A 56,628-nucleotide genomic window follows, 5' to 3' on the forward strand; every position below is an offset into this window, starting at 1 on the left:
AGACTGACATGAGCGGCCTTTCTGGTGGACGACGGTTGGCGTAGAGAACCACCATCGTCTACTGAGGAAGGTCGCGTCCGTTCACCGGGGTCGCCCTCACCAGGGAAAACGAAGATCAACCAACTTTGCTTTGGCTCTGGTATCTTCGTCGTCGAGAGCGGTGGTGGGCTTGCGCCGGACGGTCACGCGGAGACATTGAGCCTTTGCGGGTAAGACTCTGATCACCAGGCGCAGTGTCCGGAACAGCCGAGATGTGTGGGAATCGCCCTGGTGGGCCGGGATGAACGGTGAGGGCGCGGAACGCCGGTACGAAGTGTTCCTCTCACAGGCCACTCACCCGGAGTCCCGCGCCGCTCATGAGTATCGCCTATACCGCAACGCTGCCCGTACGCGACGAGACCGTGTCCCACCTCTCCGGACTGCTGCACGCCGAACGTCTCCGGCGCGGCACCCGCCAGGGACGGCGGGTGCTGACCTGCTTCCGGCAGGCCGTGCTGGTCCTGCGCTGGCTGCTCGACGGCACCCGGATGAGCCAGTTGGCCCGCGACAACACGATCAGCCTGTCCACCGGGTACGCCCACCTCCACGAGGCCATCACGGTCCTGGCCGCCCAGGCTCCCGGCCTGCACGGCGCGCTGCTGGCAGCGAAGGCCGCCGGCTACGACCACGTCCTGCTCGACGGAACCCTGATCGAGACCGACCGGATCGCCACCCCGGGTCCCACCCCCGGCGTCGACCTGTGGTGGTCGGCCAAGCACAAGAACCACGGCGGCAACATCCAGGTCCTGACCGCCCCGGACGGCTGGCCGCTGTGGACCTCCCCGGTACGCCCCGGCCGGGAACACGACACCACCTGCCTGCGTGCCCACCCCGGCCTGCTGACCACCCTCACCGAGATCCGCGAGGACATGCGGACCCTGGCCGACCTCGGCTACGAAGGCGAAGCCGACACCATCGCCGTCGCCTTCAAGAAGCCCAAGGGCGGCGAGCTCACCAACCTGCAGCAGACGTTCAACCGCGCCCACAACCGGCTCCGCGCGGTCGGCGAACGCGGCAACAGCCTGCTCAAGACGACCTTCAAAGCCCTGCGCAACATCAGCCTGTGCCCGTGGAAGATCGGGAACATCGTCGCCGCGGCCCTGGTCATCCTCCACATCGAGCACAACCGAACCACCTGAGCCGAGAACCGGCACTACACCCAGTCGTGGACCGTTACTCGCAAAGGCTCAGTGAAGCTTGACCTGAGGAGGATCCGCGACGGCGTCTACTTGAATTCGTGGACGGAGGTCAGCGGTGCCACCGTCACCCACGTCGAGAAATTCGCAACGCGACGCTGTATTCTAATGTGACTGTCGGCGGCACTCTCTACAACTTCGTCGGGACTATTGAGGAGGAATGACCATGGCCGCGAACACGGCGACTGACCAAGCCCAACGCAACACCGAAATCGTACTGACCGCCATGCGGGAACTCTTCGTTGAGAAGGACATCACGGCGCTCGACCGGTACTGGTCAGAGCCTTACGTCCAGCACAGTCCTCAGTTGGCCAATGGTTTGAACACGCTACGCGCTATGGTGCCGGGCTTGGAGGGCTTCTCGTGGGAGCCGAAGCGGATCGCCGCACAGGGCAACCTCGTGTTCACCCACAGCGTTGTCCATGGGTGGGCGCCGAACCCGGTCGTCATCGTTGACATCTTCCGGCTCGATAATGGCCGTATCGTCGAACACTGGGATGTCATTCAGGACCTGACCTTTCCTGAGGCGACTGTCAATGGTAACCCGATGATCTGACACTCCGTAGGTGGGAGAGCGGGCGGCGAATCGGCACTGAACCGCCGCCCTGCTCCAACAGGCCGAGCACCTTGTGTGGCGCTTCTGGTGCACCGAGCTCCACGCCTGACCGCGGCCTCAGATTCCTGATCGATGGACTACCCGTCAGTCAGCACCTGAGCCGGGAGAGGCCGAGTTTGCCATGCGCTCGTGGCGCTGGTTCTCCTCGCCCAGCCGGACCCCGGAGCATCCAAAGCCCCTGCAGGGAGCCGCTCGGCCGCTGGGCCGCGTAGCCGGCCGTCATGCCTCTGCCCGCGCGGCGAGGGCCGTGTTCATTGCCACGAAGCCTGATTCGGTCGAGCGCAACACGCCGCGCAGCATCCTCACGAGCAACCCGGAGAAGCGCTCGGACTGGGTGAACCGGGTCGACTCGGGAGTGAGCGGTTCGATATCGAAGGAGTGCGCGCCGTTGAAGATGCCCGGGACGAGCAGACGGCCGAACCATGCGAGCCGCCGTTCGGGCTCGACGGCGGTGACGGTGGGAGTGAAGCGGCGCGGCTCAGCCCCGGGAAGAGCGATGGTCACCGACAGCCGAGACCCCCGGGTCAGGCCGCCGTCAAGCTTCGTGATGAATGGGTTCCATTCGGGGTACGCAGCGGTGTCGGTGAGGATAGTCCACACGCGTTCTGCAGGCGCGGAGATGTCGATCGTGTGGTTGATGGTAGGCATGGTCGTCCTCTCCTGGTCTGGCCTGAGGGTGGCTCAGTGGCCAAATCGGTTGTGCGACATGGTGTCGCAGGGTTCCAGATCATGTCGGGATGAGGTCTTGCGATCCGAATCGCCGCCGGTCATCGGCGTGTCGCCAGGCTCGCACCCGTGGCGACCGTTCGCGTCGGTGGAAGCTACGTTGGTCCCGGCCGGTCGCACCGTGCTGGCACGGTGCTATGAGCCCGGCCGACGCTGTCAAAGAAGCCGAACACGGCTGGTCGATTGAGCACTGACGCCTGACTGCCAGGCCTTCCCAGGGCTGCTGGCCGTGGTGTGCCCGACTGGTCAGCGCAGCGGCAGTTCCTTGAGCTGCCGGCGCGAGGTGATCCCGAGTTTCCGGAAGATGCTGCGCAGGTGGGCTTCGATCGTGCGCGGGCTCAGGAACAACTGTGTGCCGATCTCCCGGGAGGTTGCCCCGGTGGCGACCAATCGGGCGATGTGCAGCTCGTGGGTGGTGAGGGCGTGGGCCGGCTGGGTGGTGCGTTTGCGCGGGTGCTCACCGGTGGCGCGCAGCTCGCGGGCGGCTCGTTCGGCGAACGCTTCTACACCCATCTCCGACAGCAGTTGGTGGGCGGTGCGGAGTCTCTTGCGCGCGTCCTGGCGGCGGCCTTCGCGGCGCAGCCACTCGCCGTAGACGAGGTGAGCACGAGCCGTGTCGCTGGCCATTCGGGAACTTTCGAGCCGTTCGATCGCCTCGCGGTAGTGCTTCTCGGCATCGGGCCCCGTGCTGGTCAGCGCTCGTGAGCGCGCGGCCAGTCCGAGCGCCCAGGAGGTGCCGCACGCATCCGCGCGTGAACTGAACTGCTCCAGCGCAGATGCCGCTCGTGCCGGCTCGCCGGCACGAACGGAAGCCTCGATGAGCTCGGGCAGGCCCGCGCTGCTGATCGACAGTTCGGCGGACCTGCACGCCCTCTCCGCCGATTCCTGGGCGACCGGATAGTTGCCCAACCCGTTGTGAAGTACTGCCACCGCGTACTGGGCCAAGGCGACATCTGTGCCCCCGTCGGGGTAGATGTCCTCTTGGGCAATGATGGCGTTGAGCGTGGTGGTCTCGGCCTGGTCGCCACGCCAGGCGTTGAGAATGACGTGACCATGGCGCAACGGCACGCCCCCGGTCGCCTGCGTGATTACCGTGGCCTCGGTGGCCAGCTCGTCTGCGCGGGCGAGATCGCCCATCAGGACCGACGTGATGGACAGGAAGTTCAGTGCGGCGGGGAGCGTCGCCAGCGCGCCTGCCTCACGAGCGAGCTGGACGTTGCGGCTGGCCAGCACGTAGAGCAGTTCGTCGTCGAGGACCGCCACGGCGTTGCGGCCGGCCAGCCACAGCCAACGGTCGCTGGGGCTGGATTGCACAGATGCCACGTGCGGGTCGCGGAACGCTGCAAGCGCGATCCGCAGCCCGGGCGCTCCTGCCGAATATCCTCTTGTCAGGATCGTCGCGAGCCCGTCGAGGAGCAGATCTACCGGTCGCGGCGGCGCCCCGGGTGAGGGGGCGGCCAGGGCCGCTTCGGCGATGCACACCACGTCGCACCCACCGTTGATGATGGCCGCGTCCAGCGCGTGTAGGTAGGTCTCACGGGACAGCGCGGCGTCCAACGGGGCGAGTGCCTTGGCAGCATCCATCAGCATGCCCGGCACCTCGGTGCCGCGGGTCAGGTGGAACGCGATCTGGGCCCGCAGCAGGTTGAGCCGCGCGCGTTGCAGGGGAACCAGCGACCCGACCGGCGCGGCCATGAGTAGTTCCAGCGCGCCTTCGGACGCGCCAGCTTCGTGCGTGACGTGGGCGGCTTCCAGCGCTCGCCGGGCACGGGTGGCGTGATCCGGGGTGAGGGTTGCCGCGCGCTGCAGGAACGCGGCTGCGGCGGCCAACCCACCGCGGGCCCGCGCCCGGTCGGCGGATTGCTCAAGCTCGGCGGCGGCGTCCTCGTCGGTGCCCAAGACCGATTGTGCGCGGTGCCAGGCGCGTCGGTCCGGGTCGGTTTGTGGGTCGGTGGCGGAGGCCAGCGCGCCGTGGGCGCGGCGGTGGTCGGGTGGCGTGGCGGCCCGGTAGACCGCCGAACGCGCCAACGGATGACAGAACCGCACCCGGATGTCGATCTCGAGTAGTCCGGCGGCTTCGGCGGGTGCGGCCGCTTCGCGGGCGATCCTCAGCTGCGCGGCGGCGCGCCACAGCAGCGCCACGTCGCCGGTCGGCTCGGCGGCGGCGACCAGCAGTAGCAGCCGGGTGTCGGGGGGGAGGCTGGCGGAGCGGCGCCGGAATGCGTCCTCGACGCGGTGCGGGACGCTGAGGGTGTCGGGCAGCTCGAACCCGCCAGCCAACTGCGTCGGCGGCGTGCTGCGGGGGAACTCCAGCAGCGCCAGCGGGTTGCCGCGTGCCTCGGCGACGATCCGGTCACGGACCTCGTCGTCCAGCGGGGTGCGGACCGCGATCGCCAGCAGCGCTTTGGCGTCGGTGTCGCCGAGCCCGTCCATGCGCATCTCCGGCAGCCCGGCGAACGTGGCGACAGCGCCATCGCCGACATCGCGCAGCGCGAAGAGGAAGGCGATCCGTTCGGCGGCGATCCGGCGTGCCACGAAAGCCAGGACCTGCGCGGAGGCTTCGTCCAGCCATTGAGCGTCGTCGACGAGGCACAGCAGCGGCTGTTCCTCGGCGATCTCGGCCAGCAGGTTGAGGGTGGCCAGCCCGACCAGGAACCGGTCCGGTGCTGCCCCGGCGCGTAAGCCGAACGCTACGTCGAGGGCAGACTGCTGCGGCTCGGGCAGTGCATCCGCGTGGTCCAGCAGCGGCACGCACAACTGGTGCAGACCGGCGAACGCGAACAGGGTCTCGGACTCCGCTCCGACCGAGTGCTCGACCCGGAACCCCGAGGGAGATGCGGTATCGCGGGCGTGCTCCAGGATTGCGGTCTTTCCGATGCCCGCTTCCCCACGCACCATCAGTGTTCCGCTGCGTCCGGCCTGTGCCTGGGCGAGTAGGTGTTCGACGGCGACGCGCTCTGCGCGCCGGCCCAGAAGGTTCGACAGTTCGTTTCTCACCTGAGTCCGTCGGCATCCGTACAAGCATCTGGAACGTAGGTGATTATCACCGATGCGAACCGCGGCCGCCAGAGCGGGTCTCAACCGTGGCCGGCGCGTCCGCCGGCGCCGTTGTTGGTCCTGGCACGCCGCGGGCAGCGACCGTCCATCGCGCGGCTCTGTCACGACCGGCGAAGGCAAGGGCCACGACGGTTCTCACTCGGGTGCGTTCGAGAACGGGGTTCCCGCGGTAGTCGCCTAACTCGTCCATGCCGATCCCCTTGACCCGGTGGCCATGGGTGCCGTTGGCGTACAGGTCCCGGTCGAGCACCGGCTGCAGCGCAGGACGCAGGGTCAGACAATCGTCGGCGGTGACCAGGTGGATGGTCGAACGCATGAGCGCCGTGCGTACCGCCCTGCGGTTCGTGATCAGCTGGCTCAGCTCGTCCGGCTCGAAGTCGCCCAACCTGGACCACAGCCCGATGTAGGGGTTCGTCGGCACCTGGGCCTGTAGGCCGACCAGATGCTCGATCGCCGCAGGGACGGGCATGTCCGAGCGTTCGAGCAGGAGCTGGCGTGCCAGTAGTGCGCGGTTGAGAGCCCGCCGGTCGAGCCGTCGTGCGCGGACAGTTCCTGGTCCGGAGGTGGGCTGGCCGTCGACCGTCTCAGTCGGATTGCGGATCACCATGGCTGAACTCTTCCAGAAGGAGCCAGGCGATCCGGTGAGCCCGCCCACCGCGGCTCCGAAGTGGCAGATTTCGGCGAAGGAGGGTGACGAGTCCGGTGAACTGATCATCGCCTAGAGCCCAGGCCTCGGGAGTGCGCCGAACCGTGTCACCGACGGGGGTGCGGACAGGTGTTGGGCAGGTACCGGGCAGCTCTGTCCGGACTCATCTCATTCGTGAACGCGGTACCTGGTATGAGCAGGTTGGTATCCCCGTTGGCTATTGACCGAGCACATCGGACCTCGCAGACTCGGCGCAGGAGTCGATGTCTCGGCTGTCGACAGCGGCGATCCCGACTGTCCGACGCCATGATGTCGGCATTGCGCAGCGACGGCAGGGGAGGCCCTGGATGCGTAGCAGATGGACGACGGCGGCTTTTACATTCGCACTGGTCGGCGGGATGCTCGCCGGCCTCCAAGGGGCGTCGATGGCGCACGACCCGGACACCCCCGCCGGCCGTGACTCGGCCGTCGCGTTCATGGCCCAGCGGGAGCCGACCCAGAATCTCACCGCCCTCGCGCAGGTCACCTGCAGCGGTGGCCAGGCCAGCAGCTACCCGTGTCGCAACGTCGACCTGATGTCGTTCCTGCCGCTGAGTCAGATCGGCGGTAGCCAGGCCAACGACATCTGGGGCTGGACCGACCCGTCGACTGGCAAGGAGTACGCCCTGGTCGGACGCCGCAACGGCACCTCCTTCGTGGACATTTCCAACCCGGTGGCACCGGTGTACCTCGGCAACCTGCCTGCCTACCAGAACCGGACGGCGATCTGGCGCGACATCAAGGTGTACCGCAACCACGCCTTCATCGTCGCCGACGTCCGTGGGCACGGCATGCAGGTGTTCAACCTGACCCGGCTGCGCACCGTCGTCAGCCCACAGACCTTCACCGCCGACACGCACTACAGCCGGTTCGGCAACTCGCACAACATCGCAATCAACGAGCAGACCGGGTACGCGTACGCGGTCGGCTCCAACACCTGCAGCGGCGGTCTGCACATGATCGACATCGCGACCCCGACTTCTCCGGTGTACGCCGGATGCGTCAGCTCCGACGGCTACACCCACGACACCCACTGCGTCGTCTACCGGGGCCCGGACACCGCCTACACCGGCCGGGAGATCTGCGTCAGCTCCAACGAGGACACCGTGACGATCGTGGACGTGACCAGCAAGTCGAGCCCACGTCAGATCGTCCGGGCGGCCTACTCCGGCCGGCAGTACACCCACCAGGGCTGGCTGACCGAGAACCATCGCTACTTCGTCCTGGACGACGAACTGGACGAGACCCGGGCCGGTGGGGGGACCAAGACCTTCGTCTTCGACCTGCTCGACCTGGACGCGCCGCGACACACCGGCACCTTCGCCTCGTCGGCGGCGGCCACCGACCACAACCAGTACGTCAAGGGCAACTACAGCTACCAGGCCAACTACCGCGCCGGGCTGCGCATCCTCGACCTGCGCAACATCGCCAGCGGCACGCTCACCGAAGCCGGCTACTTCGACATCTATCCGTCGAGCAACACCGCCTCGATGAACGGCGCGTGGAGCGTCTACCCGTACTTCCCCAGCGGCAACGTGGTGGTCAGCGGCATCGAGCAGGGTCTGTTCGTGCTCCGCCCGAACCTGTCCGCCGTGCTGTCGGACGCCGTGGCGCCGGTAACCGTCGACCGCAGGGTGCCCGCCTGATGGCTCGAGCGTCCACCCGCCAGCAACCACCGAACGAGACGACCTCGCCGGTCCACAGGCCGGCGGGGTCCGCCGATCCCGACGACGCGGCCGGTCCCGTCGGGTCCGACCTCCCCGCCGGGCCGGGTGGTCCGGGCGGTTCGGCCCGCCCGGGCGGGCGACGCGTCGGGATCATCGCCCTCGCCCTGCTGGTCGCCGCCGCCGGCTTCGTCGCCGGTCGGGCCACCACCAGCGGCGGTACGCCGTCGGTGGCCGCCGGCACGGCTGGCGCGCACGCCGGCCACGGCGTCGGCGGACTCGGTGTCACCGCCAACGGGTACACCCTGGTCCTACTCACTACCCCGACCGTCGCCGGTGTCACCGGCGAGCTGGCATTCCAGATCATCGGCCCGGACGACGGACCGGTCACGGCGTACCAACCCAACCACGAACGGGACCTGCACCTGGTGCTGGTCGGTCGGGACTTCACCGGCTACCAGCATCTGCACCCGGCGCGCGAACCGGACGGCACCTGGCGGGTGCCGGTGACCCTGTCCACCGGTGGCGCCTACCGGATCTTCGCCGACTTCGTGCCCGCCGGGGAGACCACGCCGGTCACCCTCGGCGCCGACCTGCTGGTGCCCGGTGGGTACGCGCCCCGCCCGGAGCTCGCCGTCGACGAGGCCACCGTGTTCGTCGACGGCGGATACACGGTGACGCTCGACGGCGGGCTGCGCCCGGGGCAGGCCAGCCAGATCCTGGTCTGGCTGGGCCGCGACGGCGTACCGGTGCCGAACTTGGAACGCTACCTCGGCGCGTACGGTCATCTGGTGGCGCTGCGCCACGGCGACCTGGGCTACCTGCACGTGCACCCGGCACCGGCGGCGAGCCCCAGCTCCGTGGTCGCGTTCGCCGTCGAAGTCCCGTCGGCCGGCACCTACCAGCTGTTCTTCGAGTTCCAACACGACGGGGTGGTACGCACTGCGGAGTTCAGCCTCCTCGCGTACTGATCACGCCCGGTCAACCGACCGGACAGCGCTGAACCACTGTGGCCGGTGGGCGGTGTCACCGCCCACCGACACCGCGCTGTTCGCGCCGTTGGTCGGCCGTGGCCGGGTCTACGCGCCGGCGACCGTCGAGCGACTGATCCGCAGCGACGAGCCGGACCCGGTCGATAGCCGGCGGGTCACAGGTAGACGCGGGTCAGCGCTTCGGCCACGCACACCGGCTTGTTGCCGCCGTCCCGTTCGACGGTGACCCGGTAGCGGACCTGTACCCCGCCCGCGACGTCGGAGACGTCGAGGATGTCGACCACCGCGCGCAGCCGGGCACCGGCCGGAACCGGCGCCGGAAAACGGACCTTGTCGAGCCCGTAGTTGACCGACATCCGGGCACCGGACACCGCCACCCGGCCGGCGACCAGCGCCGGTAGCAACGACAGGGTGAGGAAACCGTGCGCGATGGTCCCGCCGAACCCACTGTCGGCCGCCCGGCGCGGATCCAGATGAATCCACTGGTGGTCGTCGGTGGCGTCGGCGAACCGGTCGATCCGGTCCTGGCCGACCCCGATCCAGTCACCGGGTCCGAGGCTGCCGCCGACTGCCCGGCGGAGTTCGTCGACGGATTCGAAGGCCACCGCAGCTCCTGTCACGCCGTTGCCGGACCGGCGATCGCCCGGTCGACGCACAATGCTATCGGCAGGTCGGGGACAATGCGCAGGGCAGGCGTTGGGTGCGACGCGACGCGACGGGAGGTGGCGGTGCGGATCCTGCTCGTCGACAACTACGACTCCTACACGTACAACCTGTTCCAGCTGCTCGCCGTCGCCGCCGGCAGCGAACCGGTGGTGCTGGCCAACGACGATCCCCGGCTGACCGCCGTCGAGCAGTTCGACGTGGGGTGCGTGGTCATCTCACCCGGGCCGGGCCGGCCGCAGCAGCTGACCGACCTGGGCTGGGGCTGGGAGCTGCTCGACCGGCACCCCGGGCTGCCGGTGCTCGGCGTCTGCCTCGGTCACCAGGCCATCGCCCTGCACGCCGGTGCCCAGGTCCGGGAGCAACTGCCGCGGCACGGCCACCTCGACGAGGTACGACACGACGGCGACGCGCTGTTCGCCGGGATGCCGCAGCGGTTCACCGCCGTCCGCTACCACTCGCTGCAGGTGGTCGAGCCGTTGCCGGCGGAGCTGGCGGCTACCGCGTGGGCCGCCGACGGCACGGTGATGGCGGTGCGGCATCGTCGGCTGCCCCGCTGGGGTGTGCAGTTCCACCCGGAGTCGATCGGCACCGAACACGGTCTGCTGTTGGCCCGCAACTTCCTGGCCCTTGCTGCGGATCCGGGGCCGGTCGTCGGCCGCCGGTCGCCGGAGGCGACATCCGTGCCGACACTGGACGGTCCGTCGGAGTCGGCGCCAGCACCGGCAGCGGGCCCACCGCTGGTGCCGACCGTCGGCGGCTGGCACCGCGACGTGGCCGTCATCGAGTCGGAGATCGACACCGAGGCCGCGTTCCTGCAGCTGTACGCCGGGTCCCCGTACTCGTTCTGGCTCGACGGCAGCGACACCGCCGAGGGTCGCTCCCGCTTCTCGTTCCTCGGCGACGCCGCCGGCCCGCACGCCGAGGTGCTCCGGTACCGGGTCGGCAGCGGCCGGGTCGAGGTGGCACGGCCCGACGGGTCGACCGGGTTCGAGCCGGGCTCCATCTTCGACGTACTCGACCGGCGGCTGGCCGACCGGCGGCTGGCCGTCGGCGACCTGCCGTTCGACCTCGGCGGCGGATACGTCGGCTACTTCGGCTACGAGACGAAGGCGGACTGCGCCGCCACCACCGCCCGCCGGGCCGACACCCCCGACGCGGTGTGGATGTTCGTCGATCGACTGATCGTCGTCGACCACCAGCGACGGCGCACCTATCTGGTGGCGTTGAGCGCGGCCGCCGCACTCGCCGCCGCCGAGGTGCTCGCCGCCGATACCGGGCGGGCCGCGTCCCGCGCCTGGTTGGCGGCGACGGCGACGGCGCTGCGCCACCTCGCGGCGACCCGCCCCGAGCCGCTACCCGAGCCGCTACCGGAGCCGTTCGCGCCGCCGGCCGACGCGCAGCCGGACCGGTGGGCGGTGCCCGCGCGCGACCGGCCGCGCTACCTCGCCGACATCGACGCCGCGCTGAATCAGCTGCGGCGTGGCGAGAGTTACGAGATCTGCCTGACCAACCAGCTCCGGCTGCCGGCTATCGACGACCCGTTGGCGTACTTTCGGGTGCTGCGCCGGATCAACCCGGCGCCCTACGCCGCGTACCTGCGGTTGGCCGACGTCGCCGTGGCCAGCTCGTCGCCGGAGCGGTTCCTGCGGATCGGCCGCGACGGCACCGTGTCGAGCACACCGATCAAGGGCACCGCCGCGCGCGGCACCGACCCCCGCCGCGACGACGAGCTGCGGCGTGGCCTGACCGCCGCCGAAAAGACCAGAGCGGAGAACCTGATGATCGTCGACCTGGTCCGCAACGACCTCGGTCGGGTCTGCGAGATCGGCTCCGTCGAGGTGCCGCGTTTCATGGCGACCGAGACCTATCCGACGGTGCACCAGCTGGTCTCCACCGTCGAGGGCAGGTTGCGCCACGACACCAGCCCGGTCGACTGCGTACGCGCCTGCTTCCCCGGCGGCTCGATGACCGGCGCGCCGAAACTACGCACCATGGAGATCATCGACCGGCTGGAAGGCCAGGCCCGCGGCATCTACTCGGGCGCGCTGGGCTACTTCGGCCTGACCGGCGGCGCCGACCTCAGCATCGTGATCCGGACCGCGGTCGCGACCGGCGACGGGGTCACCGTCGGCGTCGGCGGCGCCATCGTGCTGGACTCCGACCCCGCCGACGAGTACGCCGAGACGATGCTCAAGGCGCGGGCGTTGCTGACGGCGTACCAGCTCGCCACCCGGTCGGTGCGATGAGCGCACCGGCCGATGGTCCGATGTGGCTCGATGGCCGGCCGGTCACCCCGGCGGAGCTGGCCGCGCTGGCGCTCTACGACTTCGGACACTTCACCACGATGACCGTCGAGCGTGGGCGGGTCCGCGGCCTGCGGCTGCACCTGAACCGCCTGGTCGACGACTGCCGTACGGTGTTCGGCGCCGACCTGGACCCCGACCGGGTGCTCGCCGTGCTCCGGGCCGCCGTCGGGTCCGCTCCGGCGATCCCGACGACCACTGTACGGGTGACGATCTTCGATCCGTCGCTGACCGTCGCCGGGCCGGTCGACGTACCGCCGCGACCGCGGGTCCTGATCACCACCCGCCCGGCTGGCGCCGGACCGACCACCCCGCTGCGGTTGCGGTCCTGCACCTATCAGCGGGACCTGCCGGCGGTGAAGCACACCGGACTGTTCGGCGCCGTACGGCAGCGCCGACTCGCCCGGGCGGCGGGCTTCGACGACGCGCTGTTCATCACCGCCGACGGTCATATTCTCGAAGGACCCACCTGGAACGTCGGGTTCGCCGTCGACGGCGAGGTGCGCTGGCCGGCCGGGCCCTGCCTGTCCGGGGTCACCCGGCGGCTGGTGTCGGCGGCAGCCGAGGCCGCCGGACTGCGCTGCCGATCCGCCCCGGTGCCGTTGTCCGAGCTGACCGGCGGTCACGGTGCCTTCGTCACCAACGCCTCGGTCGGGGTACGGGCGGTCGCAGCCATCGACGGGACCCCGTTGGCGGACGCGCCGCTGGTGCGCCGGCTGGGTGAGCTCTACGCCGCCGGCCACGGCGATCCGCTCGACCGGAACTGACCGACGAGCCGGGTGGGCATGAACGGCCGCCGACCGGGTACACGTCGGTCGTGGCCCAGGACACCGTGGTACGCGTACCCGCCGCTGGCGTCGTGCTCGACGCCGACGTGGTGCTGCCCGACCACGCCCGCGCGGTGGTGCTGTTCGCCCACGGTAGTGGAAGTTCCCGGCTCAGCCCACGCAACCGGATGGTCGCCAATCGGCTCAACGCAGCCGGTCTCGCCACCGTCCTGGTCGACCTGCTGACCAAGGATGAGGAGCAGATCGACGCGGTCACCGCCGAGCTGAGGTTCGACATGGAACTGCTCAGCCGGCGGCTGACCGCGGTCGTCGACTGGTTGGCAGGACAACCTGACCTCGGTGACCTACCGGTGGGTCTGTTCGGTGCCAGCACCGGCGCGGCGGCGGCGTTGCTGGCCGCCGCGGCGCGGCCTGACCGGGTGGTTGCCGTGGTCTCCCGTGGCGGCCGTCCCGACCTCGCCGGCGCCGGGTTGGCCGAAGTGCGGGCACCGACCCTGCTGCTCGTCGGGGAGCTCGACCCGCAGGTCAAGGAGCTCAACGCCGCTGCTGCGGCTGCCCTGCCGGCGCCGTGCGAACTGCGGGTGGTGCCGGGTGCCGGTCACCTGTTCGCCGAGCCCGGCACACTGGACCTGGTCGTCGCCGACGCCGCCGACTGGTTCGACACGCGGCTGGGCTGATACTGGCCAGGCGTGACTCGCCGATCGGTGCGGCCCGGTGCGGGTCCGACCGGGCTTCACCCAGGGAAGAGCCAGTTCAACGCGGCCAGCGACGTGGCGACGTACCGGTCCCGGCCGGCCTCGACGCCGTACGCGAGGTCCTCGAAGACCCGGCACCGGCCGTGGAAGCGTGCCTGCACCCGGAGTGCTTCCAACTCGTTGCCGGCGGCGGAGTAGCCGCGCAACGCACAGTCGAGGGGCGTCCGGCGGCTCGCCGCGGTGGTGTGCAACCGGTCGAGCAGCGTGCCGATGGCCGCGGCGACCGGTGTGGCGTACGCGGCCCGCGTCTCGGGCGGCAGGTCCAGTAGTGGAATCCCCGGTAGCTTGCGGTATCCCAGGCACCAGCCGCCGACAGCGAACAAGGGCCGGGGGACCGGCAGCGGTGACACCTCCGCGACGGTGGCGAGCAGGTGGACCTCGCGCTGCAGCCGGTCCGGATCCGGTTTCCTGGCGGCGCGGACGATCAGTTCGCCGTCGACGTCGTAACAGATGTGGTCGAGACCTGCACCGATCAGGGACACCGTCCGGACCGGTTGGGCGGGCACTGCGGTGCGTACGGCGGTGCGTACGGCGGTGCGTACGGCGTCGAGGTCATGGCGGGGACCAGCCATCCGGCCGATGCTAGCCGACCTTTGCTACGTCTGCGGCTGACGCAGGCGCCGCATCGTTGCAGGTGGTGGTGATGTCGTCACGAAGATGATCGTTTGCTGGCGGGGTGCGCGCACTTGTTACGGTCGTCGACCGGTGGACGAGTGAAGGACGGCGGCATGAACGGGACAGTGGCTTACCTGGTGACCGGGCTGGGGTGCCTGATCGCAGTCGCCGGAGTGGTGGCGGTGTCGATCGGGGTGTGGCGGTCCCGGGTCCGGGCCAACGACTCCAATCGGGCCGGGCGTTCCCCGGCCGACCCGTTCCACACCGGTGACACCGACGCGCTGCGCGGCGACCCCCGCCGGCTGGTACCCGGCGACATCGTGGAGACCAAGGGCCAGTCGTACGTGGTACGCGGCAGTGTGCACTTCGCCGAGGGCGGCTGGAACTGGAGCGAACACTTCCTCGACGACGCCCGGGGCGACAAGCTGTGGCTCTCGGTGGAGTCCGATCCGGACCTGGAGTTGGTGCTCTGGCGGTCGGCGGCGCCGGATGTCGTGCTGCAGCCCGGTGCCGGGACGATCGACCTCGCCGGCCGGCGTTACCGGCTCGACGAGTCCGGGCAGGCCAGGTTCACCAGTGTCGGTGCCACCGGGTTGGCGCCCAACGGCACCGTCCGCTACTACGACTACACCGCGCCGGACGACGCCCGGCTCTCCTTCGAAGGATACGGTGATTCGTCCCGCTGGGAGATCGGGCTCGGTGCGGTGCTGCACCGGGCCGAGGTGATGATCTACCCTGCCGGTGGTCAGCCGCCGACCGGCCGGTCGGCCTGACATGCTGGTCAGCCTCGACGCACCGTACGTCGACACCACCGCCGCCGATCTCGGTTTCGCGCTGGGGCTGGCGCAACTGCCCGCCCTGTACGTGCTCGACCTGCCGTCGCCGGCGACGGTGTCGCCGCTGGCAGCGGGTGGCGGGCCGGGCGGTGCGGGAGCGACCCGATGCGGACTGCTCCGGCTGCGCCTGTTGGGCGCCTCCCACCAGGCGGTGCTGCGCACCGGCGACAGCGAACTGGTCGAGACGGTCGCCTGCCTGCCCGGTCGGCCGCGGGACCTGCCGCCGGCGGTGGACGGCCCCGACGGGTACCACTTCACGGCCCGGGTGCGGCGGTTGCCCGCCGCCGCGCTCGCCGCGCGGGTCGGTGAGCTGCGGCGGCGGCTGACCGACGATCCACAGGCGCTGGTCGGGATCTTTCCCGGCAGCCCGGACGCGTTGACCGCACTGCATGCCCGGTTCGACGACGGCCAGGTCAGCTGGCTCACCTGGCATTCGTATCCGCAGGGGGGCGAGCTGGTCGAGACCGAGACGGTGGTGACGACACGATGACTTCAGGTAAGTGGATCATTGGCGGCGTGGTGCTCGCCCTGGTGGGCGTGATCGTGTCGTGCTGCGGGCTGGCGGCCGGCACCTTCTCCGCCCGTAGCTACGTCGAACGCAGCTACGCCCGCTCGACCGTCGACGACATCGGCTCCGACGCCAAGGGATTCCGGTCCGACCGGCCACCGGCAGAGGTGGCCGACGAGCTCAGCAGGGAGTTCCAACCGGCGGACCGCTTCATCGACGGCGACCGGCACTATCTGCGGTACGGCGACGACTCGGTGGTGATCCTGCCGGCCGCGCTCGGCTCGTTGATCCTCGTCGAACGGATGGCGACCGCCCACGCCCGCTACCGGCCCGTCGTGGGCAACTCGTGGAACTGGCAGCGTGGCAGCACGACCCGTGGCGGCGGCCCGGGCACTGGCAAGTGACACCCCTTCACCCCTGGAGTCCCACATGTTCCGAACCCTCTTCGTCGACCTGTTGCTGACCCTCGCGTACAGCGGGGTGGGGTTGGTCCTGATGGCCCTCGGCTACCTGCTCGTCGACGTCGTCACCCCGGGCAAGCTGCACGAGCTGATCTGGTCCCAACGCAACCGCAACGCCAGCATCCTGCTCGCCTCGAATCTCGCCGCGGTGGGGATCATCGTGGTCGCCGCAATCACCGCCGGGGAGAACAGTTTCGTCGACGGCCTGGTCGGCACCGCCGGATACGGGCTGCTCGGCCTGGTCGTGATGGCGGTGTCGTTCGTGCTGCTCGACGCGGTGACCCCCGGACGTCTGGGGGACATCCTGGTGGACCCGCAGCCACATCCGGCGGTCTGGATCAGCGCCGTCATCCACCTCGCCACCGGCGCGATCGTGGCGGCGGCGATCAGCTGATGTCAGCGAGCAGCTGATGACGGCGGTCGCCGTCCCGGCGTCGGACGATGCCGCCGGCGCCGGGCGCCGCTACGCGCGGCTGGCCCGCCCGGCGGTGCTCGCCGCGGTCTTCGTCTGTGCCGCCTGCGGCCTGGTCTACGAGTTGGCCCTCGTCGCCCTGGGCAGCTACCTGATCGGGGACACCGTCGGGCAGGCGTCGATCGTGCTGGGCGTGATGGTGTTCGCGATGGGCGTCGGCGCGTTGGCCGCCAAGCCGTTGCAGCACCGCGCCGTCATCGCGTTCGCCGCTGTCGAGCTGGCCTTGGCGCTGCTCGGCGGCCTGTCGGTGCTGGTGCTCTATGCCGCCTTCGCCTGGCTCGACCTGTACGCGCCGGCGTTGGTGGCGATCGCCTTCGTGCTCGGACTGCTGATCGGGGCGGAGATTCCGCTGCTGATGGTCCTGCTGCAGCGGATCCGGGCCCAGTCTGCCGGCAGCGCGGTCGCCGACCTGTTCGCCGCCGACTACGTGGGCGCGTTGCTCGGTGGGCTGGCCTTCCCGTTCCTGCTGATTCCGTTCTTCGGTCAGCTACGCGGCGCGCTGCTGGTCGGTGTGGTCAACGCGCTGGCCGGGATCCTGCTGGTCGGCACCGTGTTCCGCCAGGATCTGGGCCGGCGCGGCCGGGCGGCGGTGGCCGTGGCCGCGACGCTGGTCGGCGTTGTGTTGTGCGGCGCCTACCTGATGGCCGAGGACTTCGAGGTGACGGCGCGTCAGCAGCTCTACCGCGATCCGGTGGTGCACGCCGAACACAGCCGGTATCAGGAGATCGTCCTCACCCGGGCGGTGTCGCCGGTCGCGGGTGCTCCGGACCTGCGGCTCTACCTCAACGGTGATCTTCAGTTCAGTTCGGTCGACGAATACCGCTACCACGAGGCGCTGGTCCACCCGGCGCTGGCGGGTGAGCGTGACCGGGTGCTGGTGCTCGGCGGCGGTGACGGGCTGGCGCTGCGGGAGGTGCTGCGCTACCCGGACGTGTCCTCGGTGACCGTGGTCGAACTCGATCCGGCGGTGGTGACGCTGGCCCGCACCGACCCGCAGATCCGCACGCTCAACGCGGCCGCCTTCGACGACCCCCGGGTACGCCTGGTGCACGCCGACGCGTTCACCTGGCTCAGAGCGGTTCCGGGCACCTTCGACGCGGTGATCGTCGACCTGCCGGACCCGGACCAGACCGCGACCGCCAAGCTGTACTCGGTGGAGTTCTACGGTCTGCTGCGCCGGGTGCTCGGGCCGTCGTCGCGGCTGGTGGTGCAGGCGGGGTCGCCGTACTTCGCGCCACGGGCGTACTGGTGCGTCGACGCGTCGATCCGGCGCGCCGGTCTGACCACCCGGCCGTACCACGTGGACGTGCCGTCGTTCGGTGACTGGGGCTTCCTGATGGCCGTACCCGCCGATGACGGTGCGCCGGTGCTGCGGGTTCCGGCGGACGCCCCGCCGCTGCGGTTCCTCCGCCCTGAGGTGCTCCGGGCGGCCGAGGTCTTCCCGCCGGACCGTGGGCCGTTGGCGGTGGCGCCGTCGACGCTGCTGGAGCCCCGGGTGCTGGAGTACAGCCGGGAGGGGTGGCGCGGCTACTGACGGCGGATGCCGCTGTGGCCACGATCACGGGCGGTGGTCGCGACCGTTGCCGCTGACCAAGCAAGCGACCGGTATGGTCAGTGGCTGGTGGGTCAGTGCGAGGGGGTGCCCGATGGCCACGACGTCGGACTGGATGGCACCCGGAGTCTTCCCGGTGGCGCACGGGGTTCACCGGATTCCGCTGCCGATGCCCGACGACGGTCTGCGGGCGGTGAACGTCTACGCGATCGAGGACGACGCCGGACTGGTGCTGATCGACGCCGGGTGGGCGGTGCCGGCCGCGCGGGCGGCGTTGGAGGCCGCGTTGCGGGAACTCGGGCGCGACCTGGGCGGGATCTGGCGGTTCCTGGTCACTCACATCCACCAGGATCACTACTCCCAGGCGGTCTCAATCCGCCGGGAGACGGGTGTGCCGGTGGCGCTGGGCATCGGCGAGCGGCCCAGCCTGGAGTTCATCGCCGCCGGCACGAACGATCCGTACGCGGCTTCGCTGGCCCAGTTGCACGCGGCCGGCGCGGGTGAGCTCGTCGACGAGGTGCGTCGGCTGACCCGGCAGCCGGGTCAGCCGGAACTCGACTGGCAGCCACCCGACGAGTGGCTCAGCGGCGAGCGGGATGTGGCCCTGTCGGGGCGACTGCTCCGCGCGTTGCCGACACCGGGGCACACCGCCGGGCACTACGTCTTCCGTGACCCCGCCGCCGGACTGCTCTTCGCCGGGGACCACGTGCTCCCGGGTATCACCCCGTCGGTCGGCTTCGAGGCGGTGGCGGCACACCGTCCGCTCGGCTGCTACCTCGACTCGCTGCGGGCGGTGCGGGCGTTGCCGGACGCGCTGCTGCTGCCGGCACACGGCCCGGTGACGGACAGCGTCCACCGCCGGGTGGACGAACTACTCGCCCATCATGACGAGCGGTTGGCCGAGATCGGTGCCGCGGTCGTCGCCGGAGCGGGGACGGCATACCAGGTGGCGCTGACCATGCCGTGGACGCGCCACCGGCGCAAACTCGACGATCTGGCGCCGTACCACCGGATGCTCGCGGTCAACGAGACGGCGCTGCACCTCGACCTGCTCGTCGAGCGCGGGCTGCTGACCGCGAGCTGGGTGGACGGCGTGGGGGCGTACCGGCCGGCCGGCTGATCGCCCGCTGGGGCGACCCGGACGAGGCTGGGCGCCACGGTGGTTCCGGAGCGGGCTGGGCTGCGGTATCGTCTTCACCAAGCAAGCGCTTGTGAGGTGAAGCTGTGCAGTTGTCGTCGTCCAGCCCGACCCCGATCCGGTGCCCCGGCGGTCCGCGATGGCGGTGATCACCCGGCCAGCCGACCCGACCGACCTGCTGCGACCCGGCATCCTGGTCGGCGGGCAATGGCGGGACACCGGCACCGGCGGCCAGCGCGAGCACGTCGACCCGGGCACCGGGCGGGTCCAGCAGGTCTTCGCTCTCGCCGGGGCAGCCGAGGTAGCCGACGCTGTCGCCGCCGCCCGAGCCGCGCTGCCCGGGTGGCGGCGCTGGCCGACCGACCGACGCCGGGAGGTCCTGACCCGGCTCGGTGACCTGATCCGGGCCAACGCCGCCGAGTTCGCCGCGATCAACGCCCTGGAGGTCGGCACCCCGGCCGCGCTGTCACTTGGTCGTTACACCACCGGGCAGACCTTCTTCGACTACTACGCCGGCTGGCTGGACAAGGCGACCGGCGACTCGCTGCGGATGCCCGGCGCGCTCGACCTGACCCTGCTGGAACCGGTAGGTGTGGTCGGCGCCATCCTCACCTGGAACCATCCGCTGGCCAACATCCAGACCACGGTGGCCCCGGCGTTGGCGGCCGGCTGCACGGTGATCGTCAAGCCACCGGAGCAGGCCCCGTTCGCCGCGCTGCGGTTCGGCCGGATGTGCGCCGAGGCCGGCCTGCCGCCCGGGGTGGTCAACGTGCTGCCCGGCGGCCCGGCGGTCGGTGACGCCCTGGTCCGGCACCCCGACATCGACAAGATCGGCTTCGTCGGCGGCCCCGCGACCGCGAGCCGCATCCAGGCGGCCGCGGCCCCGACCCTCAAACCACTGCTGCTGGAACTCGGCGGCAAGAGCGCGTCGCTGGTCTTCCCGGACGCCGATCTCGACCGGGCCTGCCGGCTGGCGCTGCTGATCACCGCGAACAGCGGCCAGGGCTGCACCATCCCGACCCGGATGTTCGTCCACGACGACGTGTACGACCAGGTACTCGACCGGCTGGTCGACGGAATCGGCGCGGTCACCGTCGGCGATCCGTTCGACCCGGCCGTCCGGATGGGGCCGCTGATCGACGCGGCCGCCCGCGACCGGGTCGTCGGGGTCATCGACCGGGCCCGCCGCGACGGTGCCGGCGACCTGGTCCTCGGCGGGCACCGGCCCGGTGGCGAACTCGCCGACGGGTGCTACGTCGCACCGACCGTCTTCTCCGACGTGGACCCGCACAGCGAACTCGCCACCGAGGAGATCTTCGGGCCGGTGCTGTCGGTCTGCCGGTTCCACGAGGAGGCCGAGGCCGTCGAAGCGGCCAACGCCAGCCGGTACGGCCTCGCCGGCTACGTCCACACCCGCGACGTCGACCGGGCGCTGCGGGTCGCCTCGGCGCTTGACGTCGGCAACGTCGGCGTCAACGGCGCCGGTGCGCCCGCCGGACCGTTCGCCCCGTTCGGCGGGGTGAAACAGAGCGGCTACGGCAAGGTCGGCGGGCTCGCCGGGCTGCTCGAGTTCAGCCGGATCAAGAACGTACTACTGGCGGTCGACGAATGAGCCCACCCGGCGGACCGCCGGGCGGCACCGGGGAGGGGTCGCGATGACACGACTGGTGGATGGCGCGGTGCTGGTCACCGGCGCCGGATCGGGAATCGGGGCGGCGATCGCCCGGGAGGTCGCCGCGGCCGGTGCGGCGGTGGCCGTCAACGACCTGGACCCGGCCGCCGCCCGGGCCACGACGGACTCGGTCGTCGCGGCCGGCGGCACCGCGTACCCGGTACCGGGGGACGTGGCCGATCCGCAGGCCGCCGCCCGGGTGGTCGGCACCGCCGGTGAACTGCTCGGCCGGCTCACCGGGCTGGTCAACAACGTCGGCGTGGTCCGTGGCGGACCGCTGCGGTCGATCGCGGCGGACGACTGGGACGCGATCATGCGGATCGACTGCGCCAGCGCGCTCTACTGCAGCCAGGCGGCACTGCCCGCGTTGACCGCCGGTGCTGGCGCGATCGTCAACCTCTCCTCGCTCTGCGGCATCCACGCCGCCCCCGGCGCCGGCGCGTACAACGCGGCAAAGGCGGCGGTCATCTCGCTGACCCGGCAGATGGCGCTGGAGTGGGGACCGGACGGGATCCGGGTAAACGCCATCGCCCCGGGCATCGTCAGCGGCACGAACTTCTCGGCCAGCAGCCGTGATCCGCAGGCCGCGAAGCGTCGCGGCGCCGCCGTCCCGCTCGGGCGTACCGGATCGGCGGCGGACATCGCCCCGGTCGCGGTGTTCCTGCTCGGCGATGCCGCCCGGTACGTGACCGGCCAGGTCATCGCCGTAGACGGCGGGCTGGGCGTCGCCCTGCAGACGCTGCTGCCGGCGTGACCGGTGAGTGGACCGACGTGGCCGGCGAGCGGCCGGAGCCGATCGGCGATCCGTTGGCGGCGCCGCTCCTGGTGCGCCGGCACCGGCTACGCAACCGGATGGTGATGACGCCACACCTCGGCCGGCTGCCACCCCGGCGGCTGCTGCGCTACGTGGCCGAGCGCGCCGCGGGTGGAGTCGCGATGATCGTGCTGCCTGCCGGTCAGGGGGTGTACGCCAATCCGGTGTACCCGGCGCAGGTGTGTGCCGGCGACCCGGAAGCCTACGCCGACCCCGACGCGGTCTCGTTCCACGTCCGTGACCCCCGGCACCGGGACCTGCTGCTCGCCGGCGCGCACGACCCTTTGGCCAGGCTCGCGGCGGCGGTGCACAGCGGCGGAGCGGTCGCCGTCGGCCAGATCCATCACCCCGGCGCCGAACGTGGCTGGGACAACTTCCAGCCGACGGTGGCCCCGTCCGAGGTACGCGCCGACGACACGGGGGCCGTACCGCACGAACTCACCGCCACCGAGATCGACGACCTGGTGTACGGCTACGACAGCACCGCCGCGGCCATCGTCACCGCCGGATTCGACGGGGTCGAGCTGCACGCCGGTCACGGCTATCTGCTGAACCGGTTCCTGTCGCCGCACTACAACCGCCGCACCGACCGGTACGGGGGATCGCTGGCGGATCGCCTGCGGCTGATCCGCCGGATCCTGCGGACGATCCGCGGCACCGTGGGAGACGGCGCGCTGCTCGGCATCCGGCTCACCGCCGGTGAGGAACTACCGGCCGGGATCGACCCGACCGGTGTGGCCGAGGTCGCCGGCGGGCTGGCCGACCTCGTCGACTACGTCAACCTGTCCCTGGGCAACCACGACGGGCTGCGCGCCGGCCGGCCGGCCACCGCGTACACCGGGCCGTGGCTGGTGCCACCGGCGCCGGCTGCGGCGGCTGCCCGGCTGGTCCGCGCAGCCGTCGGCGTCCCGGTCGTGGTCACCGGCCGGATCACCGACCCGGCCCTCGCCCGCGAGCTGGTCGCCGACGGGACGGCCGACCTGGTCGGCCTGGCCCGGGCGCTGATCGCGGATCCCGCCTTCGCCCGGCAGACGATCAGCGGGGACACAGCCCGGATCGCGCGCTGCGTCGGCTGCAACGAGTGCGTACGGGTGCCGTTCTCCTGCCCGGCGAACCCGCGCGCCGGGCGGGAGGCCGAGTTCGACCGCCCGCCCGCCGGCACCCGTCGCCTCGCCCGCCGCGGGCTCACCCGCAGCCAGCCGAACCGCCGCCGGATCGCGGTGGTCGGCGCCGGGCCCGCTGGCCTGGAGGTGGCGATCGGCGCGGCGCGCGGCGGAGCCGACGTCACCCTGATCGAGGCAGCCGACTCGGTCGGCGGGGTGCTGCGCCAACTGGTCGGCTCGCCGCTGCTCGCCGCCTGGACGCCGCTGCTGCACCGGCTGGAGCAACGGTTGCGAGCGCTGGTGGACCAGCCCGACCCGGCCGGTGGGCGGATCACCCTGCGTACCGGGTCGGCGGCCACCGCCACCGACCTGGTCGCGCTGGACGCGGAGCTGGTGGTGCTGGCCACCGGCAGCCGTGCCCGGCCGGCGGACTTCCCGAGCGACCACCCGCCGTTGACCACACTGGACCTGTTGGCGGGCCGCCGGCCGCCGGCGGGCGCGCCGGCCGTGGTGGTCGGCGGTGCCGAGCGGCATCTCGAGCCGTTTCTCGCCGCCGACCTGTTGGCCGGTGCCGGCTGGCCGGTACGCCTGGTCACCGAGTGCGTCGACATCGGACCCGACATCGAGCTACGGACCCGGTCGGCGCTGCTGCGCCGGCTGTTCGCCGGGTCGGTGACGATCACGCCGATGACCCGGGTGCGCCGGTGGGTCGGCGACACGGTCGAGGTCGAGCAGCTGTTCAGCGGGCACCGGTCCACCGTCCCCGCCGGCGCGGTGGTTCTCGCGCACGGCCGGGCGGCGGCGACAGACCTGCGGACGGCCCTGCCGGCGCAGCTGCGACGCCAGCTGGTCGGGGACGCGCTGGCGCCGCGCCGGTTGACCCATGCGGTGCTGGAAGGAGCCCGGTTCGGCCATGGGCTGTCCCGGTGACCCTGCTGGCGGCACCGCGCCGATGGCCGACATGGCGGTCGGCGGCGGCTTGGCCGGCTGGTGCGCGCCCAGCAGGCCGGCGCACGGCATCACTGGTGCAGATGACAGGCGGACCAGCCGCCACCCGGGATCGGCACCGGCTTCGGGGTCACCTCGGCGCAGATCTGCATGACGGACGGGCAGCGGGTGCGGAACCGGCAGCCCGACGGTGGGTCGATCGGGCTGGGAATCTCGCCGGTCGGCGTGGTGCGGCCGGCGAGGCCGTGGCTGGCCGGCGTCAACATCGACGCCAGCAGCGTCTTGGTGTACGGGTGCGCGGGCTCGGCGTACACCCGGCTGGCCGGTCCGCTCTCCACCACCCGCCCCAGGTACATCACCGCGAGTTCGTGGCTGAGGTGATGCACCAGGGCGAGGTCATGGGCGATGAAGAGGAAGGCGATCCCCTCGGACTCCTGAATGTCCTGGATGAGGTTTACGATCTGCGATCGGGTGGAGACGTCCAGGGCGCTCACCGGCTCGTCACAGACGATGAGTTGCGGTTCCAGCGCCAACGCCCGGGCGAACGAGATCCGCTGGCGCTGGCCGCCGGAGAGCGAGCGCGGCGACCGGCGGGCCAGCGACGGGTCCAGCCCGACCCGTTCCAGCAGTCGTCCGATCCGGGAGCGACGCTCGGCCGGGGTGAGCCGGGAGTGCACCACCAGCGGCTCGGCGATGCTCTGGCCGACCGTCATCGACGGATCCAGCGAGGCGTACGGGTCCTGGAAGACCATCTGCATGCCGATGCGGTGGGACCGTAGCTGACCGCGGCTCATCGCGGCGAGGTCCCGGCCGAGGAACGTGACCTCCCCGCTGGTGGGTTCGATCAGCCGTAGAGCGAGTCGGCCGACGGTCGACTTGCCCGAGCCGCTCTCGCCGACCAGCCCGAGGGTGCGGCCGCGCCGTACCGTCAGATCGACCCCGTCGACGGCGTGCACCACGACCCGGCGCAGTCCCAGCACGCCACGGCGGACCGGAAACTGCTTGCCGAGGTCGCGGATTCGCAGCACCGTGCCGGCGTCGGTGAGGGGACCGTCCAGTTCGGCGTCGCCGGGTCCCGCGCTGACAGGTTCGGCGTCGCGGCCCGCGTCGGCCGGATCGGCCGGCGGGCCGGGATCCGGCACCGCGCCGGTGCCGGGCAGGCCGAGCTCGGCGTGTCGGCCGCAGCGGGTGCCCCGGGCACCGTCGGCCAGCACGGTCCACGGTGGGTCCTGGCGTTCCCACTGCGGGAGCACGTGCCGGCACCGGTTGGCGAACCGACAGCCGGCGGCGGGGAAGCTGCCCGGTCGTGGCACCTGGCCGGGGATCACCGGCAGCCGCCGCGACTTCGCCGCGACGTCGGCGCTCGACGCGATGAGCGCGCTGGTGTACGGATGCCGGGGCGCGGCGAAGACGTCACCGACCGGTCCGGATTCGACGACCTGTCCGGCGTACATGACGCTGAGCTGCTGCGCCATGGTGGAAATGACGCCGAGATCGTGCGAGATCAGCAGCAACGCCATGCCGAGCGCGTCGCGCAGCTCGCCGAGCAACTGGAGGATCTGCAACTGCACCGTGACGTCCAGCGCGGTGGTGGGCTCGTCGGCGATCAGCAGCTCCGGCTCACCGGCGATTGCCATCGCGATCAGCGCCCGCTGGGCCATCCCGCCGGACATCTCGTGCGGATAGCTGGCCGCCCGTTGCCGGGGATCCGGGATCCGGACCAGGTCCAGCAGTTCCACCGCGCGCTCGTTGGCCTGTCTTCGGGTCATCGGGGTGTGCCGGCGCAGGCTCTCGACGATCTGGTTGCCGACCGTGAACGCCGGGTTGAGACTGCTCAGCGCCTCCTGGAAGACCATGCCGATCCGGCTGCCCCGGAACCGGGTCAGCTCGGCGGAGGAGCGGCCGGTCAGTTCCTCACCGGCGAACCGGATCGAGCCGCCGGTGACCCGGGCACCCTGGGGTAACAGTCCGGCCAGCGCCAGGCAGGTGATGCTCTTGCCGGACCCGCTCTCGCCGACCAACCCGAGGGTCTGACCGGCGGCGACGGTCAGGTCCACCTGCTCCACCAGGTGGACCGGGTTGCGGCCGGAACCGACGCTCACGGTCAGCCCGCTGACCTCCAGCAGCGGGCGGGTCGTCGTGGTGGCGGTCATCAGCGACCTGCTTTCTGCTGCTGGTGCCCGCCGGACAGGGCCTGGCTGAGTCCGTCGCCGAGCACCTGGAAGGCAACGACAGTAAGGGTGATGGTCAGGCCGGGGATGAAGATCAACCAGGGTGCGATGGCGACCGACGAGAACGCTCGCTGCAGCAGGTTGCCCCAGCTCGCCTCCGGCGGTTGGATGCTCAGCCCGAGATAGCTCATGGCGCCTTCGGCGACGATCGCCACGGCCATGGTGATGAAGATCTGGACGACCAGCGGGCCGGCGATGTTGGGCAGGACGTGGCGTAGCACCGACCGCAGGTGCGACACGCCGATCGAGCGGGCCGCCTCGAGGTAGGTCTCCTCGCGTACGGCCAGCGCCTGGATGCGGCTCAACCGGGCGAAGATCGGCACGAAGATGACCGCGAGGGCGAACATGGCGTTGCGCAGCCCGGGGCCGAGCACGCCGACGATGGACATCGCCAGCAGCAGGCCGGGGACGCTGAGGACGGCGTCGACCAGCGTCATCACCAGCCGGTCCACCCACCCGCCGAAGTAGCCGGCGGTCACGCCGAGCAGCACCCCGCCGAGCAGGCCCAGCCCGACCGCCTGCAGGCAGGCCAGCAGGGAGGCGCGGGAGGCGTGGAGCAGCCGGCTGAGCATGTCCCGACCGAGGTCGTCGGTGCCCAGCCAGTGCCGTGCGGAGGGTGGTTCGAGGATCGCCCGGAAGTCGGTGGCGTACGGGTCGTACGGGCTGACCAGCGGGGCGGCGACCGCCAGCAGGCAGAGCAGCGCCAGGTAGCCGAGGGCGACCAGGGTCACCGGTTGACGGATGATCCGGGCGGCCAGGGTGTCCCCGCGGACCCGGCGGTCCAGGCCGGCTGTTTCCAGCCCGCCACCGGGGATCCGGTCGGCGGCGACCGACGGGGCGCTGTGCGGAGCGACTGGTCGGCTCATGAGATCCGCACCTTGGGGTTGAGGAGGCCGTACGCGATGTCGACGAGCAGGTTCGCGGTCAGCACCACCCCGGCGGACACCAGCACCACGGCCTGGACGACCGGGAAGTCCCGGTTGAGGATCGCGTCGATGGCGAACTTGCCGAGCCCCGGCATGCCGAAGATCGACTCGACGATCACCGCGCCGGACAGCAGATGGCCGAGACGGATTCCGAGCACGGTGATCGCCGGTGCCGCGGCGTTCTTCAGCGCGTGTTTGCCGATGACGGTCCGGGCCGGCAGGCCTTTCGACCAGGCGGTGCGGATGTAGGGCTGGTCGTACGCGGTGAGGAATCCGCTGCGCAGCTGCCGGGCCAGCTCAGCGGCGGTGAACACACCGAGGGTGATCGACGGCATGACCAGGTTCTGGGCCCACGGTAGGACTCCCTCGCTCAGCGGGGTGTAGCCGGTGGCCGGCAGCCAACGCAGTTGCACCGCGAAGACGGCGATCAGCATGGTCGCCAGCCAGAAGTTCGGTACGGCCAGGCCGATGGCGCTGCCGAGCAGGCCGAACCGGTCGACGGCGCGTCCGGCGTAGACCCCTTGCAGGAGCCCGGTCGGTACGCCGATCAGCAGGACGACGACGAGGGTGCCCAGGGCGATGCTCGCGGTCAGCGGCGCGCGGCGCAGGATCTCGTCGCCGATCGCCCGGCCGGTGACCACCGAGTCGCCCAGGTCGCCCTGTGCGATGCCGCCGAGCCAGTGGGCGTAGCGGACCAGGAAGGGGTCGTCGAGGCGTAGCTGCTGGCGCAGGGCGGCCAGTTGTTCCGGGGTGGCGTGCTCACCGGCGATCGCCGTCGCCTGGTCGCCGGGTAGCAGCGCGACCAGGGAGAAGGCGCCGAGGGAAACGATCAGCAGCAGCGGGATCGCCGACAGGAGTCGCCGGAGGATGAGTGAGGCCATCTGTGCGCAGTCCTTTGGCCGCCGGAACGCTGTGTCGACCAGCGTCTGACTGTCCGGGCAACGTACCTAACGAGCGCTTGTTCGTCAACGGTCGGCCGTCGGTGCCGGCCGGTCACCAGGGCACGGGCACCACGGCACCACACCACACACGCCGCGCCGTGGGATCCGGGTGCGGATCCCACGGCGCCGACGGTGGTTCGTCCCCGGCGGTGCCCGGCCGGGGTCCGGTGTCAGGCCACCGGCACCCTGCCCTCGGTGACGTACAGCCCGTCGAACGTCATGTTCGACCTGGTGGAACCGCGTTGCACCCCGCCGACGTACGCGCCCATCGCGGTGTGCCCGGCGACGAAGAACAGCGGCACCCCTGCGCCGGCCTCCGCAGCGGCCAGGGCGGCGGCCTGGCGGAGCAGGTCGGCCCGTTCGTCCGGGTCGACGGCGGCATCGGCCCGGACGACCAGGTCCCGAAGCCCCGGGACCGTCTCGCCGGACGGGTTGTACCGACCGTCTTCGAAGAACCGTTCCCGGAACCGGTTGGACGGTGACCGGGCCGGCGCCATCGCCAGCGGCGCGGCGGCGATCTGCGGCGGTGAGTCGGCTGTGCCATAGAGGCGGGCGAGCATCTGCGCCGGGTCGATCAGCTGTAGGTCCATGGTGAAGCCGGCCTGCTGCAACTGCGCCTGCACCAGCTCACCCATCCGTACGTACGCGGTGAAGGTGCCGCCGATCTCGGCGGTGAACGTCACGCCGTCCGGATAGCCGGCTTCGGCGAGCAGTTCCCGGGCCCGCTCCGGATCGTACAGATAGGCGTCGGCCAGCTCCGCCGAGTAGGCGACCGAGCCTTCGGGGAACCACTGAGTGGCTGCCTCGGACCGTCCATCGGTCAACGCCGCGGCGATCGCCTCACGATCGAGGGCGTGGCGCAGCGCCTGGCGGACCCGTACGTCGTCGAACGGCTCCATGGCCTGGTTGATCAGTAGTGCGCGGATCTCGTTGGTCGACGACGACATCACCCGCAGCCGGTCGTCGGCGCAGGCCGCGCCGACCTTGTCGTCCTCGATGTACTGCACGTCGAGATCCCCGGCCTGCAGCGCGCCGAGGCTGGCGTCGGTCGAGGTTTCGATGAAGTCGATCCCGCCGAGCAGTCGTTCCTCGGCGTTCCAGTAGCCGTCCCAGGCCCGGACGTTGACCCGTTCGCGCGAGTACCAGGCACCCTCGACGGCGTACGGTCCGGCTCCGACCGGTGCGTCGCTGAACGCGGTGGAGGAGCCGGCGGCGCGGACCGCGTCGGGCGAGGCCATCAGCCCGGGACGGTCGGAGAGGATGATCGGGAAGGCGGCTGGGTTCGGCGGATCCAGGTCGAACCGTACGGTGTGTTCGTCGACGACCTCGACGGCTTGGACGTTGGCGAGTTCGGCCTTGATGTTCGACTCGTCGTCGTTCATCGCCCGGTCGATGTTGAAGCGCACTGCCTCGGCATCGAACGGGGTGCCGTCGGAGAAGACGACGTCCTCGCGGAGGGTGAACTCCATGACGCCGTCGTCGACGACCGCCCACTCGGTGGCCAGGCCGGGTACGGGTTGGTCGTTGGCGTCGAGTTTGACCAGCGGGTCGAAGATCGTCTGCAGCACGGTGATCTCGTTCGCCTCGATCATCCGGATCGGGTCGAGCGAGCTGGCCGGCACGCTGCCGTACCTGAGGATGGCGGTCGGGTCGTGGGCCACCGAGCCGAACGTCGCCGCTGGCGCACAGCCGCTCGCGTCGACGTCGGTGTTGGGATCGGAGTCGGGGTCCGGATCGGAACTGTTGCTACAAGCGGCGAGTGGCAGCAGGGACAAGGCCAGCAGCGGCGCGAGGGTGCGATGTACGTGTCTCACTTCGTGGTCCCACCTTCGGTAGGCGGCAGATGCTCTACCGGCGGTGCGGCACGGCGCGACGCCGGCGAGAGTAGCGAGGAAGCTACCAACAAAGCGCTTGCTTCGTCAACGGCGTGTTGCGGCAATGTTGCGGCCAGCGGCCAGCGGCGGTACGGCGGTCGCCGCCGCCCCGAGCTGACCGGCCGGTCAGCCGCTGCCGAGTTCGGCCGTGATCAGGCCGGCGGCGGTGAGCAGTTCGGCCGCCACCTCGGGAATCCGGGTGTTCGGGCAACGGGCGGTCGGCATGCCGGCGGCCAGGGCGCCGCGCACCCGACCGGCCGTGTCGCGCAGGCAGACCCCGATCCCGGTGATGCCCCGCTCGCTCTCCTCGCGGTTCACCGCGTACCCGAGTCGACGTGCGGTGGCCAGCTGGCGACGTAGGGCGGCGAGATCCTCCACCGCCGGCCCGTACGCCGCGGGCAGCCCGCGTGGATAGAGGATCTCCAACTCCGCCGGCGAGAGCTGGGCGAGCAGGACCTTGCCGCCCGAGGTGCAGTGCGCCGACATCGACATCCCGGCCCGGGAACCGACCCGCAGGCCGTGGGTCGCCTCCACGCCGTCGAGGAACCGGACCGCGGTGCCCTGCAGCACCGCCAGGTGCACAGTCTCCTGCAGCGCGCCGCTGAGCCGCTCCAGATGCGGGCGCACCACGCTGCGCAGATCCGGGCCCGGTCGCCCGGCGACCAGGCCCAGCTCGGCGAAGACCGGCCCGGGCAGGTACGCGCGTCGACCGTCCTGCACGGCGAAGCCGTGGTGCTTCAGCATGCCGAGCAACCGGTGCGCCGTCGACGGTGCCACCCCGAGGTGGCGGGCGGCCTCGGCCACCCCCAGCCGGGACCGCTCGCGCAGCAGCAGGATCAGGCGTAGGGCGTTGTCGACGGACTCGATCGGGTACGGCACGGCGTTCTGCACGAGAGAATTATGACCACGCAATCATTCCGTCGTAAAGAAGGTTCCTAGCCTGGCCGCATGGTTGACGTGGACTCCAAGGGCGGTGCCGAGATGGTCCAGGACCACGCTCTGCAGCAGCTCTACACCGACTTCGACGCCGCCGGACTCAAGCCGCTCTGGACCGTACGGGCCGGGTTGATGCCGGTCGCCCCGACGCCCCGCGCCGTGCCGCACGTCTGGCCGTGGGCCCGGCTGCTGCCCCTCGCCGCCCGCGCCGGCGACCTGGTCCCGGTCGGCCGGGGCGGGGAACGCCGGGCCATCGCGTTGGCCAACCCCGGCCTGCCCGGCGACCCGTTCGCCACCGCGACGCTGTGGGCAGCGGTGCAGTACCTCGGTCCCCGGGAGGTCGCGCCCGCCCACCGGCACAGCCAGAACGCGTTCCGCTTCGTACTCGAAGGAGAGGGCGTCTGGACCGTGGTCGACGGTGACCCCGTCGCCATGCGCCGCGGTGACCTGCTGCTCACCCCGGGCTGGGCCTGGCACGAGCACCACAACACCGCCGACGCCCCGATGGTCTGGCTGGACGGGCTCGACATTCCGTTGAACGCCCAACTCGACGCGGGCTTCTTCGAGTTCGGCCCGGACGAGCTCACCGACACCTCGACCCCGGCGGTCTCCCGGGGCGAGCGGCTCTGGGCGCACCCGGGGCTACGACCGTTGGCGATCGACCGGGACACCGTCAACTCGCCGCTGCCCGCGTACCGGTGGGCACACACCGACGCGGCGCTCGCCGCCCAGCTGGAACTCGCCGGCGAAGGGCATCCGTGTCTGGTCGAACCCGGCCACGCCGCGGTGCGCTTCGTCAATCCGACCACCGGCCGCGACGCCCTGGCGACGTTGCGGCTGGAGATGCACCGGCTGAGCGCCGGAACCCGCACCGCCCTGCGGCGGGAGGTCGGCTCATCGGTCTGGCAGGTCTTCAGCGGGCACGCCACCGTCGTGCTCGGTGACGGGGAACGGGAACTCGGCGTCGGCGATCTGTTCGCCGTGCCGTCATGGTGCCCGGTCGGCGTCCGGACCGACGCCGGCGTGGACCTGTTCCGGTTCAGCGATGCGCCCAGTTACGAGGCGCTGCACCTGGCGCGACACGAGCAGGAGGATCCGGCATGAGGCTGGCGACCATCCGCACCGCGACCGGGACCACCGCGGTGCGGCTCGACACCGAGGCGGCCGTCGAGCTCGGGGCGGCCGACGTCGGGGAACTGCTGACCGATCCGGGGTGGGCCGACCGGGCCGCCACGGCCGACGGTGCCCGACACCCGCTCGACGGTCTCGACCACGCGCCGCTGATCACCCGACCCGAGAAGATCGTCTGTGTCGGGCTCAACTACCGGCGGCACATCCTGGAGATGGGGCGGGAGCTTCCCGAGTATCCGACGATCTTCGCCAAGTACCCACCGGCGCTGATCGGCGCCGGCGACCCGGTCATCCTGCCGGCCGCCTCGACCGCCATGGACTGGGAGGTCGAACTGGCCGTCGTCATCGGCACCCCGGTCCGGCACGCCACCGAGGCCCGGGCGGCCGCCGCCATCGCCGGCTACACGGTGCTCAACGACGTCACCGCCCGGGACTGGCAGTACCGCACCCCGCAGTGGCTGGCCGGCAAGACGTTCGAGTCCACCACGCCGTTGGGCCCCTGCCTGGTCACCCCGGACGAGTTGGACCTCGACGCCGGGCTCGCCGTCGAGTGCCTGGTCAACGGCGAGGTCGTGCAGCGCTCGGACAGCACCGAGCTGGTCTTCGGCCCGGCGCGGCTGGTGTCGTACCTGTCGACCATCTTCACGCTGCGGCCCGGCGACGTGATCGCCACCGGCACGCCCGGCGGGGTCGGCCACGCCCGCAAACCACCTCGCTACCTCGCCGACCGCGACCTGCTGGTCACCCGGATCGGGGGAATCGGGGAATGCCGCAACACCTGTCGGTCGGAGCGGCCATGACCGTTGAGAGACCCGACGCCGTCGCCGGCTGGCTGACGACCGGCGAACGACGGTGCCGGGAACTCGTCGCCGGGTTGTCGGACGCGGCAGCGGCGGCACCGAGCCGACTGCCCGGCTGGACGCGCGCCCACCTCGTCACCCATCTGGCTCGCAACGCCGACGCCCTGGTGAACCTGCTGACCTGGGCGCGAACCGGGGTCCCCACCCCGATGTACGCCGACGCCGATCAGCGGGCCGCTGACATCGACGCCGGAGCCGGGCGTGGCGCTGCCGGACTGCGGGCGGACCTGGCGGCGGCGACCCGGCGGCTGGAGAGCGCGATCGAGGCGATGCCGGGCGACGCCTGGTCGGCGCCCGTGCGGACCGGCCAGGGCCGTGAGGTGCCTGCGAGCCAGGTGTGCTGGCTGCGGGTACGCGAGGTCTGGGTGCACGCTGCCGATCTCGACCTCGGCGGCAGTCTCGCCGACCTGCCCGATCCGCTGACCGACGCGCTGCTGGACGAGGTGACGGCGACCATCACCGGCCGCCACCCCGACCTGGCGGTGCGGTTGCGGGCCGTCGACCGGGCCCGCCAATGGCAGCTCGGTGGGACGGGTGGGACCGGGATCGGCCGACCGGTGGAGTTGTCCGGGCCCGGCTGGAGCCTGCTCGGCTGGCTGATCGGGCGAGAGCCGGCGGACCGTCTGACGGTGCGTCCGGCCGGGGTCGTACCCCCGGAACCGCCGCCGTGGATCTGACCCGGCCGCTCGTGGGAACCCTGCTGAGCAGGCACGATGACATGATCGATTTCTGGTGGACGTCCGGTTGCGGCCGGCCACCGACGATAGGAGGGAGGCACCGGTGGACGGCAACGTGATCGAGTCCGACGTACTCGTCATCGGTGGGGGAATCGCGGGATGCGTGGCGGCGGTGCGCGCCGCGGAGGCAGGCGCCTCGGTGGTGCTGGTCGACAAGACCCGGTCGGTGCGCCGATCCGGCGACGCCGGCCGTGGCCTGGCCTTCCTCACCACCTACCTGGACCTCGGCGAGGACTGGGACACCCCGGAAGTCTTCGCCAAGTGGTACTGCGACATCGCCCTCGGCCTGGTCGACATGGACGTGGCCGGGCCGTTGGGCATCGAACCGCTGCCGGCGGTCTGCCGGTTCCTCGAGGAGTCGGGCGTGCCACTGCGCAACGCCGACGGCGGCTACGACCGGGTCGGCCGGATGTGGACGCCAGGGCCGATCGTGCTCAAGTTCGACGGCGCCGACATCAAGCCCAGATTGGCCGAACGGGCCGCCGCCACCGACCGGGTACGGATCATCGGTGGCGTGCACGCCACCAGCGTGCAGCTCGACGACACCGGCCGCGCGGTCGGCGCGACCGGCTTCGACATCCGGTCCTGTGAGTTCCTCACCTTCCGGGCCGGGGCGGTGATCGTCGCCACCGGCAACGCGGAACGGGTCATCTTCAACTCCCCCCGCCGCGACGCGTTCCACACGTACCACCGGCCGTACCACGCCACCACCGGATTCGCGCTCGCCGCACGCGCCGGAGCGGTGGCCGCCAACATCGAGTTCCTCGGGACCTTTCTCTTCCCCCGTGGCTTCGCCACCGGTGCGATGGGCAACCTGCTGGAGGCCGGCGGCCGACTGGTCAACGGAAACGGCCAGCTCATCGCCGACCTGCCCGACATCGAGGGGGAGCGTCGCTTCGGCTTCGGCATCGTCGGCAAGGCCGCTGGCGAGGTGCTCGCCGGCCGTGGACCGGTCTACATCGACTGCACCCATCTGCCGCCCGCCGAGATCGCCGCGATCAGCGACTACATTTCCTACGACGCCCCGCTGTTCCTGGAGTTCCTGGAGCAGTCCGGCATCGATCTGGCCCGCCATCCGGTCGAGTTCGAGCTGTTCAACGGCGCATGGTCGGCCACCGGGTCACCCAAGGGAGTGGTGGTCGGTGCCGACGGGCAGACCCGGGTGCCCGGGCTGTTCGCCGCCGGCGACCTGGCCACCCCGGCGTACGCCTTGGCCGGGTCGCTGGCCACCGGCTACGTCATCGGCCGCACCGCCGCCGAGTTCGCCCGCTCCGCCGGGGCACCGACCCTCGACCCGGCGGCGGTCGCCGCCGAGCGGCGGCGGACCCTGGCTCCGCTCAATCGCACCAGTGGAATCGGCTGGCGCGAGTACGAACATCAACTGCAGGACCTGATGACCAAGTACGTGGGGATGGACCGCAACCGGATCGGGTTGCGGCAGGCCGCCGAGTACCTGCGCGGGTACGCGGTGGCGGCCGACACTGTCCGGGCGGACGGTGGGCATGAGCTGATGCGCGCACACGAAGCGTTCGACCTGCGGTTGTTCGACGAGATGATGACCGCCGTCGCCCTGGAACGGGACGAGAGCCGGTTCAGCTTCCTGATGGGGCACTACCGCACCGACCGACCGGCACCCGACGACCAGCGGTGGCTCGGCGTGTCGATCCTCGCCGGACACGACGGTGACCGGCCGGTGCTGGAGCACACCGTGCCGACGCCGGCCTGGCGTACGGCGCAGTTGGCGAACCGGTCGGTCGTGGAACTGGTCGGTGAACGGGGAGCGCGGCTCGCCGGGAAGGTGGGATAGAGATGGCACCACGGATCAACGAGAACCTCTGCAACCTCTGTGGGATCTGCCAGGACGTCTGTCCCGGCGACATCCTGCACATCGATCGCGGGGTGACGGAGATCGTCCGCTACCCGGACGAGTGCAGCTACTGCGACGTCTGCCGGGTCGAGTGCCCGGCCGGAGCCATCGACATCGACTTCACCTGGAGCATGCGGCAGCAGCCAATCTCCATCCTGCCGGGCCGGCCCGAGTCATGATCGAGGCGAACTACACCCTGGAGATCGACGTCGACGTCGACGAGGTGTGGTCGTTCGTCGAGGTGATCCCGAACTGGGCCCACCTGCTGGTCGGCTTCCGCAAACTCGACGTCGTCGACGACCGGCGGTCGGTCTGGACGCTCCGCGGCGACGTGGGGATCCTTGCCCGCGAGGTCGAGCTGCAGGCGGACATCACGGTGTGGGAGCCGGGCCGCCGGGCGGAGTTCACCATCACCGGTCTGACCGAGCGGATCACCGGGCAGGGCAGTTTCGAGCTCGAATCCGCCGAGCCGGTGTCCCCGCCGCCCACCGGCACCGCAGCCGCGGAGACGGCGGAACCGGCCCCGTCGGCGTCCGGCCGGACCGAGGCGGCCGAACCGCGCGGCGACCGGGCCCGACCCGGCCTGCTGCGCCGGATCAGGTTCGCCGTGGCCGGACGCCTGCTGCGCTGGCTGAACCGCCGCCGCACGACCGGTCCGCAGCCGACCGGTCCGCAGCCGACCGGTCCGCAGCCGACCGGTCCGGCCGCGGTCGACCATCCGCCGACCGGGTCGGCACCCGGCCGCTCCCGGCTGCGTTTCCACCTGGAGCTCACCCCGGGCGGACCGATGGCACCCATGATCGAGCTGTTGATGGGACCGATGGTCGAGCCGACCGCCGAGGACTTCCTACGCAACATCCGCCAGGCCCTCGAGGGCCGGCGGACCAGCGCCTGACGAAGGGGAGGGACGAGCCATGCACGAGTTGCCACGGCGTACCGACGTGGTGGTGGCCGGCACCGGCGCCGCCGGGTTGACCGCGGCGTTGGCCGCCGCCGCGTCCGGTCTGCGGGTCACGATCCTGGAGAAGGCACCGGTGATCGGCGGCACCACCGTGGTCTCCGGCGGCTCCATCTGGGCGCCGGCGAACCGCTGGCTGGCTGAGGCGGGCGTGCCGGACAGCCGCGACGACGCGGTGACCTATCTGCGTCGGCTGGCCCTGGGCAGGGTTGCCGACCAGCTGATCGAGACGTTCGTCGACCAGGTAAACCCGATGTTGGATCTGGTGGTCGAGCACACCGGCCTGCGCTTCACCCCGAATCTGGAGCACCCCGACTATCAGCCGGACCTGCCCGGTGCGCACCCGGGCGGTCGGACCCTGCAGAGCGAGCTGTTCGACGCGACACTCCTCGGTGAGCTGCGCGGCAGACTCCGACCCACGCACAGCACGGTCCCGGTCACCAAGCTCGAACTGGACCAGTGGGGGATGGACACCCTGGACCGGTGGGACTGGGCGCTGATCGCCGAACGGACCGCCAAGGGCGTGGTCGGCATGGGCGCGGCTCTGGTCGGCGAGCTGCTGTACGGCTGCCTGCGGCTCGGCGCGACGGTGCACACCCAGACACGGGCGGTCCGGCTGCACCGTACCGGTGGCCGGGTCGACGGCGTCACCGTGACGACGCCGGACGGGGAGGTGGAGATCGCCGCAGCACGTGGGGTGGTGCTCGCCTCCGGCGGATTCGAGTGGGATCCGGCGATGGTCGGGCGGTTCCTCGGCGTACCGATGGACGCTCCGGCCAGCCCGCCGGCGAACGCCGGTGACGGTCTGCGGATGGTGATGGAGGTCGGCGCGGCGCTCGGCAACATGAGTGAGGCCTGGTGGGGGCCGATGGTGTACGCGGCCGGTGACACCTACGACGGCGAGCCGCTGTTCCGCCCCACCTCCGGGCTGCGGGCGTTGCCCGGCGGGATCATCGTCAACCGACACGGCCGGCGGTTCTCGAACGAGGCGATGAACTACAACGACCTGGGCAAGGCGATGGCGGCGTTCGACCCGATCCGCTACGAGTACGGCAACCTGCCGTGCTGGCTGGTGTTCGACGACCGGTTCCGCTCGTCGTACTCGGTGGCGACCGCCACCCCCGATGCACCCACCCCCGGCTGGATGGCGACCGCGCCGAGCCTCGCGGAACTGGCCGCCGAGGTCGGCATCGATCCGGCCGGGTTGGCCGATCAGGTCGCCGAGTTCAACCGGCATGCCGAACAGGGCCAGGATCCGCAGTTCGGACGCGGAGCGACGGCGTACGACCGGTACCGGGGCGACCCGACCGTGACGCCGCACCGCAACCTTCGTCCGCTCGGGGCGGGTCCCTACTACGCGGTGCGGCTGCATCTGGGATGCCTGGGCACCAAGGGCGGCCCGGTCTGCGACGAGCACGGCCAGGTGCGCGATGTCGCCGGCGACCTGATCGCCGGCCTGTACGCCTGCGGGAACGTGGCGGCCAGTCCGTTCGGGCCGGGCTATCCGGGCGCCGGGGCGACGCTGGCCGCCGGTATGACCTACGGATTCCTCAGCGGCCGGTCACTTGCCGCCGGATGAGTGGCCCGGTCAGCCCGCCGCGACGGGCGCGGGCTCGGTCGTATCCGACCGGTCGGTCGCGGCGGCCCGCCGGTCGGCCAGCCCATCGAGGAAGATCACGGTGCACTGGTCGGCGAGCCGACTGGTGGGGTACTCGGGGGTGGGGTGGAACCAGCGTACGGAGAGCCACACCGCGTCGCGGATGAAGCGGTAGAAGACCCGGGTGTCGATGTCGGCGCGGAACGCCCCGCTGTCGACGCCGGCCTCGATCACGCCGAGCCAGGCGCTCTGTACTTCCCGGGCGACGTCCTTGAGGTAGTGGAACCGGGCCAGCCCGCGCAGGTAGTTGACATCGTTCTGGTAGATCTCCGTGGCGTGCGGATGCGCCGCCGCGGTATCCAACGAGGCGTGCACCAGGTTGCGCAGCCGGGTGGCCGGGTCACTGTCCCCGGTGAGCACCTCGGCGTACCGGCGGCGCAGGTCCTCGAGGTAGGGGCCGAGGATCGCCTCGACGATCGCTTCCTTGGAGTCGAAGTGGTGGTACAGGCTGCCGGAGAGGATGCCGACCTCGTCGGCGATCTGGCGCACCGTGGTGGCGGCCACCCCGCGACTGGCGAAGGAGGCCGCGGCGGCGCCGATGATCTGCTGTCGTCGATCCAGCGACTCTGCCACGGTGCCTCTTTCGGGTCTGCGGTGCGACTGGGCGGCACCAGCATAACAGAGCAGCAATCAAGCGCTTGGTGCGACCTTGATCGGCGTCCGTCGGTGGAGGTGGTCGGTTGGTCGGGGTTGCGCCGCAGGTGGTCCAGGTGGCCCTCGGGTAACAATGTCCAAGCGAGCGCTTGATTGGCGGCCGGGACGCAGCTAGTTTACATGCAGTTCACACAGCATCGGGCTTCACGGCTACCAGGAGAAGCAGATGGCAACTGGTCGGAAGTACAAGTGGAACGGGGCGGCCGCCCGCGTCGCGGTGGCCGGACTGCTGCTCGCCTCCGTCGCCGCGTGCGGCGACGACGGTGAGACCAGCGAGACCGGTGGCACGATCACCATGGCCACCTGGTCCGCGACCCAGTCCCTCGACCCGGTCCAAGTGGCCGGCACCGGAAACTCCGGCGGCGCGGAACTGGCCGCCCTCTACGACACGATCATGCGGTTCGACCCGGACGGCGGCACCTTCGAGCCGAACACCGCCGAGTCGCTGGTCCCCAACGACGACTTCACCCAGTGGACGCTCACCCTGCGTTCCGGGATCACCTTCAGCGACGGGGCGCCGTACGACTCGGCGGCGGTCGTGGCCAATCTGCAGCGGCACACCGAAGCCCGGTCCAACGCCAGCTCACTGGTCGCACCGATCACCGACTACGCCACCCCCGACGACCGTACGGTCGTCTTCACCCTCGCCTTCCCATGGAACAACTTCCCGTTCGCCCTCGCCGGCACGCCCGGCATGGTGGTCAACCCGGCCGCGGTGGCCGAACAGGGCGACGCGTTCGGCACCAACCCGGTGGGCGGCGGCGCGGGACCGTTCATCCTTGACGAGTTCCGGGCCGACGAGTCGTTGACACTGACCCGCAACCCCGACTACTGGGGCGGCGAGGTGCCGCTCGACGGGGTGCGCTTCATCCACGCCGGCGACGGACCGCAGACCTACGAGGCGTTCCGGGCCGGCAGCGTCGACCTGGCCTTCCTGCGCGACGCCGGGGCGATCGCGGATGCCGAGGCGGACGGAGCCGACGGCATCCGGGTGCAGTACTCCGCCAACGACACCATGATCATGAACAACGGCTTTCCGATCACCTGCCAGGAGGGGGAACCGGCGCCGCGCTGCGACGGCCAGCCCGATGGCACCCAGTTGGAATCCACCGCGCCGACCGCGGACAAGCGGGTCCGCCTGGCGGTCGCCGCCGCCATCGACCTGGAGACGCTCAAACAACGGGTGTACGGCGGCGCCGGCAGCATGTCCAGCGCGCTGATCTCCGAAGGATCCCGCTGGTACGACGGCGTCGAAGGGCCTGCGTACGACATCGACCGGGCCCGGGAACTGGTCGAGCAGGTCAAGGCCGACGGCTGGGACGGACGGATCCGGGTCAGCTGCCACACCGGGCTGCCGACCTGGGGAACCGCGGTACAGGGCATGCTGGAGGCGGCCGGGATGCAGGTCGAGCTCACCGACCAGCAGGAGATCGCGGCCAACACCTCGGCGGTCATCGTACGCAAGGACTTCGACCTGGCCTGCTTCGGCTCGTCGATCTCCGACGCCGAGCCGTTCTTCGCCCTCAACCGCGACTTCAACTCCACCTACGTCACCACCGGTGGCGGCAACTTCTCCGGTTACGTCAACCCGACCGTCGACGAGGCGATCGCCGCCGGCCGGGCCGCCGGCAGCGAGGCCGAGGTGAAGGCCGCGATCACCACCATCGCCCAGGCCTACGCCGAGGACGCGCCGTTCCTCGCGGTGACCGCCCAGCCGGAGGTGGTGCTCATCTCCGACGAGGTCGGCGACGTCTTGCAGAGCGTCAACACCGTGATGCTACTCGGCAAGGCGACCCGCGGATGACCGGACGACCCGCGACCGACGCCGCTGACCCGTCGGCGCGGGTCACCGGGCGGGGTGGTGCCGGCGCGACCGGCACCACCCCGGCTACCCCGGTGGCCCTGATCACCGCCGCCGCCCACGGCATCGGGGCGGCCACCGCCAGGTCCTTCGCCGAGGCCGGCTACCGGCTGGTGCTGGCCGACGTCGACGCCGAGGGTCTGGCCGGCACCGCCGCCGAGATCGGCGGACCGACGACCACGGTGATCGCCGACGCGACCACCGAAGCGGGTGCCGCCGCCGCGGTCGCCGCGGCGATGACCGGGTACGCACGGCTGGACACGTTGATCAACGTGGTGGGCGGCAGCCGGCCCGGCCGAACCGTGCTCGACCTCGAGTTGGCCGAGTGGGACAGCTGGTTGTCGCTCAACCTGACCTCGGTGTTCCTGATGTGCCGCGCCGCGTTGCCGCGACTGGCTGCCGTCGGCGGTTCGATCGTGAACGTCTCCTCCGGCGCCGGCCTGCGCGGCATGCGGGCCAACCCGGCCTACTGCGCCGCCAAGGCGGGCGTCATCGGCCTGACCCGGGCGCTCGCCATCGACCACGGTGCCGCCGGGGTCCGGGTCAACTGCGTCGCGCCCGGTCCGATCCGTACCCCGTTGATGGAGCGCAACCGTAGCGCCGCCGAGATCGACGCGATGGGCCGGATCGCCGTACTGGGCCGCATCGGCGAGCCCTCCGAGATCGCCGCGGCGATCCGCTGGCTCGCCAGTGACGCCGCGTCGTACCTGACCGGCCAGACCATCGAGGTCGACGGCGGTCCGGCCCCGCTGGTCTGACCCGGGCGACGAGAGAGGAACGCTGATGCTGCGGACCGTGGCCATCAAACTGGCTCTGCTCGTCCCGGTGCTGTTCCTGGTGAGCGTGGGGACGTTCGTCCTGCTCCAACTGGGGCCCGGTGACCCCGCCGCTCAGGTGCTCGGCAACACCGGCACGCCCGCCGACTACCAGCGGATCCGCGCCGAGATGGGCTTGGACCAGCCGCCGGTGCAGCGCTACTTCGAGTGGCTCGGCGGGGTGCTGCGCGGCGACCTCGGACAGAACCTGGTGCCACCGGTCGAGAACGTCTCGGACCGGCTGCTGCGGGCGTTCCCGGTGAACCTGCAACTCGCCGCGATGGCGATCTTCCTGGCCCTGCTGATCGCGATCCCACTGGCGATGTGGTCGGCGTACCGGGCCGGTGGACCGGTCGACCGGTGGATCTCGGCCGGCACCATCGGCGTCATCTCGGTCCCACCGTTTCTGGTCGGTCTGCTCCTGCTGCTGATGTTCGCCATCTACCTCGGCTGGTTCCCGCTCGGGCAGTGGGCCCGCCCGTCCGACTCGGGCTGGGGGCAGAATCTGTGGCACGCCTTCCTGCCCGCGCTGACCCTGGCGCTGGCCGAAGCGCCGGTCTTCGCCCGGCTGCTGCGCGGCGATCTGGTGGCCACCCTGCAGGAGGACTTCATCCTCGCCGCCCGAGCCAAGGGTATGCCCGGCTGGCACATCATGCTCCGTGAGGCGCTGCGCCCATCGTCGTTCTCGTTGATCACCCTGGCCGGGGTCAGCGCCGGCCGGCTGCTGGGCGGCACCATCATCGTCGAAGCGGTCTTCGCGCTGCCCGGCGTGGGTAGCGTGATCATCAAGGCGGCGCAGGGCAACGACTTCAAGCTCGTGCAGGGCGGCGTGCTGCTGATCGCGGTGATCTACCTGTTGCTCAATCTCGCGGTCGACGTGCTGTACGGCTACCTGGACCCACGGATCCGGAGGCGGCATGCCTGATCTCAGCCCACCTGTTGCCGCGCCGGCCGCCGATCGGTCACCCCGGTCCACCCGGCGTCGTCGCGTGGATGTCGCCTTCTGGCTCAGCGTCTGCTGGCTGATCGGGCTCACCGCCTGCGCGCTGCTCGCCGATCTGCTGCCGCTGGGCAACCCCGATGACACCACCGCGACCATCGGGGTCGCCGGCTACGCCCGCCCGGACCTGTTCTCGGCCAACCCGCTGGGTACCAACGGCTTCGGCCTCGACCTGCTGGCCCGTTCCATCTACGGAGCGCGGGTGAGCCTGCTGACCGTGGGCTGCACCGTCGTGGTCAGCCTGCTGATCGGTGGCCTGATCGGCATGGTCGCCGGCTACTTCCGGGGCTGGGTCGACGTGGTGATCGGGGTCTTCGCCGACGCCACGCTCGTGATCCCCGCGCTCGTCCTACTGATCGCCTTCGCGGCAGTCCTCGGCCCGCCCCGGACCGTCCCGGAGGCGGTGCTCAAGAGTGGACTGGCGCTCGCCGTGGTCGGTATCCCGACGATGATCCGGCTGGCCCGGGCCAACACGCTGCTCTTCGCGCAACGGGAGTTCGTCACCGCTGGCCGGGCGATGGGCGCCACCCACGCCCGGATCCTGGTCCGCGAACTGTTGCCCAACGTGGCGCTGCCGCTGGTCTCGTACGCCTTCATCGTCGCCGCGGTGCTGATCGTCGCGGAGGGATCGTTGGCCTTCCTCGGCCTGGGCCTGCAACAGCCCGCTCCGTCCTGGGGAAACATGATCGCCGAAGGTGGACTGCGGGAGCTACGCCGGCACCCGCACGTGCCGCTGATCCCCGGCGTCTTCATGTTCCTCACCGTCTTCAGTCTCAACATCGTCGGCGAGCGGGCCCGGGCCCGGTGGGACCCCCGGGACTCCCAGGTCTGACCGTCCGGACCGGGTCGGCGGGAGCTGAGCCGGCCGGCAAGTAGTAGAAGGAGGTCCGCCATGAGAACGGACGAGTCGGTGTTCCGGTTGGACGGCCGGATCGCTGCGGTGACCGGTGCCGGCAGCGGGATCGGCCGGGCGGTCGCGCAGACCCTGGCCGGTGTCGGGGCAAGCGTCGTCGTCGCCGACATCGATGTTGATCGTGGAGCTGAGACGGTTGCCGCCATCACCGATGCCGGCGGGCAGGCCATCTTCCAGCGTACCGACGTCAGCCGTCGGCCGGACCTGGACGCGTTGGTGACCGCGGCAGTGGACCGGTACGGCGGGTTGGACATCCACTGCAACATCGCTGGCGTGCCGTCGTTGGTGCGGGACCTGACCGAGGTCACCGGGGCGGACCTCGACGCGGAGTTCGCGATCAGCGTCAAAGGCGTGTTGTACGGCTGCCAGGCGGCCGCCGAGGTGATGGCCCGCCGGGGCGCCGGCGCGATCGTGAACATCTCCTCGACCGCCGCCGATCTGCCCGCCGCCGGCTACGGCCTCTACCACCTCGGCAAACTGGCCGTCGTCGGGATGACCCGGACGCTCGCCCTGGAGCTCGGTCCGAAGGGGATCCGAGTCAACGCGATCGCCCCCGGTGCGACTTTGACCAACTTCAGCGCCCGCAACTTCACCAACCCGGACGGCAGCGTCGACGAGGAGCGCAAACGGCAGTGGCTGGCCGGCATGGCCGCCCGGTCACCGATGAACGTCGTCGGTGATCCGCAGGATCAGGCGCTGCTGGTGCTCTATCTGGTGTCCGACGCGGCCCGATTCGTCACCGGACAGCTGATCCGGGCCAACGGCGGATGGTCGATGGGGTGACGGCCCGACCCGACCTCGCCGCCCGTACCGCCGGAATGCGTCCGTCGAAGCTGCGGGAACTGGTCGCCGCGGCGGCCGGGTCGCCGCCGGCCGGCGGGCTGATGTCGCTGGGCGGCGGCTTGCCGCCGGCCGAGGCGTTCCCGGTGGTGGCGGTGGCGGCGGCGGCCGGCCGGGTGCTGACCACCGCCGCCTCCGCCGCGCTGCAGTACTCACCCACCGAGGGAGATCCGGCGCTGCTCGATCTGGTCGGCGCGGATCTTGCCGGCCGGCTGCGGCTGCCCGATCCGGCCGGCCGGTTGCTGGTCACCACCGGGTCGCAGCAGGCGCTCGACCTGATCGGCAAGGTGCTGCTGGACCCCGGTGACGTCGCGGTCGTCGAGTCCCCCGCCTACGTCGGGGCCTTACGGGCGCTGGCGGCGTACCAGCCACGGATCGTCGAGGTGCCGGTCGACGACGACGGGATGGACACCGACCGGCTCGCCCAGCAGCTGCGCGCTGGCTTGCGGCCCAAATTGTGCTACCTGGTCGCGAACTTCTCCAACCCGAGCGGCCGAACCCTCGCTCTCGGACGGCGTACCCAGCTGGTGGCCCTGGCTGCCCGGTACGGCTTCCTGATCGTCGAGGACGATCCGTACGGTCAGCTGCGGTTCACCGGATCCGACCTGCCGCCGATCGCGTCGTCCGGCGCCGAGCACGTGGTCTATCTCGGCAGCTTCTCGAAGCTGGTCGCCCCCGGCCTGCGGATCGGCTACCTGGCGGCGCCGCACTGGCTGTACCGGCGGCTGGTGGTGGCGAAGCAGGCGACCGACCTGAACTCGGCGGCGTTCAGCCAGCGGTTGCTCGTGGAGTTGCTGACCACGCCGGACTGGTTCGCCGGTCATCTGGCCGGCCTGCGCGTGCTCTACCGGCAGCGGGCGCAGGCACTCATTGGCGCGTTGCGCGGCCGGTTGGCCGGCCGGTTGGCCGGCGTGCCGCCGGAGGGCGGGATGTTCCTCTGGGTCACCGTGCAGGCCCCTGGGATCGATGCGTTGACGCTCGCCCGGGCGGCGATGCGCCGGGGGGTCTCGGTCGTGCCCGGTGACGAGTTCTCACTGGTCGACGCCTTCCCTCGGCAGCTGCGGTTGTCGTTCAGCATGCTGGATCCGGCGGGTCTGGTGACCGCGGTGGACCGGATCGGGCAGGCTTTCGACGACCTGGGAGCGCCCGGGTGAGTCCGGCGGCCGCAGCGTGGCCGGACCCGCCCGGACGCATCCGGGGAGAAGCCGACAGGTCAGCTCGCGGGCTGCGGTTGCGCTGTGGTGGTGAAGCGCGGCACCGGCCAGGTGGTCGGCGTGCTGGTGCTCCACAGCACCTGATGGACGCGCTCGCTGATCCGCCAGCCATCGTCGGTGCGGACCAGCCGGTCCGCGTAGTGCAGCCCCCGGTGTACCACCTCGTGGCCGTCGTCGACCGGCCGAACCAGGTGGGCAACCGTGTACGAGCTGGCGGTGGCGCGGTCGCCAGCCACCTCGACGGTGACCGAGCCGACCACGTGCTGACTGGCGGCGAGTCTGGCCAGCGGCGCCATGTGGGCGACGATGTGCCGTACTCCGCGTGGCAACCGCTTGCCGGAGTACTCCGCCTGGGCGTCGTCGGTGAAGCAGTCGCCGACGGCGTCGAACTCACGCCGGTCGCAACACTGCGCGTACCGGCTCATCAACTCGACGATGGCCGCGCGGTCATCGGCGTACTCGGGCACGGTGAACCCCTTTCGATTCCGGCGGCGCACGCGCCGCCGGTCATGGACGGAAATCGAGGTCAAGATCATGCAGACCGCTGACCGGCTGGCTGTCGCGGACGTGGTGAACCGGTACTTCATGGCGATCGACCGCCGGGACTGGGCCAGGTTGCGCAGCTGCTTCACCGACGACGTGGAGGGCAGCTACGAAGGCGTACGGGTGGCAGGCGGCGTCGACCAGATCATGGCGTTCTTCACCGGCCGCTCGTCGTTCCGCTTCCCGCTGGAGATCGTCGATCTGCGCGCGTCGATGCACTTCATGGGCAACCACCACGCCGAGGTGACCGGAGACCGGGCGGTCGCCGAGACGTACGCCCTGGCGCACCTGATCGACCGGCCCGCGGGCGCACCCCGGATGCGGACCCGGGGTCTGCGCTATCTCGACGAGTTGGTCCGGGTCGACGGCCGTTGGCTGATCAGCCGACGGGAGCACCTGCTGGAGTGGATGCGCCACGATGACCTGCTGGAGGCTCCGGCGGCCGCTGGCTGACCCTGGCGTCACGACCGTGGCCGGTGGGCGGCTCGTTCACCGGCCGGCCGGTCGTCGGGGAAGTGGCAGGCGACGTACTGGTCCGGGCCGACCTCGCGCAGCGTCGGTTCGGTGCGTGCGCAGACCTCGGCGGCCCGGGGGCAGCGGGTGCGGAACCGGCATCCGCTGGGAGGGTCGACCGCCGACGGCAGTTCACCGCTGGACCGCCCCGGTGCCGTCGACCTGTCATCGAACTCCGGGATCGAGCGCAGCAGCAGCGCGGTGTACGGGTGGGCAGGTCGGGCGAAAAGCGTGTCCGGTGTCGCGACCTCGCATACCTTTCCCAGGTACATCACCATGATCCGGTCGCTGACCCGTTTCACCACCGCGAGGTCGTGGGCGACGAACAGCAGGGTCAGACCGTACCGGTGCTTCATCTCCTCCAGCAGGTTGAGAATCTGGGCTTGGACCGAGACGTCGAGGGCGCTGACCGGTTCGTCGCAGAGCACCACGGCCGGTTCCAGGATCAGCGCCCGGGCGATACAGACCCGCTGGCACTGCCCGCCGGACAGCTCGTGCGGGAGACGATCGCCGACCAGCCGGGGGTCCAGGCCGACGGCGTCGAGTACCTCGTCGACCCGGGTCCGACCCTGCGCCCGGCGATCGCGGCGCCAGATCCGCAGCCCTTCGCTGACGATGTCCCGGACGGTGCGGCGAGGATTGAGCGACGAGATCGGATCCTGAAAGATCATCTGCAGCCGGGTACGGGTGCGGCGCAGCCGCTCGCCGCTCAGCGACGTCAGTTCGGTGCCGTCGAAGCGGACCGATCCGCTGGTCGGCGGCGGCAGTTGCAGGATCGCTCGGCCGGTGGTCGACTTACCGCAGCCCGACTCGCCGACCAGGCCGACGGTCTCCCGGAACCGGGCGTCCAGGCTGATGCCGGAGACCGCCTGCATCGTGCGTCCCCGCCCGGCGGGGAATTCCACGGTCAGGTCCTCGACCCGCAGCACCACGTCGTCATCGTCTCGCAGGTGGGCCTTGCCGGTGCCGGCCATCAGCTCACCGCCCGATCGAGTACGGACCGGTCGATGTCTCGGCCGGCGGTGACCGCCCGCAGGTCCAGCCCGGTCCCGGTCCGCCCCTCGGCGAGGTTGTCGGCGAGTGCCCTGTCGCCGGCGGCGGTGCCGATCGGATAGAAGCAGGCGTACCGGTGCGGGTGGTCGGGGGTCGCGTCGGCCGCCGGTTCAGGCGCACCGCCGACGTGGTCGCCGGTCTGCGGGCTGTCGGTGACCAGCGGGGGATCGGTGAGCTGGCATTGCGGCCGGGCATGCCGGCAGCGCGGTGCGAAGCGGCACCCGGCAGGCGGCTCGACCAGGTCGGGAGCGGTGCCGGGGATCACCTCCAGTGGGGTGTGGCTGGGTTCGTCGATGCGTGGTGTCGACCGGAGCAGCGCAGCGGTGTACGGGTGTCTGGTGTGCCGGAACAGGTCGGCGGTCGGACCGATCTCGGCCATCCGGCCGGCGTACATCACCAGGGTTCGATCGGTCCGGCCGGCGACGACCGCCAGATCGTGACTGATCAGGATCATCGCCATCCGGAGCTCGGTGCGCAGTCGGGCGAGCAGGTCGAGAATCTCCTTCTGCACCGTGACGTCGAGCGCGGTGGTCGGCTCGTCGGCGATCAGCAGTTTGGGGGAGCAGGACAGGGCGATGCCGATCATGACGCGTTGCCGCATCCCGCCGGAGAGTTCGTGGGGGTACTGCCTCAGTCGGCGACCGGGCTCGTCGATGCCGACCTCGGCGAGTAGTTCGGCGGCCCGGGTGTCGGCCGCCCGCCGGCCAAGTCCGAGGTGGTGGCGCATCGGATCGGTGAGTTGTCGCCCGATGGTGCGCACCGGGTTGAGTGAGGTCATCGGGTCCTGGAAGACCATCGCCACCTCGGCTCCCCAGAAGTGGCGGGCGGCGGCGCCCCGGCGGTCCCGTACGTCGGCACCCTCGAACAGGATCCGGCTTTGCGGTGATATCTCCGCCTGCCGAGGCAGGATGTTCATGATGGTGCGGACCAGTACCGACTTTCCCGACCCGGACTCACCGACCACGCCGAGCGCCTCGCTCGGGGCGAGAGTGAAGGAGACCCGGTCGACCGCGCGCAGTGCGCCACGCGGTGTCGGGAAGCTCGTGGCGAGGTCATCCACGGCGAGCAGCGGAGCCGGTTCATCGGATTGCACGTTGCCAGCCTAACAAGCGCTTGGTACTTTGGGCGAGCCCTCGTTACCTGCCTGAAACGTGGAGATCCGATGACTGACGACGAACTCGACGAACTGATCGCAGTGGTGGAGCTGCCCGAACGGGAGCCCGGCACGATCGAGGAGCGGGTCGCCCTCGCCGAGGACCACCGGCGCATCACCGACCTGGTGATGCTCTATGGCTGGCTGTGCGACCGCCGCCGCTGGGACGATCTGCTCGCCTACTACACCGACGACTTCGAACGCCAACTCCGTGGCACCCTGAACGAGACGGTGAAGGGCAAGGACAAACTTCGTGAACTGTACTTCCACCCGGTCCTGCCGCGCTCCGGCGACGCCGACGGCCCACCGTCGGCCGACGTGATCAGGACCTACGAACTGCGTCACCTCATCCACCCTCCGGTGATCAGGGTCGCCGCCGACGGCGCCACCGCCTCGGTCGCCGCCGTGTACAGCCTGGTCGCGACCAGCGGCGACGGCCCGCAGTTCCGTCGTGGCGAGCACGAGGGCGCGTACCTGTTCGGTATGCGGCGGGAGCCCGGCGTCGGCTGGCGCTTCGCCACCATGGTCGTGATCAGCGAAAACGCCCGCAACCCCCTGTTCCAGAAAGGCTGACCGGATGGCCGTGAGGTTCACCGGAAAGGTTGCCCTGGTCACCGGGGCCGGCCGGGGCATCGGCCGGGCGACCGCGCTGCGGCTCGCCGCCGAGGAAGCAACAGTGATCATCAACGACATCAACCCGGACGGCATCGCCGAGACCCTGGCCGCGGCCGCCGAGCTGCCGGGTCGAGCGGTCGCCGGCCAGGCCGACATCACCTCGGCCGACCAGGTGGCCAGCCTGGTAGCCGAGGTGGCCGACCGGCATGGTCCGATCGACATCCTGGTCAACAACGCCGGGGGAGCCCTGCCCGGCGCCCAGTGGGCGCCGGTCGCCGACGCGACCCTCGACGACTGGACCGGATTCCTCACCCTCAACCTCACCTCGGCGTTTCTCTGTGCCCGGGCCGTGCTGCCGGGCATGCTGGCCGCCGGTCGCGGCCATGTCGTCGGCGTCGGTTCGATCTCCGGCACCAACGGTCAGGTCGACGGGGCCGCGTACGCCGCGGCCAAGGCCGGGATGAGCGCCCTGGTCGCCTCGATCGCCAAGGAGTACGCGGCGCGCGGTGTCTCGTCGAACGGGATCATCGTGGGCAACGCGCCGTTTCCCAGCCGACCCCCGCAGCGCCAGGACCATCTGGACCGCGCGGTCCACCTGGGCAGGGTCGGGGGATACCACGAGTTCGCCGCCGCCATCGCCTTCCTCTGCGCGGAAGACTCCTCGTACCTGTCCGGGGCGATGATCCCGGTCGATGGTGGATTCCACCGATCCAACCTGTTGTGAGAAGGCGTACCGTCACCGAGCGACGGCTCAGCGACATCAACCGATTGGTCCAAGAGGGACGCCGAACGTTGGAGTGTCGGCCACCCCGGCCGTAGCCGTACGTCGTACTCTGGCGGGCATGGCCCTGGGACGTGATTCGGGTTCACGGGCGTCATGGTCCGCGCTGCGTTCCTGGGCAAAGGTCGGCGCCAACCAGCCGCTGTTGCCGGTGGTGCGGCGGGCCTTCCTGGCCTTCCTGCTGGTGTGCCTGACGATCGTCGTCGCACAGTGGGCGATCAACCCGGTGGTGCCGCAGGACAGATCCTGGCCGGCGTTGCTGGCCGTCGTCGGCCTGGCGGTGCTCACGGTGCTGCTCTACCGGCGGGAACGGTCGACGATCGTGCACGACCTGTTCACCGCCGTCGGCGTCGGTGTGGTCATCTGGGCGGTCGGCGCACTGCCCGCAGGCGGGGTGCTCTTCGTGGGCACCTCCCTGCGGGCACTCTATGGTGGCCTGCCCGGAGCACTGCTGTCGGTCGGGCTGACGCTGACCGCGATGACCACCGGTGTGCTGGCCGCCGGCGGTTCGTTCAGCGACGTGCAGCTCGCCCAGTACGGCCCCGGGCTGCTGCTGTCGTGCCTGGCACTGCGCCTGGTGCTGTTCGCGGTGCGTCGGTACGAGACCGGCACGGCGGCCAGGTTCGAGGCGGTCGTCCGGTCGTCGCGCGACGTCATCGTCGTCACCGACGCCGACACGACCGCCAGCTACCTGAGCCCGGCCGTGGTAGAGGTCTTCCGGTTGACCGCCGGGCTGCCCGGCAACCGGCTACTCGACTGGATCGTCGAAGCGGACCGGGCGGCGGCGGCTGCCTGGCTGTCGCGGCTGCTGGCCGAGCCGGGCACGGCGGCGACGACACAGTGCCGGGTCCCGATCCCGAACGACGACCGACCAGCCACGGTGGAGATCAGCGGGCAGAACCTCCTGCACGACCCGAACATACGCGGGTTGTTGTTCGCCGTGCGGGACGTCACCGACCGGGTGCTGCTCACCGAACGCCTGCGCCACCAGGCGTACCACGACCCACTCACCGGGCTGGCCAACCGGGCCCTGCTGCGGGAGCGGCTGGCCGGCGTGCTCGGCGCGACCACCGACGTTGCCCTGCTGCTGCTCGACATCGACTCGTTCACGGTGGTCAACGATGTTCTCGGTCACCGGGCCGGTGACGAGCTGCTGATCCAGGTCGCCGGCCTGCTCCAGCGTCGACTGGCGCCGGACGACCTGTTGGCCAGCCTCGGTGGCGACGAGTTCGCCGTGTTGCTGCTGGGCGGGCGGTCCACGGCGCGCGAGGCGGTCCGGACCGCCGACGACCTGCTCGCGGTCTTCGACCGGCCGATCGAAGTCGCCAACGACCTTCGACTGGTCTCGGCGCGGGTCGGCATCGCTGTCAGTGACGGCGACGCGGACGCGGACCGGTTGATGCGCGAGGCGGACATCGCACTGCGGATCGCCAAGGGCACCGGTCGGGCCCGCCGGGTACGCTACCGTACCGAGCTGCATCAGCATGCCGTCGATCGGGAACGGCTGCAGGTGGACGCCCAGGGTGCGCTGTCGCGCAGCGAGTTCGTGCTCCACTACCAGCCGATCCACACCCTGGCCGACGGTACGGTGCGGGGAGTGGAGGCGCTGGTCCGATGGCGCCACCCGCAGCGTGGGACCGTCCCGCCGGACCAGTTCATTCCGATGGCCGAGGGCAGTGGCCTGATCGTCCCGTTGGGTCGCTGGATTCTGCGGCAGGCGTGCGTCAGCGGGGTCGCATGGCAGCGGCTGATCAACCAGCCACTACAGATCAACGTCAATGTCAGCGTGCGCCAGTTCGTGCTGGGTGACGTCGTCGCCGACGTACTGGCCGCGTTGGAGCACTCCAACCTGCCCCCGGGCACCCTCACCCTGGAGATCACCGAGAGCGTCCTGGCCACCGAACACGACACGGTCGTGTCCCAGCTGTCCACGCTGCGGCGACTCGGCGTACGGATCGCGCTGGACGACTTCGGCACCGGTTTCAGCTCCCTCGGCCATCTGCACCGCTACCCGATCGACGAGCTGAAGATCGACAAGATGTTCGTGGCCCGCATCGGCGGTGACGATCCGACCTGCCTGCCGGTGGTCCGCGCCATCATGGCGATGAGCCACGGGCTGCGGTTGACCACGGTCGCCGAGGGCATCGAGAACGACGGCCAACGCGCCGAACTGACCGCGATGGGCTGCGAGTTCGGCCAGGGGTTCGGCCTGTCCCGACCGCTGGAGGGTGCGGCGATGCGGGCGGCGCTGCTGCGGTCGGCAGTCCCGTAGCCCGGCCACGGGCTACAGGCCGACGGTCAGACCACCGTGTCGGCGAGCGTCTCCGGGGCGAACAACTCCGCCGGTTCCAGCAGCCGTCCAGCCAGCCCCTGCTCGTGCGAGTAGCGCAGGAACGTCTCCAGCACGGTCCGGTTGGGCTCGACCCCGTACGGCCAGAAATCGTCGCCGAGCAGCGCTGCCGCCTCCTCCGCGGCCGACACCACCCACGGCAGGCTCACCTTCAGCGCGGTCACCTCCCGCAGCTGCTCGTAGACCTGGTCCTTGGCCTCGGTGAAGGCGTCCAGCAGCGCCCTGGCCAGCCAACGGTCGCGTTGGTACACGTCGCGGCGCAGCACCACCGTGTGCATGACCGGGAAGATGCCGGTGGCCCGCAGGTACGCCCGCTCGACGGTCGCCGGGTCGGGGAACAGCCGGTGTACCCCGTCGCGGCCGGCCGCCGGGTCGAACGAGCGTGGCGCCCGCGCGGTGTAGAGCGCGTCGATCGCGCCGGTGCGCAGCAGCCCGTCGAGGGTCTCGCCGTCGCCGATCGCCCGCACGTCGAACCGGGTCGGCAGAGCCAACCGCAGCTTCTCCTGCCGGCCGGGGGAGTGCAGCCCACCGGTGCGGTAGCCGACCGCGTCCACCGGTAGTCCGTGGTGTTCGGCCAGGATGCCGCGGATCCAGACGGCGGCGGTCATCTGGTACTCCGGGATGCCGATGGTCCGGCCGACCAGATCGGCCGGGCCGGTGACCGTCGACCCGGGGGCCAGGTAGATCGACCCGTGCCGGAAGACCCGCGACGGGAAGACCGGGATCGCCACGAACGGCGGTTCGTCGGCGAACAACGACAACACGTACGACGACAGGGACATCTCGGCGACGTCGAACTCCTGCCAACGCAACATCCGGAAGAACGTCTCCTCCGGTGCCAACGGCAGATAGGTCAGGTCGACCCCGGCCGGGCGTACGGTTGCCTCTCGCAGCGCCCGGGTCCGGTCGTAGTCCCAGCAGGCCAGGCTGATGGGCCGCCGGTTCGCCATGATTCCTCCAGCTATCTCGGGCGATGCCGTGTGCGTCGTCGAAGCGGTGCGGTCGCCCGGCGGTACGCGGTGCTCAGTGAAAGGCCGCGCCACCGTCGACGTTGACCGTCTGCCCGGTGATGAAGTCGCTGTCCGGACCGGCGAGAAAGGCGACCACCCCGACCAGGTCGGCCGGAACCTGCCGGCGTTTGATCGCCTGACCCGCGACGATCACCTGTTCCTGCTCGGCGGTGACAGTGGCGCGGGGGATCTCGGTCCGGGTGGCACCGGGGGTGACCGCGTTGACCCGGATGCCGGCCGGACCCAACTCGGTGGCCAGCGCCCGGGTCATCCCGATCAGCGCGGCTTTGGAGGTCACGTAGTGCAGATAGTGCGGCCGACCGATCCAGACCGTCGCCGACGAGATGTTCACGACCTTGCCGTAGCCGGCCCCGCGCATCACCGGTGCCACCGCCCGGCTACACAGGAACGGTCCACGGACGTTGACCGCCATCACCTGATCCCACTCGGCCGGGTCGATCTCCTCGAACGGGCGCATGGCCAGCGTGGAGAAGATCGCGGCGTTGTTGACCAGGACGTCGATGCCGCCGAACGCGTCGGTGGTCCGCGCCGTCATCGCCGCCACGCTGTCCGGATCGGCGACGTCGACAGCGACTGCCAGCGCGTCGGAGCCGATCTCGGCGGCGACGGCGGTGGCGGCGTCGACGTTGCGGTCGGCCACCACCACTCGCGCGCCGTCGGCGGCCAACCGGTGCGCGAACGCCCGACCGAGGCCCTGCGCCGCGCCGGTCACGACCGCCACCCGGCCGGCCAGCCGGTGCGCCGCCGCCGGCCCGGTCCCGACCAACGTCCGGTCCGCCTCGCGCGGCTCAGCCATCGCCGAGCCTGGCCAGTTCGGTACGGGCGTCCATCGGCTGCCACCATGGGGCGACCCCGAGGTCGCGGGCGATCACCCCGGCTGCGATGTAGCCGGCGCCACCACTGATCGCGCCGTTCGGGTGGGTGGCCGAGCCGGCCAGGTAGAGGTTCGGCAGTGGGGTGCGGTAGCCGAAGTGGTTGTGCAGCACCTGGTCGGCGCTGAGCGCACCCATGAAGATGTCGCCCTGACGCATGTTGATCAGCTCCTGGGCGTACTCGTACGCCGTGTAGGTGTAGGAGCCCAGCACGTTGGCGTCGGTCAGGTTGGGCGCGTACTGGCGCCACTTGTCCATGATCGACCGAGCCATGTCGCCCTGCATGGTGCGCAGGTTCTCGTGGTCGCCGTCCGGTGCCCACGGCACCACGTGCCAGGCGTACGCGGTGTGCTTGCCTGGCGGTGCCTGGCTCGGATCGAGCACGCTCAGCGCGCCGGCACCGAACTGGACGTTGGCCGGCACCCGGCCGGCGTCGACATCGTCGTGGGCGGCGATCAGGCTGGCGATCGTCTCGGAGCCGATGTTGTACTTCAGCGCCTGGTTCACGTTCGGGTCGAAGGCCGCCGAGGTGTACGCCGGGGGCTCGTCGAGCGCCAGGTGCAGCCCGAACAGGGTCCATCCGGTGTAGTGGAAGCGGTCCAGTCTGGCCAGGTAGTCGGCGGGTAGCTGGTCCCGCCCGACCAGTGTCTCCAGCGTCTGGTGCAGGTCCAGAGTGCTGGCCACGAACTGCCGGGCGCGCATCGTCCGGCCGTCGGCCAGTTCGATGCCGGCGGCCCGACCGCCCTCGACGACGATCCGTTCGACGTGGGCCTGGTTGGCGTAGTGACCGCCGGCGGCGATGAACTGCTCCATCAGGCCGCGGGCCAGGTTCCAACTGCCGCCGACGCACAACTCGTAGCCGGTGGTCAGGTCGAAGGCGCGGATCAGCGAGCCGAGCGGGCTGTGCGTGCCGAGCGTCTCGTGCAGCACCGTGCCGAACAACGACAGCTTGAACAGGAACAGCACCTTGACCCGCTCGTCGGTGAAGAGTTCCTCGACCACTTCGCCGGGCTGCCGCTGGGTCAACGCGAGGAAGTCCCGACCGAGTTCGCTGCGGCCGAGCAGGTCGTCGCGCTCGGCCGGGCTCAGCGGCTCGCTGAACCGTTCGCGGAGGAAGATCTGCTGGGTCATCTCCTCGGCCTTGGCGTTCCATTCCCGGAACGTGTCGGCGTCGGCCTTGCTGAACCGGGCGATGCTGGCCAGCGTCTCGTCGAGATCACGGGAGAAGACCAACGCGCTGCCGTCGCGGTGTGGCTGGGCGAACTCGTATCGTGGCGTCAGGTACCGCACCCGGGCGGACAGGCCGAGGTCGCGGAACCAGGGGGTCGAGGTGATACTGAAGTGGTTGATCGAGTGCAGGTTGTGCTGGAACCCGGGCAGGGTGCGTTCCTCGGTGCTCAATCCGCCGCCGTGGCGCAGCCGTCGCTCGACCAGCAGCACCCGCAGCCCGGCCCGGGCCAGGTAGGTGCCGAGGATCAGGCCGTGCTGACCGGCCCCGATGATGATGCCGTCGTACGTGCCGGCCTGGTCGTCAGTGGTCGTCACGGTCGCCTCCTTGCTGCCGATCTGTCGGTCCTAGGTGGATGGTCACCGACTTGGGCTGGGTGAACGAGTGCAGTTCCTCGACGCTCTCCTCGCTGCCGAGACCGGAGTCCTTGACCCCGCCGAACGGCAGTCCGGCGAAGTGCCGGGACGCGGTGTTGATCCAGACGTATCCGGCGTCGACCGCCCGCGCCCAGCGGTGCGCCCGCCCGACATCGCCGGTCCAGACGCTCGCGGTCAGGCCGTACGGTGAGTCGTTGACCAGCCGAAGCGCCTCCCGTTCGTCGTCGAACGGGGTGACACACAGCACCGGGCCGAAGATCTCCTCGCGGGCGAGTGGTGCGTCCGGCGGGACGTCGAGGAACACGGTGGGCTCCAGGTAGGCGCCGGGCCCGGCCGGGACCCCGCCGCCGGTGCCGAGCTTCAGCCCGGCGGCGCGTCCCTGTCGCAGATATCCGGCGATGCGGTCCCGGTGCGCGGCGGAGACCATGGTGCCCATCTCGGTGGCCGGGTCCAGCGGGTCACCGACCCGGACCGCCCTGGCTCCGGCCACCACCCGCTCGACCACCTCGGCGACGATCGAGCGGTGCACCAGCAGCCGGGACGTGGAACCGCAGGACTGCCCGCCGGTCCAGTGGAAGTTCATCCCGGCGACCGCGCCGGCCGCGGCGGCGGCCACGTCCGCGTCGTCGAGGATCACCATCGGGTTCTTGCCGCCGAGTTCCAGGGACACTTGTTTGATCCCGTGCGCGGCGGCGGTGCGCAGCACGGCCTGCCCGGTACGGGTGCTGCCGGTGAACGCGATCCGGCGAACGAGCGGGTGACCGACCAACGCCGGACCGACGGTGGCGCCGTCGCCGGTCAGCACCGCCAGCACACCGGCCGGCAACAGGTCCGCGACGAGTTCGCCGAAGCGCAGCGCGGACAGCGGGGTCTGGTCCGGAGCCTTGAGCAGCACCGAGTTGCCGGCCAGCAGCGGCGCCGCGATCCGCGACGCGGCGAACATGATCGGATGGTTGTAGGGCACGATCCGGGCGACCACACCGTACGGTCGCCGGGTGGTGTAGTGCAGGTGGTCGTCGTCGCCGGGCAGGGTCCGGCCGCCGAGTTGGTCGGCCCAGTCGGCGAAGCGTTCCAGCAGTCCGGCGGCCAGG

52 protein-coding genes (1 of these 52 only partly in view) are annotated in these 56,628 nt (G+C 70.9%); 34 read left to right on the top strand and 18 right to left on the bottom strand.

Annotation, left to right across the window (positions count from 1 at the left end):
- Window positions 1–356: 356 nt before the first annotated feature.
- From ACFHVL_RS16570 to ACFHVL_RS16580, 3 genes are read left to right on the top strand one after another with little or no spacing between them, the layout of a single operon-like run.
- A complete protein-coding gene (locus ACFHVL_RS16570; protein ID WP_416628851.1) occupies window positions 357–1,178 on the top strand; it encodes an HARBI1 family protein in 822 nt (273 codons plus the stop codon).
- Between the two features lie 51 nt (window positions 1,179–1,229).
- Complete coding sequence (locus ACFHVL_RS16575; protein ID WP_416628853.1) at window positions 1,230–1,349, top strand: MoaF-related domain-containing protein; 120 nt, start codon at window positions 1,230–1,232, stop codon at window positions 1,347–1,349.
- 52 nt (window positions 1,350–1,401) lie between these two features.
- Entirely contained in the window at window positions 1,402–1,791 is a 390-nt protein-coding gene (locus ACFHVL_RS16580) for a nuclear transport factor 2 family protein (protein ID WP_416628855.1), read from the top strand.
- 279 nt (window positions 1,792–2,070) lie between these two features.
- Here ACFHVL_RS16580 and ACFHVL_RS16585 read toward each other — a convergent pair whose 3' ends face one another.
- From ACFHVL_RS16585 to ACFHVL_RS16595, 3 genes are all read right to left on the bottom strand, one after another.
- Window positions 2,071–2,499 (bottom strand): SRPBCC family protein, encoded by a 429-nt coding sequence (locus ACFHVL_RS16585; protein ID WP_416628857.1) that lies wholly within the window; start codon window positions 2,497–2,499, stop codon window positions 2,071–2,073.
- Window positions 2,500–2,823: 324 nt separating this feature from the next.
- Window positions 2,824–5,574 (bottom strand): ATP-binding protein, encoded by a 2,751-nt coding sequence (locus ACFHVL_RS16590; protein ID WP_416628859.1) that lies wholly within the window; start codon window positions 5,572–5,574, stop codon window positions 2,824–2,826.
- 46 nt (window positions 5,575–5,620) lie between these two features.
- Window positions 5,621–6,349 carry a DNA glycosylase AlkZ-like family protein gene (locus ACFHVL_RS16595; RefSeq protein ID WP_416628860.1) on the bottom strand — a complete coding sequence of 243 codons (729 nt, stop codon included), beginning with the start codon at window positions 6,347–6,349 and terminating at the stop codon, window positions 5,621–5,623.
- Window positions 6,350–6,627: 278 nt separating this feature from the next.
- On the opposite strand from ACFHVL_RS16595, the gene ACFHVL_RS16600 reads away from it, so the two are divergent.
- Window positions 6,628–7,965: a choice-of-anchor B family protein gene (locus ACFHVL_RS16600; protein WP_416628862.1), complete on the top strand. Its 1,338-nt coding sequence runs from the start codon at window positions 6,628–6,630 to the stop codon at window positions 7,963–7,965.
- Window positions 7,965–8,954 (top strand): hypothetical protein, encoded by a 990-nt coding sequence (locus ACFHVL_RS16605; protein WP_416628864.1) that lies wholly within the window; start codon window positions 7,965–7,967, stop codon window positions 8,952–8,954. The genes ACFHVL_RS16600 and ACFHVL_RS16605 overlap by 1 nt, the downstream gene beginning before the upstream one ends.
- 176 nt (window positions 8,955–9,130) lie before the next feature.
- Here the strand turns inward: ACFHVL_RS16605 and ACFHVL_RS16610 are convergent, their stop codons facing one another.
- The gene (locus ACFHVL_RS16610; RefSeq protein ID WP_416628865.1) at window positions 9,131–9,580 is read right to left on the bottom strand and encodes a MaoC family dehydratase; all 450 of its coding nucleotides are present in this window, start codon (window positions 9,578–9,580) and stop codon (window positions 9,131–9,133) included.
- 123 nt (window positions 9,581–9,703) lie between these two features.
- Between ACFHVL_RS16610 and pabB the strand changes: the two genes are divergently transcribed.
- From pabB to ACFHVL_RS16625, 3 genes are read left to right on the top strand one after another with little or no spacing between them, the layout of a single operon-like run.
- Window positions 9,704–11,887 (top strand): aminodeoxychorismate synthase component I, encoded by a 2,184-nt coding sequence (gene pabB, locus ACFHVL_RS16615; protein ID WP_416628867.1) that lies wholly within the window; start codon window positions 9,704–9,706, stop codon window positions 11,885–11,887.
- The gene (locus tag ACFHVL_RS16620) at window positions 11,884–12,711 is read left to right on the top strand and encodes an aminotransferase class IV (protein ID WP_416628869.1); all 828 of its coding nucleotides are present in this window, start codon (window positions 11,884–11,886) and stop codon (window positions 12,709–12,711) included. Before pabB ends, ACFHVL_RS16620 begins: the two co-directional genes overlap by 4 nt.
- A gap of 50 nt (window positions 12,712–12,761) precedes the next feature.
- Entirely contained in the window at window positions 12,762–13,409 is a 648-nt protein-coding gene (locus tag ACFHVL_RS16625) for a dienelactone hydrolase family protein (protein WP_416628871.1), read from the top strand.
- A gap of 56 nt (window positions 13,410–13,465) precedes the next feature.
- Here the strand turns inward: ACFHVL_RS16625 and ACFHVL_RS16630 are convergent, their stop codons facing one another.
- Window positions 13,466–14,059 carry a phosphotransferase family protein gene (locus tag ACFHVL_RS16630; RefSeq protein WP_416628873.1) on the bottom strand — a complete coding sequence of 198 codons (594 nt, stop codon included), beginning with the start codon at window positions 14,057–14,059 and terminating at the stop codon, window positions 13,466–13,468.
- 156 nt (window positions 14,060–14,215) lie between these two features.
- On the opposite strand from ACFHVL_RS16630, the gene ACFHVL_RS16635 reads away from it, so the two are divergent.
- The 9 genes from ACFHVL_RS16635 to ACFHVL_RS16675 all read left to right on the top strand — a co-directional run bounded on the left by ACFHVL_RS16635 (window position 14,216) and on the right by ACFHVL_RS16675 (window position 23,588).
- Window positions 14,216–14,875: a DUF4178 domain-containing protein gene (locus ACFHVL_RS16635; protein WP_416628874.1), complete on the top strand. Its 660-nt coding sequence runs from the start codon at window positions 14,216–14,218 to the stop codon at window positions 14,873–14,875.
- 1 nt (window position 14,876) lies between these two features.
- The gene (locus ACFHVL_RS16640) at window positions 14,877–15,428 is read left to right on the top strand and encodes a DUF2617 family protein (RefSeq protein WP_416628875.1); all 552 of its coding nucleotides are present in this window, start codon (window positions 14,877–14,879) and stop codon (window positions 15,426–15,428) included.
- Window positions 15,425–15,850, top strand: a complete 426-nt coding sequence (locus ACFHVL_RS16645) for a DUF4247 domain-containing protein (protein ID WP_416628876.1) — start codon at window positions 15,425–15,427, stop codon at window positions 15,848–15,850. The genes ACFHVL_RS16640 and ACFHVL_RS16645 overlap by 4 nt, the downstream gene beginning before the upstream one ends.
- A gap of 25 nt (window positions 15,851–15,875) precedes the next feature.
- Window positions 15,876–16,301 (top strand): DUF350 domain-containing protein, encoded by a 426-nt coding sequence (locus ACFHVL_RS16650; RefSeq protein ID WP_416628878.1) that lies wholly within the window; start codon window positions 15,876–15,878, stop codon window positions 16,299–16,301.
- A 16-nt stretch (window positions 16,302–16,317) separates the two neighbouring features.
- Complete coding sequence (locus ACFHVL_RS16655; protein ID WP_416628880.1) at window positions 16,318–17,913, top strand: polyamine aminopropyltransferase; 1,596 nt, start codon at window positions 16,318–16,320, stop codon at window positions 17,911–17,913.
- A gap of 112 nt (window positions 17,914–18,025) precedes the next feature.
- Window positions 18,026–19,051, top strand: a complete 1,026-nt coding sequence (locus ACFHVL_RS16660) for an MBL fold metallo-hydrolase (RefSeq protein ID WP_416628882.1) — start codon at window positions 18,026–18,028, stop codon at window positions 19,049–19,051.
- Between the two features lie 139 nt (window positions 19,052–19,190).
- Window positions 19,191–20,681, top strand: coding sequence for an aldehyde dehydrogenase family protein (locus ACFHVL_RS16665; RefSeq protein ID WP_416628884.1), 1,491 nt, complete (start codon window positions 19,191–19,193; stop codon window positions 20,679–20,681).
- Between the two features lie 43 nt (window positions 20,682–20,724).
- Window positions 20,725–21,495, top strand: coding sequence for an SDR family NAD(P)-dependent oxidoreductase (locus ACFHVL_RS16670; RefSeq protein WP_416628886.1), 771 nt, complete (start codon window positions 20,725–20,727; stop codon window positions 21,493–21,495).
- Window positions 21,492–23,588 (top strand): FAD-dependent oxidoreductase, encoded by a 2,097-nt coding sequence (locus ACFHVL_RS16675; RefSeq protein ID WP_416628888.1) that lies wholly within the window; start codon window positions 21,492–21,494, stop codon window positions 23,586–23,588. Before ACFHVL_RS16670 ends, ACFHVL_RS16675 begins: the two co-directional genes overlap by 4 nt.
- Before the next feature lie 89 nt (window positions 23,589–23,677).
- On the opposite strand, the gene ACFHVL_RS16680 is transcribed toward ACFHVL_RS16675, so the two are convergent.
- The 5 genes from ACFHVL_RS16680 to ACFHVL_RS16700 form a co-directional block, all read right to left on the bottom strand.
- Window positions 23,678–25,759, bottom strand: coding sequence for a dipeptide ABC transporter ATP-binding protein (locus tag ACFHVL_RS16680; protein WP_416628889.1), 2,082 nt, complete (start codon window positions 25,757–25,759; stop codon window positions 23,678–23,680).
- Entirely contained in the window at window positions 25,759–26,703 is a 945-nt protein-coding gene (locus tag ACFHVL_RS16685; RefSeq protein WP_416628890.1) for an ABC transporter permease, read from the bottom strand. Before ACFHVL_RS16685 ends, ACFHVL_RS16680 begins: the two co-directional genes overlap by 1 nt.
- On the bottom strand, window positions 26,700–27,644 hold the full coding sequence (locus tag ACFHVL_RS16690) for an ABC transporter permease (protein ID WP_416628892.1): 945 nt from the start codon (window positions 27,642–27,644) through the stop codon (window positions 26,700–26,702). The genes ACFHVL_RS16685 and ACFHVL_RS16690 overlap by 4 nt, the downstream gene beginning before the upstream one ends.
- A 230-nt stretch (window positions 27,645–27,874) precedes the next feature.
- A complete protein-coding gene (locus ACFHVL_RS16695) occupies window positions 27,875–29,518 on the bottom strand; it encodes an ABC transporter substrate-binding protein (RefSeq protein ID WP_416628893.1) in 1,644 nt (547 codons plus the stop codon).
- 186 nt (window positions 29,519–29,704) lie between these two features.
- Entirely contained in the window at window positions 29,705–30,469 is a 765-nt protein-coding gene (locus ACFHVL_RS16700; protein ID WP_416628895.1) for an IclR family transcriptional regulator, read from the bottom strand.
- Window positions 30,470–30,526: 57 nt separating this feature from the next.
- Here ACFHVL_RS16700 and ACFHVL_RS16705 point away from each other — a divergent pair, with 57 nt between their 5' ends.
- The 7 genes from ACFHVL_RS16705 to ACFHVL_RS16735 all read left to right on the top strand — a co-directional run bounded on the left by ACFHVL_RS16705 (window position 30,527) and on the right by ACFHVL_RS16735 (window position 37,646).
- Complete coding sequence (locus ACFHVL_RS16705; protein ID WP_416628897.1) at window positions 30,527–31,618, top strand: cupin domain-containing protein; 1,092 nt, start codon at window positions 30,527–30,529, stop codon at window positions 31,616–31,618.
- A complete protein-coding gene (locus tag ACFHVL_RS16710; protein ID WP_416628899.1) occupies window positions 31,615–32,445 on the top strand; it encodes a fumarylacetoacetate hydrolase family protein in 831 nt (276 codons plus the stop codon). Before ACFHVL_RS16705 ends, ACFHVL_RS16710 begins: the two co-directional genes overlap by 4 nt.
- Window positions 32,442–33,182 carry a maleylpyruvate isomerase family mycothiol-dependent enzyme gene (locus tag ACFHVL_RS16715; RefSeq protein ID WP_416628901.1) on the top strand — a complete coding sequence of 247 codons (741 nt, stop codon included), beginning with the start codon at window positions 32,442–32,444 and terminating at the stop codon, window positions 33,180–33,182. The genes ACFHVL_RS16710 and ACFHVL_RS16715 overlap by 4 nt, the downstream gene beginning before the upstream one ends.
- A gap of 103 nt (window positions 33,183–33,285) precedes the next feature.
- Window positions 33,286–35,049: an FAD-dependent oxidoreductase gene (locus ACFHVL_RS16720; RefSeq protein ID WP_416628903.1), complete on the top strand. Its 1,764-nt coding sequence runs from the start codon at window positions 33,286–33,288 to the stop codon at window positions 35,047–35,049.
- 2 nt (window positions 35,050–35,051) lie between these two features.
- The gene (locus ACFHVL_RS16725; RefSeq protein WP_326553205.1) at window positions 35,052–35,288 is read left to right on the top strand and encodes a 4Fe-4S dicluster domain-containing protein; all 237 of its coding nucleotides are present in this window, start codon (window positions 35,052–35,054) and stop codon (window positions 35,286–35,288) included.
- Window positions 35,285–36,004 (top strand): hypothetical protein, encoded by a 720-nt coding sequence (locus ACFHVL_RS16730; protein WP_416628905.1) that lies wholly within the window; start codon window positions 35,285–35,287, stop codon window positions 36,002–36,004. Before ACFHVL_RS16725 ends, ACFHVL_RS16730 begins: the two co-directional genes overlap by 4 nt.
- 19 nt (window positions 36,005–36,023) lie before the next feature.
- Window positions 36,024–37,646, top strand: coding sequence for an FAD-dependent oxidoreductase (locus tag ACFHVL_RS16735; RefSeq protein ID WP_416628907.1), 1,623 nt, complete (start codon window positions 36,024–36,026; stop codon window positions 37,644–37,646).
- Between the two features lie 9 nt (window positions 37,647–37,655).
- On the opposite strand, the gene ACFHVL_RS16740 is transcribed toward ACFHVL_RS16735, so the two are convergent.
- The gene (locus tag ACFHVL_RS16740) at window positions 37,656–38,297 is read right to left on the bottom strand and encodes a TetR/AcrR family transcriptional regulator (RefSeq protein ID WP_416628909.1); all 642 of its coding nucleotides are present in this window, start codon (window positions 38,295–38,297) and stop codon (window positions 37,656–37,658) included.
- A 247-nt stretch (window positions 38,298–38,544) separates the two neighbouring features.
- Between ACFHVL_RS16740 and ACFHVL_RS16745 the strand changes: the two genes are divergently transcribed.
- From ACFHVL_RS16745 to ACFHVL_RS16770, 6 genes are read left to right on the top strand one after another with little or no spacing between them, the layout of a single operon-like run.
- Window positions 38,545–40,182 carry an ABC transporter substrate-binding protein gene (locus ACFHVL_RS16745; protein ID WP_416628911.1) on the top strand — a complete coding sequence of 546 codons (1,638 nt, stop codon included), beginning with the start codon at window positions 38,545–38,547 and terminating at the stop codon, window positions 40,180–40,182.
- Window positions 40,179–40,997: an SDR family NAD(P)-dependent oxidoreductase gene (locus tag ACFHVL_RS16750; protein ID WP_416628912.1), complete on the top strand. Its 819-nt coding sequence runs from the start codon at window positions 40,179–40,181 to the stop codon at window positions 40,995–40,997. The genes ACFHVL_RS16745 and ACFHVL_RS16750 overlap by 4 nt, the downstream gene beginning before the upstream one ends.
- 25 nt (window positions 40,998–41,022) lie before the next feature.
- Window positions 41,023–41,979: an ABC transporter permease gene (locus tag ACFHVL_RS16755; RefSeq protein WP_416628914.1), complete on the top strand. Its 957-nt coding sequence runs from the start codon at window positions 41,023–41,025 to the stop codon at window positions 41,977–41,979.
- Window positions 41,972–42,886 (top strand): ABC transporter permease, encoded by a 915-nt coding sequence (locus ACFHVL_RS16760; RefSeq protein WP_416628915.1) that lies wholly within the window; start codon window positions 41,972–41,974, stop codon window positions 42,884–42,886. Before ACFHVL_RS16755 ends, ACFHVL_RS16760 begins: the two co-directional genes overlap by 8 nt.
- A gap of 60 nt (window positions 42,887–42,946) precedes the next feature.
- A complete protein-coding gene (locus ACFHVL_RS16765) occupies window positions 42,947–43,750 on the top strand; it encodes an SDR family NAD(P)-dependent oxidoreductase (RefSeq protein ID WP_416628916.1) in 804 nt (267 codons plus the stop codon).
- Complete coding sequence (locus ACFHVL_RS16770; protein WP_416628918.1) at window positions 43,747–44,961, top strand: PLP-dependent aminotransferase family protein; 1,215 nt, start codon at window positions 43,747–43,749, stop codon at window positions 44,959–44,961. Before ACFHVL_RS16765 ends, ACFHVL_RS16770 begins: the two co-directional genes overlap by 4 nt.
- Before the next feature lie 59 nt (window positions 44,962–45,020).
- Here ACFHVL_RS16770 and ACFHVL_RS16775 read toward each other — a convergent pair whose 3' ends face one another.
- A complete protein-coding gene (locus ACFHVL_RS16775) occupies window positions 45,021–45,488 on the bottom strand; it encodes a nuclear transport factor 2 family protein (protein ID WP_416628919.1) in 468 nt (155 codons plus the stop codon).
- A 67-nt stretch (window positions 45,489–45,555) separates the two neighbouring features.
- Between ACFHVL_RS16775 and ACFHVL_RS16780 the strand changes: the two genes are divergently transcribed.
- Complete coding sequence (locus ACFHVL_RS16780; RefSeq protein WP_416628920.1) at window positions 45,556–46,017, top strand: nuclear transport factor 2 family protein; 462 nt, start codon at window positions 45,556–45,558, stop codon at window positions 46,015–46,017.
- Between the two features lie 8 nt (window positions 46,018–46,025).
- Here the strand turns inward: ACFHVL_RS16780 and ACFHVL_RS16785 are convergent, their stop codons facing one another.
- Both ACFHVL_RS16785 and ACFHVL_RS16790 read right to left on the bottom strand, forming a co-directional pair.
- On the bottom strand, window positions 46,026–47,051 hold the full coding sequence (locus tag ACFHVL_RS16785; protein ID WP_416628921.1) for an ABC transporter ATP-binding protein: 1,026 nt from the start codon (window positions 47,049–47,051) through the stop codon (window positions 46,026–46,028).
- Window positions 47,051–48,223 carry an ABC transporter ATP-binding protein gene (locus ACFHVL_RS16790; protein WP_416628923.1) on the bottom strand — a complete coding sequence of 391 codons (1,173 nt, stop codon included), beginning with the start codon at window positions 48,221–48,223 and terminating at the stop codon, window positions 47,051–47,053. Before ACFHVL_RS16790 ends, ACFHVL_RS16785 begins: the two co-directional genes overlap by 1 nt.
- Before the next feature lie 69 nt (window positions 48,224–48,292).
- On the opposite strand from ACFHVL_RS16790, the gene ACFHVL_RS16795 reads away from it, so the two are divergent.
- The 3 genes from ACFHVL_RS16795 (at window position 48,293) to ACFHVL_RS16805 (ending at window position 51,951) form a co-directional block, all read left to right on the top strand.
- The gene (locus ACFHVL_RS16795; RefSeq protein ID WP_416628925.1) at window positions 48,293–48,856 is read left to right on the top strand and encodes a nuclear transport factor 2 family protein; all 564 of its coding nucleotides are present in this window, start codon (window positions 48,293–48,295) and stop codon (window positions 48,854–48,856) included.
- Window positions 48,857–48,860: 4 nt separating this feature from the next.
- A complete protein-coding gene (locus tag ACFHVL_RS16800) occupies window positions 48,861–49,622 on the top strand; it encodes an SDR family NAD(P)-dependent oxidoreductase (RefSeq protein ID WP_416628926.1) in 762 nt (253 codons plus the stop codon).
- 118 nt (window positions 49,623–49,740) lie between these two features.
- On the top strand, window positions 49,741–51,951 hold the full coding sequence (locus ACFHVL_RS16805; RefSeq protein WP_416628928.1) for a putative bifunctional diguanylate cyclase/phosphodiesterase: 2,211 nt from the start codon (window positions 49,741–49,743) through the stop codon (window positions 51,949–51,951).
- A 26-nt stretch (window positions 51,952–51,977) separates the two neighbouring features.
- Here the strand turns inward: ACFHVL_RS16805 and ACFHVL_RS16810 are convergent, their stop codons facing one another.
- The 4 genes from ACFHVL_RS16810 to ACFHVL_RS16825 all read right to left on the bottom strand — a co-directional run.
- A complete protein-coding gene (locus tag ACFHVL_RS16810) occupies window positions 51,978–52,979 on the bottom strand; it encodes an ABC transporter substrate-binding protein (RefSeq protein ID WP_416628930.1) in 1,002 nt (333 codons plus the stop codon).
- Between the two features lie 73 nt (window positions 52,980–53,052).
- The gene (locus ACFHVL_RS16815) at window positions 53,053–53,856 is read right to left on the bottom strand and encodes an SDR family NAD(P)-dependent oxidoreductase (RefSeq protein WP_416628931.1); all 804 of its coding nucleotides are present in this window, start codon (window positions 53,854–53,856) and stop codon (window positions 53,053–53,055) included.
- Window positions 53,849–55,477, bottom strand: coding sequence for a phytoene desaturase family protein (locus tag ACFHVL_RS16820; RefSeq protein ID WP_416628932.1), 1,629 nt, complete (start codon window positions 55,475–55,477; stop codon window positions 53,849–53,851). The genes ACFHVL_RS16815 and ACFHVL_RS16820 overlap by 8 nt, the downstream gene beginning before the upstream one ends.
- Window positions 55,464–56,628: the 3' portion of an aldehyde dehydrogenase family protein gene (locus ACFHVL_RS16825; protein ID WP_416628934.1), read on the bottom strand. It continues 323 nt past the right edge of the window; only the last 1,165 of its 1,488 coding nucleotides appear in the window; its start codon lies off the right edge, out of view — the gene reads right to left on this strand; it ends in the stop codon at window positions 55,464–55,466. Before ACFHVL_RS16825 ends, ACFHVL_RS16820 begins: the two co-directional genes overlap by 14 nt.

The sequence above is a fragment of the Micromonospora sp. LOL_023 genome (assembly GCF_048060115.1).
In the GTDB taxonomy this organism is placed as follows: Bacteria; Actinomycetota; Actinomycetes; order Mycobacteriales; family Micromonosporaceae; genus Micromonospora_E.

Coding starts and splice junctions, on each gene's coding strand:
- ACFHVL_RS16570 (WP_416628851.1), top strand. CDS start 357: ATGAGTATCGCCTATACCGCAACGCTGCCCGTACGCGACGAGACCGTG.
- ACFHVL_RS16580 (WP_416628855.1), top strand. CDS start 1,402: ATGGCCGCGAACACGGCGACTGACCAAGCCCAACGCAACACCGAAATC.
- ACFHVL_RS16585 (WP_416628857.1), bottom strand. CDS start 2,499: ATGCCTACCATCAACCACACGATCGACATCTCCGCGCCTGCAGAACGC.
- ACFHVL_RS16595 (WP_416628860.1), bottom strand. CDS start 6,349: ATGATCAGTTCACCGGACTCGTCACCCTCCTTCGCCGAAATCTGCCAC.
- ACFHVL_RS16600 (WP_416628862.1), top strand. CDS start 6,628: ATGCGTAGCAGATGGACGACGGCGGCTTTTACATTCGCACTGGTCGGC.
- ACFHVL_RS16605 (WP_416628864.1), top strand. CDS start 7,965: ATGGCTCGAGCGTCCACCCGCCAGCAACCACCGAACGAGACGACCTCG.
- ACFHVL_RS16620 (WP_416628869.1), top strand. CDS start 11,884: ATGAGCGCACCGGCCGATGGTCCGATGTGGCTCGATGGCCGGCCGGTC.
- ACFHVL_RS16630 (WP_416628873.1), bottom strand. CDS start 14,059: ATGGCTGGTCCCCGCCATGACCTCGACGCCGTACGCACCGCCGTACGC.
- ACFHVL_RS16635 (WP_416628874.1), top strand. CDS start 14,216: ATGAACGGGACAGTGGCTTACCTGGTGACCGGGCTGGGGTGCCTGATC.
- ACFHVL_RS16640 (WP_416628875.1), top strand. CDS start 14,877: ATGCTGGTCAGCCTCGACGCACCGTACGTCGACACCACCGCCGCCGAT.
- ACFHVL_RS16645 (WP_416628876.1), top strand. CDS start 15,425: ATGACTTCAGGTAAGTGGATCATTGGCGGCGTGGTGCTCGCCCTGGTG.
- ACFHVL_RS16650 (WP_416628878.1), top strand. CDS start 15,876: ATGTTCCGAACCCTCTTCGTCGACCTGTTGCTGACCCTCGCGTACAGC.
- ACFHVL_RS16655 (WP_416628880.1), top strand. CDS start 16,318: ATGACGGCGGTCGCCGTCCCGGCGTCGGACGATGCCGCCGGCGCCGGG.
- ACFHVL_RS16660 (WP_416628882.1), top strand. CDS start 18,026: ATGGCCACGACGTCGGACTGGATGGCACCCGGAGTCTTCCCGGTGGCG.
- ACFHVL_RS16670 (WP_416628886.1), top strand. CDS start 20,725: ATGACACGACTGGTGGATGGCGCGGTGCTGGTCACCGGCGCCGGATCG.
- ACFHVL_RS16680 (WP_416628889.1), bottom strand. CDS start 25,759: ATGACCGCCACCACGACGACCCGCCCGCTGCTGGAGGTCAGCGGGCTG.
- ACFHVL_RS16685 (WP_416628890.1), bottom strand. CDS start 26,703: ATGAGCCGACCAGTCGCTCCGCACAGCGCCCCGTCGGTCGCCGCCGAC.
- ACFHVL_RS16690 (WP_416628892.1), bottom strand. CDS start 27,644: ATGGCCTCACTCATCCTCCGGCGACTCCTGTCGGCGATCCCGCTGCTG.
- ACFHVL_RS16705 (WP_416628897.1), top strand. CDS start 30,527: ATGGTTGACGTGGACTCCAAGGGCGGTGCCGAGATGGTCCAGGACCAC.
- ACFHVL_RS16710 (WP_416628899.1), top strand. CDS start 31,615: ATGAGGCTGGCGACCATCCGCACCGCGACCGGGACCACCGCGGTGCGG.
- ACFHVL_RS16715 (WP_416628901.1), top strand. CDS start 32,442: ATGACCGTTGAGAGACCCGACGCCGTCGCCGGCTGGCTGACGACCGGC.
- ACFHVL_RS16725 (WP_326553205.1), top strand. CDS start 35,052: ATGGCACCACGGATCAACGAGAACCTCTGCAACCTCTGTGGGATCTGC.
- ACFHVL_RS16730 (WP_416628905.1), top strand. CDS start 35,285: ATGATCGAGGCGAACTACACCCTGGAGATCGACGTCGACGTCGACGAG.
- ACFHVL_RS16735 (WP_416628907.1), top strand. CDS start 36,024: ATGCACGAGTTGCCACGGCGTACCGACGTGGTGGTGGCCGGCACCGGC.
- ACFHVL_RS16745 (WP_416628911.1), top strand. CDS start 38,545: ATGGCAACTGGTCGGAAGTACAAGTGGAACGGGGCGGCCGCCCGCGTC.
- ACFHVL_RS16750 (WP_416628912.1), top strand. CDS start 40,179: ATGACCGGACGACCCGCGACCGACGCCGCTGACCCGTCGGCGCGGGTC.
- ACFHVL_RS16755 (WP_416628914.1), top strand. CDS start 41,023: ATGCTGCGGACCGTGGCCATCAAACTGGCTCTGCTCGTCCCGGTGCTG.
- ACFHVL_RS16760 (WP_416628915.1), top strand. CDS start 41,972: ATGCCTGATCTCAGCCCACCTGTTGCCGCGCCGGCCGCCGATCGGTCA.
- ACFHVL_RS16765 (WP_416628916.1), top strand. CDS start 42,947: ATGAGAACGGACGAGTCGGTGTTCCGGTTGGACGGCCGGATCGCTGCG.
- ACFHVL_RS16780 (WP_416628920.1), top strand. CDS start 45,556: ATGCAGACCGCTGACCGGCTGGCTGTCGCGGACGTGGTGAACCGGTAC.
- ACFHVL_RS16785 (WP_416628921.1), bottom strand. CDS start 47,051: ATGGCCGGCACCGGCAAGGCCCACCTGCGAGACGATGACGACGTGGTG.
- ACFHVL_RS16795 (WP_416628925.1), top strand. CDS start 48,293: ATGACTGACGACGAACTCGACGAACTGATCGCAGTGGTGGAGCTGCCC.
- ACFHVL_RS16800 (WP_416628926.1), top strand. CDS start 48,861: ATGGCCGTGAGGTTCACCGGAAAGGTTGCCCTGGTCACCGGGGCCGGC.
- ACFHVL_RS16805 (WP_416628928.1), top strand. CDS start 49,741: ATGGCCCTGGGACGTGATTCGGGTTCACGGGCGTCATGGTCCGCGCTG.
- ACFHVL_RS16810 (WP_416628930.1), bottom strand. CDS start 52,979: ATGGCGAACCGGCGGCCCATCAGCCTGGCCTGCTGGGACTACGACCGG.
- ACFHVL_RS16815 (WP_416628931.1), bottom strand. CDS start 53,856: ATGGCTGAGCCGCGCGAGGCGGACCGGACGTTGGTCGGGACCGGGCCG.